Below are 50144 nucleotides of genomic sequence, written 5' to 3'. Positions count from 1 at the left end.
GTACTTGACCCGCTCCTTGCCTGGGGTGGCCGTGGGCGTTCCCGCCGGTGGTGCCGCGCCGGGGGGGCGCCCCACGACGGGGACGGAGCCGACGCCGTGTTCTCGACACGCACCGACCGCATCGCTACCGGGACGTGAAGGCCCCGGTGCGGGTGGCGGTGAGGAAGGTCGTCCAGGCCGCGGAGGGGACGGCGAGGGCGGGGCGGGTGCGGTCCTTGGTGTCGCGGACGCCGACGGTGCCGTCGGGGAGGAAGGCGACCTCGATGCAACCGTTGCCGCTACCGGGGCTGAAGCTGCTCTTGAACCAGTGGGCGGTGGACGCGTCCATGGCGCGCCTCCTGTTCAGGTCCTCTCGGCGAGCTGCCTGATCAGGGCGATCGAGTCGGCGGGACTGAGCGCATCTGACCGCAGCCGGTCGAAGAGGAGTCTAGCTCGCTTGACCTCGGCATCCTTCTCGATGATCAAGGAGCCGAAGGTGTGCTCGACGTAGGCCATGTCCGGCTCGCCGATGCCCTCGAACCGGAGGACCGTGAACGGGGAGGTCATCGCGGCGTGGGCACCGATCGAAGCGGGCAGGACCTGCAGGTTGACGGTGTCGAGGTCGGCCGCGTCGATCAAGCGGCGCAGCTGGGCCGAGTGGATTCGCTTGCTGCCGACGATCCGGTGCAGCGCGGCCTCGTCGATCACGGTGTCGAGCCGCAGGGGGTGCTCGGTCGAGGTCAGCCGCTGCTGGCGGATCACCCGAACGGCGACGAAGTTCGACAGGTGCTGGCGGTTGCGGCGCATCTCGACGGTCTTGAGGACGGCGCGCGCGTACTCGGCGGTCTGCAACAGGCCGGGCACGTAGGACAGGGTGAAGTCGGAGACGGCCGTGGCCTCGTTCTCGAAGCCCACGTACGCGTCGTCGCCCAGCCCGTACGCCCGCCACCAGCCCTTCTGCCGCGACTCCCGACACAGGTCGAGGATCTCGTCCCAGTCGTCGGCCAGCACGCGGTAGAGGTCGAGCATCGACCGCACGCCGTGCACGTCGATCTGCTGCTGCGCGTTCTCGATCCGGCTCAACTTGCTCGCCGACCAGTCCAGCTGCGGCGCGGCGGCCTCCAGCGTCAGCCCGGCCCGCTCGCGCAGCACGCGCAGCTGGCGGGCGAGCTGTCGCCGCCGTACGACTGATCCGTTCCTCGGTTCCACCAGTCCGCTCTCCGTGTCGTCACTGTCACAGATCGTGGCACGCGGGTCCGACCATCTGGGATTTGCGATGTGGGAGCACAAGGCGCCGATTCGGCTGTGAAGCGTTGTCTTCCATGACTCAGGTGTGGGCGGTGCACGTGCTGAAGGACGCCGGGGCGACGTTCGCCGAGGCGGTGTTCCCCGATCAACGTCGCGCCGAGGCGTACGCCGGGACGCGCAGCAGCGACATCGGGGTGCGGGGGACGGCGGTCACCCGGTTCACCGTCGGTGAGCTGGGCACGAGGTCGACGATCAGCTGGTTCGTCGACGGAGCGGCCTGCGACGGGCGGGTGCTGGCGGCGCGGTCGCGGGCGAAGGTCGTGGCGGAGTAACGGGTGGCGACGCTGAGCGACGTCATGAGTACCAATCGTCACTACCCATGAGGTGCGCGTGTGAAGCTCTCGGTCATCGGCTGCGGCTGCCTCGACCACGCCACCGCGGAGTTGGTGAAGACCGCGGCCAACTCGTTCCTGGCCGCGGCCGACGCCAGGTCATCGCACAGCCGGTTGGCGGGTTCCGGCCAGGGCCCGCAGGTGATCTTCAGGGGGGTGGCGGCGCCGCTACTTTGTGCAGCTCCAACGCGTGCACGGGCAGGAGGTCGGGGTCGCCGGTGCGCGTACCGACGCCGCGACGCAGATTCGGAGCCCTCACCGTGTCCTCCGCCCTCATCCGCCGGCTGGTCGGGCTCGCGCTCGCCTCGGCCGCCGTGACCGCCTGCGGCAACAGCACCCAGATCGGTGCCGGCGCCGGTGGCCCCTCCGCGGTCCCCACCGTCGAAGCGACCCAGCTCGTGGAGGGCAACGTCCCCGCCGAGGTCGTCGGCAACTGGCTGGGCGGGCGGAACGGTGCCACCACCGAGTACCTCTACGTCAACGAGCGGGGCCGGTTCGCGCGCGGCGCGGACGGGCAGCCGCCCGCGCAGAGCGGGGTCATGGTCAGCAACGGCGCCGATTTCATCGCGCACTTCGACGGGGGCAGCACCCAGCTCGGGCGGTGGGAGTACGTCGCGGCCGACGGCGTGGAGACGCTCGGGGTGTGGTTCGGGCCGGACCTGTTCAGCTACAAGCGGGACTGACGCACCGCCGGACATCGGCGAACGTGTGGATGTGGTCGCCGGCCGCTAACGGTCGGACACGTGCAGCGACTACCCGATCGCAGAACGTCCGAATGGCGCGTTGGCCGGCGCCGGTGCATCTCGACACGCCCCCGGAGCCGCGCAGCGCCGGTCGGACGAGGAGCGCGACCGGCTGGCCGGGATGGTGTCGTCGCAGGTAGCGGCGCCGATCCGGAGATCGTCGTGCCCGGAATCCGCCGGTTTGTCCGGTCGAATCGCAGTTGGGCGATAACGCCCGACTCATCGGCGGCGACTGGACTCCCACTACCGAGTGAACGGAGGGTGGACTGCAGATGCCCGAGCGACCACCGGTCGTCGTGCTGGGCCGCACCGACATGCTGGTGACGGCGATGGTCGTGGCCCTGCGGGCCCGCCGCCACACGGTCGAGCGGGTCGCGACGCAGGACGCGTTGGGAGCGCGGCTCGTGACGGGCTCGCGCGGGGTGCTGGTGGTGGCCCTCGACGAGCGCGGCGTTGAGGTCGTGGCCCGAGCGGTCGCCGCCGGCTGGGTGGTGCTCGCCATCGGCGCCGACCGGGCCCCGCGCCTGGCCGCCGCCGCGGTGGCCGCCGGGGCGGGAGGGTGGTTGCCGGAGACGTCCTCGTTCGCCGCGTTCGTCGCCGCGTTGGACGCCGCGCTTGCCGGTCGCCCGATGATGACCGACGAGCAGCGCCGCGAATGGCTGCGCATCCACGACGAGCACCGGGAGACCGCCGACCGGCTGCGCGAGCGGCTCGACCGGCTCACCGGCCGGGAGCGCGAAGTGCTGGTGCACCTGGCCGCCGGGCGGCGGCCGTCGGAGATCTCCGGGCAGCTGTTCCTGTCGATCACGACCGTGCGCACCCACATCCGTTCGATCCTCAAGAAGCTCGAGGTCAACTCGCACACCCGGGCGGCCGAGCTGTACCGCCAGCTCGGCGCGCGAACCGTCTGAACCGCCCCCGTGGGCGGCGCGGCCGCCGCGGGCGCGAGGATGCCCGCCGTGGGGGAGCACGACACGTTCCGGCTGCTGTTCGTCTGCACCGGCAACGTCTGCCGATCGCCGTTCGCGGAGATCCTCACCCGGCACCTGCTCGTCGGGCGGCTCGGCGGCCGCGCGGCCGCGGCGTTCGACGTGCGAAGCGCAGGCGTCCGAGCGGTGGTCGGCGCGGCGATGGACCCGCTCTCCCGCGCCGAGCTGGCGCCGTGGCACCTCGACACGACCGTCGCGGCCGGCTTCACCGCCCGCCAGCTGCGCCCGGAGATGCTGGCCGAGGCCGACCTCGTGCTCGGCGCGAGCACGCGCCACCGCTCGTCCGCGCTGAGGCTGAACCCGGCCGCGCTGGCCACCGCGTTCAGCGTGCGCGAGTTCGCCAGGCTGGCCGCCACGGTCGCGCCCACCGAGTTGCACGGCGGACCGACCGCGCGGATGCGCGCGCTGGTCGACGCCGTGCGGAACCGGCGCGGCACGCTGCCCCCGCCCGACGACGACAGCGTCCCCGACCCGATGGGGCGCCCGGCGCAGGCCCACCACGAGGCGGCGGAGCTCATCCGGCGGGCCGTGCAGACCGTCGTCGACGTCGTCGCGCCGCCCCTGCGGACCACCCGCCCCACGGCCGGTCGCTGACCAGCGCTCCCGCGCCCGCGCACACCACGATCCGCATCCGGGGCGGGGTCGGTCGAACCTCATCAAGGGTGATGACTGCAGGTCCGGCGGGCTAACGAGCGCCGTGACGTCGCGGAGACAGCAGGTGACGCGACACCGGACCGGGGTCGAAGACCCATGAGCGAGCAGAGCTCGGAGACCATGAGCGAGCAGAGCACAGCAGTTCCGCAGGACGTTGCCCCCGTTCCCCCCGCGCGGCGCGCGCGACGCAGCCGGCGGGTGCTGGTCGGGGTCGTGATCGCGGTGCTGGTGCTGCTGGCCGCCGCGGCCGGGGCGGTGTTCGTGGTCGCCGAGAAGCTGGCCGGCAACATCGCGCGGGTCCCCGGGGTGTTCGTCCCGCTCGACGAGGCGAGCCGTCCGCCGGCCACCGGGGCCACCACCTTCCTGCTCGTCGGCACCGACACGCGCTCCGACGACCCGACGACCGGAGCCGCCGCCACCGAGCCCGCGGCCGGGCGCAGCGACGTCCTCATGCTGGCCCGCGTGCGGCCCGACGGCACGGCCGCGTCGGTCGTGTCGATCCCGCGCGACAGCTGGGTGGAGATCCCCGGCCACGGGCCGAACAAGATCAACGCGGCGTACGCGTTCGGCGGGCCGAGCCTGCTCGTGCAGACCGTCGAACAGGTGACGGGTGTGCGCGTCGACCACTTCGCGGTCATCGACTTCGCCGGGTTCCGGGCGATGGTCGACGCCGTCGGCGGCATCTACGTGTCCGTGTCCGCGCCGACGAGCCACGACGGCGTCGACTTCCGCCAGGGCGTGAACTTCCTCGACGGCGAGCAGGCGCTGGCGTTCGTCCGGCAGCGGGAGGGCCTGCCCGGCGGCGACCTGGACCGCGCCCAGCGCCAGCAGGCCGCACTGCGGGCGCTGCTCACGCAGGCCTCGTCGTCGGGGATGCTCACCGATCCGGTCGGCCTCTACGCGCTGCTCGACGCGACCACCCGCTCGGTCAGCGTCGACGACACCCTCACCAACGGCGGCCTACGCTCGCTCGCGATCGAGATGAGCGGCCTGCGGCCGCACGCGATCACGTTCCTGCGCGCCCCGGTGGCCGGGTTCGGCCACGAGGGGGAGCAGGCGGTCGTCTACCTCGACGACCAGCAGGCCGCCGAGCTGTGGTCCGCCCTGCGCGACGACCGCGTCGGCGTCTACGCCGACCGCCACCCGGACGACCAACTCGGGTCGGTGACCCGCTGACGACCGTCCCGCGGTAGGGCGACCCCGCGCCCACCCCACCCACACCTCGTCGCTGGCCACCTTGCGTAATGGATCGCATGCGGACCGCGACATCACCAGGTCCCCGGGCCCCGATCCGGGCATCGACATCCCCAGCACATCGGAAGGTCCTCCCCATGGCCGTCCCACCCCGGCGCCCGTCCTTGCGCCGGCGCCTCGCCCGGCTCGGCGCGCTCGTCGCCCTCGTCGTCGGGCTCGTGCCGCTGGGCGCCACGGCCGCCCACGCCGCCCCCGGCCCGCCGACGAGCTACCCCGGCCACCAGTACGGCAGCGGCGCCAGCGCGGCGACGGCCGACAAGCCGCAGAGCAAGCTCTGGTTCCACGACGGCTCGTGGTGGGCGCTCATGGTGACGCCGACCGGCACCGTCAACGTCTACGAACTGATGGCGAACCACACCTGGCGCGACACCGGCACGGTCGTCGACGAGCGCGCGGCCAGCACCGGCGACGCGCTCTGGACCGACGGCAAGCTCTACGTCATCAGCCGCACCGGCGGCAGTGGCGGCCAGGTGCGCCTCTACCGCTACTCCTACGCGGCCGGCCCGCGCACCTTCTCCCGCGACTCCGGCTACCCGGTGACGCCGGCCGGGTCGGGCGGCACCGAGTCGGCCACGATCGACAAGGACAGCCTCGACCGGCTGTGGATCACCTTCACCCGCAGCTCCAAGGTCTACGTCGCGCACTCCACGACGTCCGACACCACGTGGACCGCGCCGTTCCGGATCACCGGCGCCGACACCGACGTGGCCGCCGACGACATCTCCGCCCTGGTCGCCATGCCCGGCAAGATCGGCGTGATGTGGTCGGACCAGGCCTCGAAATCGTTTCGGTTCGCCGTCCACCTCGACAGCGACCCGGACACGGCCTGGACGGTGGAGTCACCGCTGTCGGGCACCCGGCTGGTCGACGACCACATCAACCTCAAGAGCATCTCCGGCGACGACCAGGGCCGCGTGCACGCCGCCCTGAAGACCTCGCGCGGCGACAGCAGCAGCGACCCCGACAGCGACCCCAGCCTCGTGGTGCTCTCCCGCAGCAGCACCGGCACCTGGACGAGCGCCACCTCGGCGACGGTCGGCGACGGCCTGACCCGCCCCCAGTTGGCCCTGGACACCACCAACGGGCTGCTGTTCGTCATGCAGTCCACCGAGAGCGGCGGCAAGGCGTACTACAAGAGCGCACCGCTGGGCAACATCTCGTTCCCACCCGGCAAGGGCGACACGCTGATCAGCGCGCCCGGCGCGCTGATCAACAACGTCAGCACCACGAAGGACCCGGTCACCGCGGCCACCGGCCTGGTGGCCATCGCCAGCGACCAGTTCGCCCGTCGCTACTACCACGCCGAAATCGCGCTGGGCACGGTCGCGCCCAGCGCGCCGACCGCGAGCTTCACCTCCCAGCCCTCCCTCGACGACCCGCTGACCGTGCAGTTCAGCGACACCTCCGCGGAGAACCCGACCTCCTGGGCGTGGGACTTCGGCGACGGCGCCACCTCCACCGACGAGAACCCGTCGCACACCTACGCGGCCCCCGGCCAGTACGCGGTGACGCTGCGGGCCACCAACGCCGCCGGCACCAGCCCGCCGGCGACCCAGAACGTGACGGTGACGGCCCCCGCCCCGGTGCCCACCGCGACCTTCACCACGGCCCCGGGCCCGGCGGGCCCGCTGTCGGTGCAGTTCACCGACACTTCCACCGGCACCCCGACGTCGTGGGCGTGGGACTTCGGCGACGGGACGACCTCGACCGAGCAGAACCCCTCGCACACCTACGCCGCGGCCGGCGAGTTCACCGTGACCCTCACCGCCACCAACGCGGCCGGCGCGAGCCCGCCCGCCACCCTGGTCGTCGCGGTCGAAGGCGCCGCGGGGCCCACCGAGGCACCGACGGCCGAGTTCGCCGCCGCCCCGACCTCCGGGCTCGCCCCGCTTACCGTGCAGTTCACCGACGCCTCGACGCAGAACCCGACGTCGTGGGCATGGGACTTCGGCGACGGCACGACCTCGACCGAGCAGAACCCGTCGCACACCTTCGCCGCCGGCGAGTACACCGTCTCGCTCGTCGCGACCAACGCGGTGGGCAGCAGCGAACCGGTGACCCACGAGGTCGACGCGACCGCCCAGGGCGCCGCGATCGCCGTCGCCGGATCGACCACGTCGACGTCGCTGCCCGCGACGACGTCGGTGGTGCTCACCAAGCCGACCGGCAGCGCCGTCGGCGACGTCCTGCTGGCCACGTTCACCGCCGACAACCGGCCGACGGTCGCGACCGCACCGGCGGGCTGGACCTCGTTCGTCCCGGCCCTGCGCCCGGCCGAGGCCTCGCTGTTCGGCTACTACCACGTGGTCACCGCGGCCGACGCCGGCACGAACAGCTGGACCTGGACGCTGTCGGCCGCGCAGAAGTGGAACGGCGGCGTCACCCGCTTCACCGGCGTCGACCCGGTCTCCCCGCTGGACACCACGGTGTCCAGCGCGACCAACCTCAGCTCCACGGCCACCACGGTCAGCGTGCCGAGTGTCACCACGGCGACGCCGGGCGCGCTGCTGGTCGGCGGGCTCGGGGCGAACGGCACCACACCATTGACGACCCCGCCGACCGGCTGGACGCTGACCTGGCAGAGCACCGGCGCCCAGGCCGCCTCGCAGGCCCACCGGGCCCAGGCCGCGCCCGGCCCGACCGGCGCGCAGGTGTGGACGATCAGCGAGGGCCGCGCCGTGGCCGCCTGGGTGACGGCCCTGCGCCCCGGCGGCCCGGCCGGACCCCAGGCGCCGGTCGCGTCGTTCACCGACGCGCCGCCCTCGCCGTCCGACCCGTTGACGATCCAGTTCAGCGACACCTCGACGGGCGCGCCGACCGAGTGGGAGTGGGACTTCGGCGACGGCGGCACGTCCACCCAGCAGAATCCCTCGCACACCTTCGCGGCCCCCGGCAGCTACACCGTCTCGCTGGTGGCCGGCAACGGCGCAGGCGCAAGCCCTCCGGTCAGCCGGGTGGTGACGGTCCAGGTGGCACCGGCCGGGATCGCGATGGCCGGATCGACCACAGGGGTGTCCGTGCCGGCCACGACCTCGGTCACGCTGACCAAGCCGTCCGGCACGGCGGTCGGCGACCTGCTGGTGGCCACCTTCACCGTGGACAACCGGCCCACCGTCACCGCGCCCGCGGGCTGGACGTCGTTCGTGCCCCAACTGCGCCCGGCCGAGGCTTCGCTGTTCGGGTACTACCGGGTCGTCACCGCCGCCGACGCCGGTGCGACCAGCTGGACGTGGACGACGTCGAGCGCGCAGAAGTGGAACGGCGGCGTCACCCGCTTCACCGGGGTGAGCCCGACGACCCCGCTCGACACGGCGGTGGCCAGCTCCACCAACCTCAGCGCCACCGCCACCACGATCACCGTGCCGGGGGTGACCACGGTGACGCCGGGCGCCATGGTGATCGGCGGGCTCGGGGCGAACGGCTCCACACCGCAGACCACCCCGCCCCCGGGCTGGACGCTGACCTGGCAGAGCACCGGAGCCCAGATCGCGTCGCAGGCGCACCGCGCGCAGCCGACGCCCGGCGCGAGCGGCAACCAGCTGTGGACGATCAGCGAGGGCCGCGCCGTGGCGGCCTGGATCGTCGCGCTGCGGCCCGCGTGAGACCCGCCGCGGGTCCCGTCACCCCCGGCGGGCCCGCGGCAATCCTGAGAGGAACCGGAATGGGACACGGCATGCGCGCGGCGGTCGCCTGCGCGCTCGCGGCGCTGGTCGGGTGCGCGGTGCCGGGCGGCGAAGCCGTCCCGGGCAGCGCGTCGACGGTCACCGCGCTCGTCGAGCCGTCGGCGGGCGCGATCGGCGACACCGACTTCTTCGTCGACCCGCAGAGCGCGCCGGCCCGGCAGGTGCGGGAGTACACCGCGGCGGGCCGGACCGCCGACGCCGCGCAGCTCGACGAGATCGCCCGCCAACCGCTGCCGTTCCGGCCGGCCGGCGAGCCCGACCGGGCCGCCCTCGACGTCCGCGACTACGTCGGGCGCGCGTCCGAGGCCGGGCAGCAACCCCTGCTGGTGGTGGCCGACCTGGGCGGCGAGCCGTGCGCCGCCGACCCCGAGGCCTACCGCGCCCGGCTCGACCCCGTGATCGCCGGACTCGGCGACACCTCCTCGACGGTGGTGCTCGAACCCGGCGCGGCGGCCGCCACCACCGCCTGTCCGGACGCGCGTGCACTGCTCGCCGACGCCGTGACCGTCCTCGCCTCGGCGGGTGCCACCGTCTACCTCGACGCCGGGCCCCTCGAACCGGGCTCCGACCTGAACGCGCTCGCCGTGGCCCTGCGCGGCAGCGGCGTCGCGGAGGGCCATGGGTTCAGCGTCAACGTCGGCGCCACCCGCTCCACCGAGGAGGCCGTCGCGCTGGGCAGCCGGCTCTCCGCCCTGCTCGACGGCGCCCCGTTCGTGGTCGACACCAGCCGCAACGGCGCGCCCGACGGAGCCGCCACGTCCTGCAACCCGCCACAGGCAGCGCTCGGCCCGCCACCGACCACCCGTACTGGGACCCCCGGCGTCGACGCGTTCCTCTGGATCGCCGTCCCCGGCGCGTCCGACGGAGCCTGCCGGCCGGGCGAGCCGCCCGCCGGGCAGTGGTGGCCCGAGTACGCCCTCGGCGTCGCCGAACGCAGCCGATGACCGCCCACACCCCCTCCCCGAGGAGCTGAACGCCCATGTACGCACGACGGATCGCTGTGATCGGCACCGGGTACGTCGGCCTGACCACCGGGGCGTGCCTCGCCTCGCTCGGCCACCGGGTCGTGTGCGCCGACGTCGACCAGGCCAAGGTCGAGCGCCTCCGCTCCGGCGACATCGGCATCCGGGAGGACGGCCTGGCCGAGCTGGTCAACGAGGGCATGGCCGCCGGACGGCTGTCGTTCGTGCTGGGCGCCCGGGCCGCGCTGGCCGAGCTCGACGCCGAGGGCTCGCCCGTCGAGGTGATGTTCCTCTGCGTCCCCACCCCGATGGGCGTCGGCGGCATCGCCGACCTGGCCGCCGTCGAAGCAGTCATCGACGAGACCCGCGAACTGCTCCCCCAGGGCGCCGTGGTGGTCAACAAGTCGACCGTGCCGGTCGGGACCGCCGACCGGACGGTCGAGCTCCTCGAACGCCCCGACATCGGCGTGGTCAGCAACCCCGAGTTCCTGCGCGAGGGCTCGGCCGTGCGCGACTTCCTCAACCCCGACCGCATCGTCGTCGGCTCCAACTCGTCCCAGGACGCCGCCGAACGGGTCGCCGCGCTCTACGCCCGGCTGGGCGCCCCGACCGTGCTCACCGACGCGGCCAGCGCCGAAATGATCAAGTACGCGGCCAACTGCTTCCTCGCGGTCAAGCTCTCCTACGTCAACGCGATGGCCGAGCTGTGCGAACGCGTCGACGCCGACATCGCCGACGTCACCGAAGGCATCGGCTACGACAAGCGGATCGGCCAGTCGTTCCTCTCCCCGGGGCCCGGCTGGGGCGGGTCCTGCCTGCCCAAGGACACCCACGCCCTGCTGCAGGTGGCCGACTCCGCCGACTTCGAGTTCCGGCTGCTGCGCGCCGCCATCGACACCAACACCCGCCAGCAGCAGCGGATCGTCGACAAGATCCGCACCGCGGTCACCGGCCGGCGGGCCGGCTCGCTCACCCGCCGGCGGCTGGCGCTGTTCGGGCTCACCTTCAAGGCCGGCACCGACGACCTGCGCGACTCACCCGCACTCGGGGTGGCCGCGCTGCTGCGCCAGGCCGGGGCCGAACTCGTGGGCTACGACCCGGGGGTGGACGCCGCGTCGGCGCGGATCGAACCCTCACTGCTGACGGTCGTCGACGACCCGTACGTGGCGGCGAAGGACGCCGAGGCGGTCGTGGTGCTGACCGAGTGGCCGGAGTTCCGCAGCCTCGACTGGACGCGGGTCGCGGAGTGCCTCGCGGCGCCGACGGTCGTCGACACCCGCAACCTGCTCGACCCGGACGTGCTGCGGCGGGCGTCGCTGGGGTGGATCGGGATCGGGCGGTCGAGCGAGCCGGTGGCGCGGCGGTCGACGTAAGCCGGGTTCGGTGGGGCCGCGCCGGGCGGGTCGGGCTCGTCGCAGAGCCCGGTGGTCGTCGCAGAGCCCGGTGGGTCGTCGCAGAGCCCGGTGGTCGTCGCAGAGCCCGGTGGTCGTCGCAGAGCCCGGTGGTCGTCGCAGAGCCCGGTGGTCGTCGCAGAGCCCGGTGGGTCGTCGCAGGCCGCCGGCGCGCTGCGCCTCCCCACCCCCGTCTGCGACAACCCACCGGGCCTCTGCGAGGCGCGTCCTCGCAGCCCGGGCGTGGTGTCGCGGCCCGGGCGTGGTGTCGCAGCCCGGGCGTGGTGTCGCAGCGCTGGGTGGGTGCTCGCAGCCCGTCGGCGGGCTGCGCCACCCCACCCCGCGTTGCGAGACCCACCCCGCGCTGCGCGACCCGCCCCGCGCTGCGCGACCCGCCCCGGCGCGTCCTCGCAGATCCAGCTGCGCCGTGCAGCGCCCGGTGGGTGCTCGCAGCCCGCCGGCGGGCTGCGCCACCCCACCCCGCGTTGCGAGTCCCGCCCCGCGCTGCGAGACCGCTCCGCTCCGGCGCGTCCTCGCAGATCCAGCTGCGCCGTGCAGCGCCCGGTGGGTGCTCGCAGCCCGCCGGCGGGCTGCGCCGCCCACCCCAGGGCTGCGACACCCGCGGGGGGCTGCGACACCCGGCGGGGCTGCGACGGGGCGGTGGAGCGCGCGGGGGCGGACGTGCAGCAGCGTCTCAGGACCCCGCCGTCACCGTCACCCCGTCGCCCGCTCGGACCGCGGTCGCCACCTCGGCGAGCGCGTTCCCCGACGACACGACGACCAGCTCCGCGCCGTCGCCGCGCTCGTAGGCGAGTCCGGTGCCGCCGGGGCCGCCGTCACCGCGGACGACGTTGCCGGTCACCGCGACGAGGGCCTGGCCATCGCCCCTCGCGTCGACGTGGATGTGGCGGTAGGTCGAGGACGGGCGCTGGCCGTCGCTCAAAAAGACCCGGTTGCCGGCGATCGTCGAGCCGGCCGAGCTCTGGGCGCTCAGCGAGATGCCGCTGAAGGTGCCGGTGCCGTCCTCGCCGAAGCCCTCGATGTAGTTGTCGGTGACGGTCGTGCCGTGGGCCCGGTCGGCGCGGATGCCGTCGCCGCCGACCCCGTAGAGGTGGTTGCGGGAGATGATCCAGCCGGCCGCGTTCTCCAGGTGCACGGCGTCCCCGCCGGAGCCGGCGATCCAGCTGTCCAGCAACTGCCAGTCGGTGACGGCGTTGCCGCCGTCCTCGACGCGGACGCCGCTGGCGCCCGAACCCTCGATGAAGCAGTTCGCGATGCGGCCGTTGACCTGCGTGCTGGAGGTCGGCTCGCCGCTGCGGCCGAGGTTCGTGATCCGCACCGCCGAGCCGGTGACGTCCTGGATGCGCAGGTCCTCCAGGGTCGTCTGCCACGACCGGATCACCACGCCGTCGGTGGTGGCGTCGGGGTTGCCGTCGCGGTTGCCGTCGATGGAGAGCCCGCGCAGGGTGACCGGTCGGCCCGTCGACTCCGCGGAGTCCACGAAGCTGTCCGAGGCCAGCAGGAACGGCAGGTTCGCGCCGTCGGCCTGGCGCAGGACGGCTCCGTCACGACCGGGGCCGTGGTAGGAGCGGCCGCCGCGCAGCTCGACGGGCTCGGTCAGCGAGCAGGTCCCGGTGATCGCGATGTCGGCCCCGGGCGGGCTGTCCCGGATCGCGGTGTTGAGCAGGTCGGCGTCGCCGGTGCCGTTCGCGCACCGCACCTGGGTGACACCAACCGCGGCCGACGCCGCGGGCGGCGACGGCCCGGCCTGGCACCCGGCGGCCAGCAGGGCCGCGCCGCCCAGGGCGAGGAGCCTGCCCCGGCTCATCCGACCGCCGCGGCGACGGGCGCCGGACGTCGCGGGAGCGGGTCCGGCGGGCCGACCGCCTGGTCGTAGGAGGCCAGGCAGAGCGCGGCGACGACGAAGACCGGCACCAGGTGCCCCGGGTCGAAGTCCTCCAGGACGCACCACAGGCCGGTCAGCAGCACGAGCGCCCGGGGGATCGGGCTCGCGCAGCGCCCGCAGTAGCGCCAGCACAGCACCAGGAACACACCGAACGCCAGCAGCCCGATCAGCCCGGCCCGGAACACGAGCCCCAGGTAGGTGCTGTGCGTCGCCACGCTGGCGACCAGCCCGTCCTGGCGCGGCTTGAGACCGTAGCCCAGCAGCGGGAGCGGCAGTTCGGCGATGCGGCTGACCGTCGCCGCGTAGATCGCCCCGCGTGTCTGCGACGAGCCCTCGCGCGCGCCCTCGATCTCCACCACCCCGGCGACCAGCGTCGACAGGTTGAACGCGGCGAGCACACCGGTCGCGAACAACCCGGTCAGCGCGACGAGCGGGCCGAACGCCGGCAGCCGCCACGCCGTGCGGAACACGGCGTAGACGACCGCGATCCCGAGCGCGATCTCGGTGGCGCGGCTGAACGAGAAGTAGACGTTGACCGCGGCCAGCGCCATCCCGAGCGCCGCGAGCACCCGCCCGCGCGGCGTCCGGCGCGTGAAGCCGTGCGCGAGCAGCAGCACCGTCAGCGCCGACACCGCCCCCGACCAGGTGGGCCGGCCCATGGTGCCGATCGTGCGCAGCACCACCCCGTCGAGCCAGCTCTCGTCGACGAGCTTGTTGCTGACGAACGCCCGGACACCGGCGGGCAGGCTCCCCGCCACCGGCGCGGGCAGCGGCAGCGGCAGCCGCGTCGGGTACAGGACGAGCGCGCCCAGCGAGACCACGGTGTGCGCGATGCCCACCGACGTCGCGGCGCGCACGAACGCCTCCCGGTGCACGAGCGAGGCCTGGCCCAGCAGGCACACGCAGCCCAGCAGGGCGGCCCAGACCGCGACGTTGGCCGCGTAACCGACCACCCGGTCGAGCGAGCCGTACCCGGCCACCAGACCCACGCACACCGACAGCAGCAACGCGACCAGCAGCACCATCAGCGACTTCGAGATCCGGTCGAGGCGGGTCCGCCAGACCGCACGCACCGACACCGCCGCCACCGCCGGCCAGAACACCGGTGCCAACCCGACCGCCCAGATCGCCGGGTACCACGTGAGGAGCCGGACGACGGCGCGGGCGCGCCGCTCCAGCTTTCCGTCGGCATCCCGGCCGGCGGGGCCGTCGACCGGCGCGGCCGTGCCCCACCTCCCGCCAGCAACCACGTCGACGCCCTACGACCGCGACGTCGCGACGGCCAGCCGCACCCACACGACCGCGCCCCCGGCGTAGCGGCGCACCAACCGGCGCGGGTCCTGGGCGAGCCGGTAGGTCCACTCGAGGCCGGCGCGCTGCAGCGCGGCGGGCGCGCGCTTCTCCCGACCGGTGAGGAACCCCATCCAGCCGCCGCAGGTCAGCACCAGCGGAGCCGCGATCCGGTCCAGGTGCTGGTGCACCCAACGCGCCTCCGTCGGCATGCCCATCCCCACCACCAGCAGGTCCGGGGCGGCGTCGGCAAGGCGGGTCAGGAGCGGTCCGGAGTCCTCCGCGAACCCGTCGGCCGCCAGGCAGACGTCGCAGCCGGTCACCCTGTTGAGCACCGCCCCGGCGGCGACGGCGAGGCCGGGCGGCCCGCCGACCAGCGCGACCCGCAGCGGGCGGCCGAGTGCCGCCTGCGCGGTGCGGATGATCGGGATGCCGATGTCGGTGGTGCCGGCGCGCTCGATCCGGCGGGCCCCGGCCAGCTTCGCCAGCAGCACCACCGACATCCCGTCGGCGTAGGTGGCCCGCGCGGAGTTCAGCAGCCGCACGAACGCCGGGTCGGACGCCAGCCGCAGCCCCCCGACGTGCAGGGCGAAGTAGACCTGCGGGGACGCTCCGCCCGCCGTGACGGCCCGGCGGACGTCGCCGAGGATGTCGGCCACAGCGGCGTCGACCACGTCGACCCCGGCCACGGTCACGGTCGGCAGCTCGCTGCGCTGTGTCGATGATCCGCTCGCGAGCTCGCTCATCGCACGACCGCCGTCCGCCCCGGCCGGACGAGGTCGTCCACCCGGCCCAGCACCGACTCCATCCGCGCCGTCCACGCGTGCTCGCGCAGCACCGACGCCGCGCGTGCCCTGGCCGCGTCGACGTCGACGGGACCGCGGCCGATGACCTCGGCCAGGCCGGCGGCGATGCCGTCGGCGTCCGGCTCGACGACCACCACGTCCGCGCCGGAGCGCTGCAGCCCCGTCGCGTCGGAGGACGGGCTGACCAGGCAGGTCAGCCCCAGCCCCGCGTACTCGTAGAGCTTGAGCGGGCTGTGGTACATCGTCCCGCTCGACGTCGGCCGGTGCAGCGCCACCCCGACCGACCACGTGGCCATCTCCGCGTAGAGGTCGGACCGGGACATCCGGGGCAGGAACCGCACCGCGTCCCCCAGGCCCTCGTCGCGCACCGCGTCCCGCAGCGCGGGCACCGCCGGCCCGTCGCCGACGACGACCACCCGCCAGTCCCGGCCGTCGGCGCGCGCGAGTCGCACCCGCGCGAACGCCCGCACCAGGTTGTCCAGGTTCTGCCAGTCCACGACCGCCCCGGCGAACCCCACGACCGGGCCCGGGGCGGGCCGCGGCACCGCCGCGACCTGAGGGGGCACCCCGTTCGGCACCACGAGCACCTTGTCGTCGGGCAGGTCCGCGTACGCGCACAGCTCGGCGGCGAGGTTGTCCGACACGGCGACGACCAGGTGGGCGCGCCGGTACAGGCGGCGCTCGACGCGCCGGGCCAGTCCCTCGGCGGCCAGCGCGTTGCGGTCGTGCGCCGTCTCGCGCGAGAAGATCCCGTTCGACTCGACGACCTGGACCGCGCGCCCGATCCGGGCCCAGCGGTGCGCGGCCGTCAGGTCGGTGAGCACGGCCGCGCGCTCGTAGACGACATCGGCCGGCCTGGACGCCGACCAGGCGGCGACCCGCGCCGCGTTCACCGCGGTCGCGCCGAGCCGCACGGCGTCGCCCACGAGGGGAGGGGTGCGCGAGCCGCCGGCCGCGCCCTCGCCGACCGTCGCGAAGCGCCGCAGCAGCGGCTGCTCCGCGGACAGGTACAGGGAGACGTCGTGGCCGAGCCCCCGCAGGGCGCCCACCGCGTTCTCGATGTGGTTGGCGGGGCCGGGGGTCCTCGTGCCGGGGCCGAGGGAGATCCTCAGGCCGCCGACCAGGTAGTCGATCTGCATGCGTTCTCCAGGGCTGGCTGTTCGCGGGCAGGGCGGGGCACCCGGGTGGTCGTCGCCCGGGTGGGTGTCCGCCGGCGTCAGCGCGGGCGGGGGGTGGGCTGGGGCCACGGCGCCCCGTTGTTGCGGGATCCGCCGACCTGCTCGTCGTCGAGCGCGGCGGCCGGGACCGGGAGCGAGACGCGCGGGACGCCGCCGGGCGCGGGCCTGCGGGCCGACGCGGCCGCCCGCTCCTGGTCGGTGCGCGCGTAGCCGCGGTACTGCTGGTAGGCCAGGGGTCCGCTGCGCGGAGCCATCGTGAACACGGTGCCCAGCAGGGCGGCGGAGGCGGAACGCAGTGCCGCCCGGGCCGAGGTCACCTGGTCGGAGGTGGTCGACCGGTGGCGGCAGACCAGGATCGCGCCGTCGGTGGCGGAGGCGACCGCGGCGGCGTCGGTCACCGGGAGCACCGGCGGGGTGTCGATGAGCACCGTGTCGTAGCGCTCGCGCAGCTCCGCGATCAGCGCAGCCATCTGCTGGGAGGCCAGGATCTCGCTCGGGTTGGGCGGCAGCGGCCCACTGGAGAGCAGGTGGATCCCGCCGGGTCCGTGCTGGATGACCTGGTCGACGCGCAGGTCGCCGGACAGCACGCTGGTGACCCCGACCGCGTTGTCGAGCCCGAGCGTCTCGGAGAGCTTCGGCCTGCGCAGGTCGGCCTCGACCAGCACGACCCGGTGGCCGGCCGAGGCCAGCGCGATCCCCAGGTTCGCCGTGGTCGTGGTCTTGCCCTCGCCGGCCACGGCGCTGGTGACGACGATGACGCTGCGCGGGTTGTCGACGTCGACGAACCGCAGGTTGGTCCGCAGGGTTCGGAACGCCTCCCGGCGCGGGGACTGCTCGTCCTCGTGGACGGTGAGCGGACGCTTCGGGACGCCGCCGTCGTAGGCGATGGTCCCGAGGTTCGGTGCCCCCGTCAGCAGCCGCAGCTGGTCGAGGTCGGTGACCGAGCGGTCCAGCGCGTTGCGGGCCAGCGCGGCGCCGATGCCGAGCGCGAGCCCGCCGAGCAGCCCGACGGCCAGCGTCACCGGCAGGCCGATGGAGGAGGGCGCCACCGGCACGGCCGCCGGCTTCACCGTGCGCACCGACACCGGAGCGATCGCGTCGGTGCTCGCCGGCCGCTCCAGGTCGTCGACCAACCGCGGGACGACCGTGCCCACGGCGTTGGCGACGGCGGCCGCCCGCTCGGGCGAGGGGTGCGTGACCGACACCCGGATGAGCACCGAGTCCGGCGCGCTCTCGGCCGAGATCCGACCGAGGTCGTCGCTGCGCAGCGCCCGCACCACGTCCTCGCGCAGCAGGTCACTGTTGATGACCTCGATGTAGGAGGTGACGCGTTGCTCGGACAGTTGAGCGCCCTGGTACGCGGCGCTGGCCGTGTCGGTGGTCTGCGCGGAGACGTACATCGTCACGGTGGCGGTGTACTCCGGCGGGCGCAAATGCCAGCTCGCGCCCGCGGCGAGCCCGCCCACGACCACCAGCGCGAGGACGACCAGCCAACGGTCGCGCAGGACCCGGAGGTAGTCGGGCAGCGTCATCCGGCGGCCCCGGCCCGCCCGTGCCCCGCGTGACCGGAGGTCCCGCCCACTCGCTGTGCTCCCACGTCTTCCGCCTCACGTCGATCCGCGACAGGCCGTCCGTCGCGCATCCATGACTCAGCGCCGGATGGTCCCCTGTTAGCCCGCTCCCGGTCGACTCGTCACCGTTGATGAGTTTCTCCCGCCGGAGCTGGGGATTCGCCGTCTCATCAGCACTGATGAAATCGTCTCGTCAGGGTTGATGAGATTAAGCATCCCTGGCCCGGGTCGGTTCCCGACTCGTCACCGCTGATGACTTCGGGCCGCCACGGGGCCATGCCCGTAACGGGTCGAGGCGAGGTCTCGATTCGGCCCCTGCACGACGACGCGGTCGTCCCGGCGAATGCGATTCGCCGCCACACCCTCCGGTCCTGAATGCAGGAGCCCGCATGCCCACTAGGCACGATCTCGGCCGTCCCGAACCGGCCGGAGTCCTCGCCGGTCCCGTCCCGCTCGCCGCGGCGGACGGCGGAGCCGGCGGTGCCACCCCCTCGGTGGCGTACGCCACCGAGCGCCCGGTCTCCGGCTGGGAGGCGCTCTACCGGGTCGCGGTCGCGACCTCCGACCTCACCCTGTTGATCCTCTGCGTGACCGCCGGGATCGCGCTGGGGCCCTCCGCCGCGCAGGAGTCGGAGGCCGCGGCGCGCGCCTCCGTGATGGCCGGCGCGGCCACCGCGCTCGCCGTCGTGCTCGGCCTGCTGTTCGCCCGGGTGTGGGACGCGCGTGTGCTCGGGACCGGCACGTACGAATTCAGGCGCCTCTATCGGGCCTTGATCGGTTCGGCCGGGGTGCTCGGGCTGGGCGCGTTCGCCCTGCAGATCGACTCCGCCCGACCGTGGGTGTTCGGGGTGGTGCCGGGATTCGCGGCGCTGTGCCTGCCCGCCCGCTACGGGCTGCGCAAGCTGCTGCACAGCCGCCGGGTGCGGGGCCGCTGCCTGGTCCCGGTGCTCGCCGTGGGCAGCGAGCCGTCGGTCGCCGACCTGGTGCGCCGCACGCAGCGCGACCCCCACTTCGGCTGGCGCATCACCGGTGCCTGCGTGCCGTCGGGCACCGGCGGCGCCGGGACATCGATCGAGGGGGTGCCGGTCCTCGGTGACCTGGACGCCGTCGCCGGGGTCGCGCGGCGCGGCCAGCACCGCATCGTCGCCGTCGCGCCGGCACCCGGATGGGGGCCGGGCCGCCTGCAGCAGCTCGCGTGGCAGCTGGAGACGGCTCCGTCGGTCGAGCTCGCGGTGGACCCGGGGCTGATGGAGATCGCCGGGCCGCGCCTGCACATCGCCCCGGTCGACGGGCTGCCGATGCTGCTGCTCAGCATGCCGCGGTTCACCGGGGTGGCGCGGCTGCTCAAGAACGTCGTCGACCGGGCGGGCGCGTTCGTCATCCTGCTGCTGGCCGCGCCGGTCATCGTGGCGGTGGCCGTGGCCGTGCGCCTGGACGGCGGCCCGGTGTTCTACCGGCAGACGCGCGTGGGTGAGAACGGGCGCACGTTCAGGATGGTCAAGTTCCGCTCGATGGCGGTCGGCGCGGACAAGCACGTCGCCGCGCTGGCGGGCAGCAACGAGGCCGCCGGGCCGCTGTTCAAGATGCGCCACGACCCGCGGATCACCCGGGTGGGCCGGGTGCTGCGCAAGTACTCGATCGACGAGTTGCCGCAGCTGTTCAACGTCCTCTGCGGGTCGATGTCGCTGGTCGGCCCCCGCCCACCGCTGCCGGCCGAGGTCGCGACGTACGGGCCGGACGCGCGCCGGCGCCTGCTGGTGCGTCCGGGGATGACGGGGTTGTGGCAGGTCAGCGGCCGAAGCGACCTCTCGTGGGAGGAGTCGGTGCGGCTCGACCTGCGCTACGTCGAGAACTGGACCCTGGCGCTGGACGCCTCGATCCTGTGGAAGACGGCCGGCGCCGTGCTCCGCGGCCGCGGTGCGTACTGAGCCGGCGCGGGCGGCGGGCGGCCCCGGCCACCGGCTACGCGTACCTCTTCGGACCCCGCTGGCGCGGCGGCCACGACCGGGCGACCTCCCGGTAGAGCTCCACGGCCTGGGTCTGGGAGTTGACCTCCAGCTTGACCAGGATCGACCGGATGTGCGTGCGCACCGTGGTGATCGACAGGAAGAGCGCGGCGCAGATGTCCGCGGCCCGGCGCCCCTCGACCAGGTGCTGCAGCACCTCGCGCTCGCGCGAGCTGAGCTGGGCGAGCCGCTGCACCTGGTAGGCCACGGTCGCCTGGGTGCTGCGGTACAGGTCGAGCCACCGCGCACGCTCGTCGGCCGGCATCGGTCGGCCGTCCTCGATCACCTCGAGGAGCCGGGTAAAGGGTGCACTCTTTGGGACGTGGGCGACGGCGCCCGCGGCGACGGCGACAGCGATCCGAGCGTGCTGGGCGTCGCCGCCGAGCAGGACCACGGTCCAGCCGGCGGCCGCGACCGACCGGACGACGCCGACCGCGCCCGGCGCGTCGAGGTCGACGACGAGCACGCCGGGCGGTCCGGCCAACTGCCGGTGGGCAGGCTCGCGGTCGGTGGCGACCAGTCGCTCGGCGGCCAATCCCCTCGCCTGCAGCGCGGCCAGCGCGGCGGTGACGGTCAGGTTGTCGGGGCCGAACAGCACGACGCGGAGATGGGTCGAAACCCGCTGCATGGTGTGGAGCCCTTCTGGAGGGACGTACGCTCGCTCACCGATATGTTCGCCCCCAGTTCACGAGAATTACAGCTGCGGGCAACCGTAACGAACCCTTTACCGTGGGCTCAGCTGTATGCCCAGGCTATTAGACCGGATGGCGTAAGATGGTAGAGAAGAATCGTGAGTTGCTCAGTCGGGTGACCACCGGGGCGGCCCGGGCAAAGGAGATCAGGACCCGGGTCCGACACCGGTTGATCGGATCCGGCACAGCGCGCCGGTACCTCGTGCGCGGAGTGGGTCTCGACGATTTCTTCGCGCGGCTCGCGGCGAACGACGTCGAGCACGCCGTTCTGCGCTGGTTCGACGGCCTGCCCGCGGTGGAGCCCGACGAGGACGTGGACATCCTCGTCGCCGACGAGGACCTCCCGTTCGTCCACACCCTGCTCGTCGACCAGCCGGCGGGCCTGTCCAGCCAGAAGTTCGACGTGTACTCGGTCAGCGGGCTGCCCGGCTCGGACTTCCGGGAGATCCCGTACTACCCGCCGTCGTTCGCCCGGGAGCTGCTGGCCACGGCGGTGCCGCGGCCGGGCGGCCACCGGGTGCCCGATCCGCTGCACCACTTCCGCTCGCTGGCCTACCACGCCGTCTACCACAAGGGGTACGCCTCGGGCCTGGCCGCCGAGCCCGGCGCGCCCGGCGACCCGGCGCTCTCCGACCACGACTACGCCGCCGTCCTCGCCGGTCTCGCCGCCGACCTCGGCCTCGACGTGGCGCCCGACCTGGCCTCGCTGGACGAGCACCTCCACGAGCACGGCCTGCGCCCGCCGCTGGACGCCCTCGAACGGCTCCGCCCGGGCAACCCGTGGATCCGCGACCGGTTCTTCTCGGCACCGCCCGAGATCGACGAGGTGTGGAGCGGCCTGGCGGTGTTCGTGGTGCGCGATCGCGCCGCGGACCGCACCGCCGAGATCGTCGAGCAGCTCGACCGCCAGGGCTTCGAGGTCCTCGACACCGTCGTGCTCGACCCCGAGCAGCGCGACCTCGCCGGCCGCGGGCTGCGCGGCGGCAACTGGGAGCGCGGTCCGTTCCCCCTCAGCGGCGGCGCGCCCGCCGCGTTCGTCATCGCCTACGACGTGGCCCCCCGGCTGCGCCCCGGCGACCCGTGGTGGGGGGCCAACCAGCGCATCCCGGCGGCAAAGGCCGACGTCCGCACGCACCTGCTGGCCACCGTCGGGGAGGAGCGCAGGTACAACCCGCTGCACTCCTCGGACAACCCCGCGCAGGCGGTCGACTACCTGGCGGTGCTGGGTGGCGCGGAGTTCAGCGACCGCCTGGAGAAGAAGGTGCGCGACCTGCTCGACGCGTGCGCCGTGCCGTTCCCGGTGCTGCGCCCGCTCGCGCCGGGCGGGCTGTCCCGGCGGGCTCGCGTGTACGCCGTCGACCACCCGGTGCACGGCGAGAGCGTGTGCAAGGTGTTCCGGCCGGGCGCGGCCCGCTACCACGAGCGCGAGCTGCGGGCCCGCACCGAGCTGGGCGACCTGCCGCTCGTCCCCGAACTGCTCGACCACGGCCCGAACTGGGTCCTGACGCCGATGTACCGCGACGACCGCAGCCACGTGCAGCGCTCGCTGCCGCTCACGCGCGGGACCTCGCAGCTGCGACCCGGCCCCGCCCGCGCGCTGGCCCGGTTCGCGGCCGACCTGCACGAGCGGGGGATGTTCGTCCTCGACCTCGCGCCGCAGAACCTGGTGACCGACCCGTGGGCCGGGCTGCGGGTCCTCGACCTCGAGTTCCTGCAGGACGACCGCGAGCCGGGCCGGCCGGTCGAGGCGTCCTACACCTTCCGGGGCATCCCGGCCGAGCTGGCGGACCGCTACGACCAGCCCGACCAGGTCCTCCTCGTCGGTGACGGCGTGGGCAACCCGGCGTTCCACCCCGCCGTCACCGGGCTGCCCGTCGAGGCGCTGCTGGGCCCGCCGCGCCCCGTGGACGCCGTCCGCCGGGCCGTGACCCAGCTCGCCTGGGCCGGCTGGTTGCTGGGGGCGCGGCCGGTCCGGATCGCGCGCAGGCGGATGACGACGAACCCGACGCTGCGCAGGTTCCGGCGGGCCGGGGTGCGGTTCGTGGCGGCCCGCCGCCGCGGGCGGGCCTGATGGCGGGCGGATCGCTCACCGCCCGCACCATCCGCGGATTCGCCTGGGCCTTCACCGGAACGGTGAGCCAGGCCGTGCTGCAGATCGTGTCGATGGTGCTGCTCGCGCGCCTACTCACGCCGGGAGAGTTCGGCGCCGCCGCGGCGGCGACGCTCGTCGCGGGGCTCACCCAGCTGGTCAGCCAGCTGGGGGTGGGCCCGGCGCTGGTGCAGCGGCGCACCCTGACCGACCAGGAGGTCTCCGCGGCGTTCGCCTTCTCGGTCGCGCTGTCCCTGCTGCTCGGCCTGGGTCTGCACCTCGCGGCGCCCGCGCTCAACGCGCTCGTCGGCCTGCCGCCCGACTCGGTCCTGCTGCGGCTGCTGACCGCGGCGCTGCTGCTGCAGGGCATCGCCGCGGTGCCGCTGGGGCTGCTGCAGCGGCACCTGCGGTTCCGCGAGATGGCGGTGGTGGACGTACTCGCGTTCGGCCCGGCCACCATCGGGGTGAGCGTCCTGCTCGCCGCGCAGGGACACGGCGCCGTCTCGATCGTCTGGGGGCAGATCGCCGCGGCGCTGGTCACCGCGACCGGCTACCTCTGGCTCGCCCGGCCGCCGGTCCGCCCGGCCGGACCCGCCGCCACCTGGCGCAGCGTCCGGGCGCTCGTGGGGTTCGGCTCGGGCTACTCGCTCTCCCAGGTCGGCAACTGGTTCGCGCTCAACTCCGACAACTTCATCGTCGCCACCGTGCTCGGCCCGGCGCCGCTCGGCGTCTACAACCGGGCCTACGGCCTGCTGTCGCAGCCCGCGAACGTGATCGGCAGCGCGGTCGACAAGGCGCTGTTCCCGGCGATGTCGAAGGTCCGCGACGACGGCGCCCGCCTGCGCACCGCCTACGTGCGGGCGGCGTCGCTGGTCGCGCTGGTCACCGTGCCGGCCAGCGTGCTGCTCTGCGTGCTGGCGCCCGAGGTCGTCACCGTCCTGCTGGGCGACGGTTGGTCGGCGGCGGTGGTGCCGCTGCAGGTCTTCGCGGTCGTCCTGCTGCCGCGCGCCTCCTACAAGATCAGCGGCTCGCTCACCAGGGCGACCGGTGCCGTCTACCGGGGCGCCTGGCGGCAGTGGATGTACGCGGCCGAGGTGGTCGTCGGCTGCGCGATCGGGGCGCGGTGGGGCGTCACCGGGGTCGCCGTGGGCGCCTCCGTGGCGATCGTCCTGCACTTCCTGGTGATGCTGCGCTTCTCCGGCCGCGTCGCGGAGGGCCTGGTCGGGACGGTCCTGCGCATGTACCTCAAGCACATCCCGTCGGCGGTGGTCGTGCTGCTGGTGTGCGGCGGCGTCGTCGCGCTCGTCCGGCCGCTCGGCAGCGCGGCGCTCACCCTGGCGCTCACCGGCCTCGCCGGCGCGGTCGCGGCGGCCGGCGTCGTCCTGCTCCTGCGCCGCTGGTTCGCCGACGAGCTCGGGGTCTTCGCGAACCTGCGCCGGCGCGGGGCGGGGAGCAGCACCGCCACCGTGCCCGCCTGACCCACGGCGGCGGGCCGTCAGGAGACCCGGGAGTGCTCCCGGCCCGCCGCCGTGGCGCGCAGGTGGTCGAGGGACGAGCCGGGGGTGAGGGCGTCGAGCCAGCGCAGGACGGTCGCGACGGCGCCGCCGGCCGTGGTCAGCGCGCGGGCGGCGCGGAAGTCGGCGACGGCTTCTGGGGTGTGGCCGGCGTCGCCGAGCGCGGCCAGGCCGGCGTGGGCGAGGGCGCGGACGTCCAGGACCCCGAACTCGACGGCGTCGGGGCTGCGGCGCAGCCGCTCGTCGGCCAGCCCGATCGCGGTGCGGAAGTACTGGCGGGCGGCCTCGGTCTGGCCCAGGTGCAGCTGCACGGAGCCGGTGAGCAGGGCGACCTCGGGCAGGGCCGGGGGGTAGGGGTGGCGGGCGGCCCCGCTGGAGACCTTCGCCGCGGACAGGACGTCGCCGGCGGCGAGCTGCAGGCGGGCCAGGTGGACGCGGGCCTGGGTCTGGACCTGGCCGAAGCCGGCGGCGTCGGCGACCTCGACGGCCTGCTGGTAGAGCGAGGCCGCGTCCGCGGTGTGGCCGAGGGCGAGGTGGCAGTCGCCCAGCAGGTCGAGGCAGGCGGCGCGCAGGCGCAGGTCGCCGATCTCGGCGGCGATGCCGAACGCGCGCTCGGCCAGGTCGAGTGCGTCGGCGGGGCTGTCCAGCAGGAGGCGCCCGACGGCCAGGTCGCCCAGGGCGACGGCCTCGTCCTCACGGTCGCCGACGGCGCGGCTGATGTCGAGGGCGTGCTGGTGCAGCGCCACGGCCTCCTGCAGGCGGCCGGTGTCGAGGCGGCAGGCCCCCAGCAGCCGCGAGTGGCGGGCCTCGGCCCACTGGTCGCCCGCCTCGCGGGACAGCTCCAGCCCGCGTTCGAGCAGGCCGGCGGCCTGGGCGAGGTCGCCTGCGGTGGCGAGGGTGCGGCCCAGGGTGGCCAGGGTGTCGATCTGCGCCCAGGTGTCGCCCAGCGCGTCCTGCACGTCCAACGCCTCGTGCAGCAGCCGGGCGGCCTCGTCGGGCCGGCCCAGCTCGGTGTGGCACCAGGCCAGGTCGACGCGGGCGGTGGCCGCGGCGAGGCGGTTGCCCGTCCCGGAGTGCAGGGCCAGCGCGCGCTCGTGCATCCGCAGCGCGCGGGGGATGTCGCCCAGGTCGGCGTGGCAGTGCCCGAGGTGGCTCAGCTCCTCGGCCTCGCCCGCGGTGTCCGACATCCGGCTGTAGATCACCGCGGCGCGCTCGTGCAGCTCGGCGGCCCGGTTGGGCTGGCCCAGGCCGGCGAAGGCCGAGCCGAGCGCGGACACGCACCACGCGTTGATCCACTGCTCGCCGATGCGCTCGCGGAGCCGGTCGAGCAGGCTCGCGGTGAGCCGGTGGTGGCCCCACGAGCGCAACTCCGCCACCGCGCCGCGCATCAGCAGCAGCGCGGCCTCGTCGACGTCGCCGTTGGCCCAGTGCAGCTCGAACTCGGCCAGCTGCGGGGCCAGGTCGTCGATCGAGGCCCACTGCTCGTACGGCGTCGACACCGCGGCCAGCAGGTCGGCCGCCAGCTGCCACATCGCGTTGCGGCTGACCGGCAGCGGGTCGGCATCGACGTCGCTGGGGTAGCCGACCGGGACGCCGTCGAGGGCGCGCTCGCGGTCGGCGGCGCGCAGCGCGTACCGGCCGTCGACGCGCAGCAGCAGGCCCCGCTCGTGCAGCCGGTCGAGGACGGGCGCGCTGTCGGGGTCGTCGTGGTAGTGCCGCAGGACGTGGTCGACGGCCGCGGCCGGGACCGGCACGGGGAAGGCCGCCAGCGCCGCGACGACGTGCCGGTCGAGCAGGGCGAGCCGGCCGAAGGCCAGGTCGGACAGCACGTCGACGGCGTCGCCGCGGTCGTCGAGCGGCTCCGGGACGCCGATCCGGTCGAAGGCGCCGTCGGCGTGCTGGGCCACCGCGCCCCGGTGCGCCTGGTCGAGCAGGTCGGCCAGGGAGTCCTTGCCGTCGGCGAGGACCGCGGCCAGCAGCTCCAGGGCCCGCGGGTTGCCGCCCGCGCGGGCCAGCTCGCCCGGGGCCGCGTCGCGCAGGCCCAGCTCGCCGTGCGGGTCGCGGTCGCGCAGCACGGCGATGGCGGGCTGGACGCGCAGCTCGCCCAGGTCGATGCGGCGCTGGGCGCCCGGGTCGCGGCCCAGCAGCGCGCCCGGGGGCACCCGCGAGGTGGCCACCACGGTGACGCGGTGCGCGGGCGCGGACACCAGCGCGCGCAGCGCCTCGGCCAGCGCGGCGTCCAGGGTGCCGCCCGCCTCGCCCAGCAGGTGCTCGGCGCCGTCGATCAGCACCACGACCGGCTTCGGCGGCAGCGCGTCGAGGACCGCGCGGATCATCGCCGTCGGCGTCTCCTGCGGGTTGCGGTGCCGCCCGGCCAGGCGCTCGGCGGCGTCGGCCGGGAGCAGCCGGCACAGCCCGCGGAACAGCCGCGGGTAGCCCAGCGGCAGCTCGCTGGGCGGGCCGAGGTGCACCACGCCGAGCTCGTCCGGGCCCGGCCAGTGCCGCAGCAGGTGGCAGACCAGCGCCGTCTTCCCGATGCCCGGCGCGCCGACGACCGTCACCAGCCGCACGTCGGGGGACTGGATGTGGCCCACCAGCTCGATGAGCTCGTCGCGGCGGCCGTGCAGGTCGGCGGGCGGGGTCAGCGGGGCCGCGCCGACGGCGAGCAGGTCGGGGTGGTCGAGCATGGTGAGCCGGTGGGCGATCTCGCGCACCGCCGCCTCGGCGTTGCCCGCGACGTCGGAGGAGATGTCGATGACGCAGCGGGACGGGATGCCGGCCGGCACCTGCGCCGCCCGGTCGACCAGCAGCGCGATCACCGGGCGGCCGAACATCGTGGCCAGCCCCAGCTCCTGCAGGCTCGGCGAGCCCGCGCGCACGCCCGTCGTCACCACCAGCAGGAACGCCCGGCAGGTGCGGATGGCGTCGTCGATGTCGGGACCCGGCCCGGGGTCGGCGTCGGCCGCGCGACCGCCGCGGACCAGCGAGTACGACGGCAGGCCGGTGCGCAGGTGCCGGGCCAGCCCGTCGACGAGCGGTCCGGCGTCGGAGCGCGAGAAGCTGACGACGATGTGGCCACTCACGCGAGAACCCCCAGTACAGCTCACCTTCTACCGGGGGCGCGCCCCCCGAGGTGATCAACCAGTGCCGTGCGACGCGGCAACGATCGTCGCAGAGGCGCGCCGACCCGTGCGGGTCGGAGCGCCGGAGGGTGCCGCACAGTCGGTGGCCGGACACGATCCGCGGCGGACGGCACCGGACCCCGGCGCGCACGGCGCACCGGGGCCCGTCATCGCAGGTGGTCTAGCCAGAGGTGCAGTTCGGCGACGATCCCGGCCCGGAGGGTTCCGAAGAACGGCAGGTTCTGGGTCTCGGCCAGGAAGATCGCCGTGCCCAGGGCGACCAGCATCGCGGCGACCACGGCCAGGACCACGGCGGATCGGGGCGGTCGGTCCTCCGGTCCCATCTCTTCCCCCTCGCGCTGTGCGGTGACGGGAGGAGCATCCGTCCCGGTGGGGGCCGCGGACCATCACCGTCGGGGGCAGGACGCGGCCACCGGGGGCGGTGTGATCCCTTACCGTGCGGGAAGGTGCCCGGTCAGCGGTGGGCCAGCACCAGCCGCGAACCGGCCGGCGCCGGCTGGTCGAGATCGGTCACCGGCTCGCCGTCGAGCATGATCCGGGCGGCCAGCAGGTGCTCCTCGATCCGCTCCGCGCTCAGCCCGGCAGCGAGCAGGCGGTCACGAACAGTAGGGGTATCGGCGCTGGTCACAGCCGTAATCATGCGGTGGGTCGACTCCTGCGCGGCGGCGCCACGCCGTATGGTTCGAACATGCGTTCGGGTGAATCCGGGGTTCGGCGACGGCTGAACCGACCGGTCTGGGTCGACCTGTCCGTCGTGTTCCGGCAGACCTGCTACCCGCCCGCCCGGTTCCGCTGGGACGACCGCACCCTCGACGTCTCCCGCGAGGTCTGGGGCACGCTGCACGGCTGGTACCGGGCCAGCACCGGGGAGTGGTTCGGGCTCGTCTCGTACGCCGTCGCGTACGCCGACGTCCAGGTCGAGCGGCAGCTCACGCTCGACGACCAGCTGGTGCCGGCGGAGGCGCTGCGGCCGCGGCTGTACGGGCGCGAACGGCGGGCGTGACGGGTGCTCACCGCACGGGCGGGTTCGCCGCCCGCGCAGCGCCGTTCGCGGCGGGGAAGTGCCTCCTCACGCCGGCGCGGCGAGGCGCCGGTGGTCCGCCGGACGGCGATCCACCGGCCGCTCCCACCACGTCACCGCCCGCCACGCCCACTCCAGCGGCCCGTGCACGAACCGTCGCAGCCACAGCCGGCACGCGACGCTCTGCGCGGCCGTCACCGCGACCCCGAGCCCGACGGCCACGCCCAGCGACGCCGTCCCGACCAGCGCGCCCACCGGCACGACCACGAGCGACGCGCTGACGTAGCAGGTCAGCGCCATGCGCCCGATCGGCTCGAAGACCGCGGCCAGCAGCCGGCGCACCGGCGTGGCCCACAGCAGCGACAGGCCGGTGACGTAGGCCAGCGCCATCGCGAACCCGGCCCGGCCGCCGGCCGCGGTGAACCGGGGGTCGCCGGGGGTGGCCAGCTGCTCGACCAGCGCCGGCACGCAGACGGCCACGGCGACCAGGAAGGCGACCGCGACGGCGCGCGCCGAGCGGTCGAGGAGGGCGGGCACGCCGTAGCCGGCCGCGGCGGCGCCGATCAGCACCAGCCCGGGCGCCTCCACGGCGGAACTGCCGGCCAGCACCAGCACGGTCGCCTCCGCCGCCACCCCGAGGCCCAGCTGCAGCCACCGCGGTGCCAGCAGGACGACCGGCAGCACCAGAAGCACGGCCACGGCGTAGGTCGCCAGCACCTCACCCGGGTAGACGAGCGCGTGCAGCGCGCCGATGCCGGACAGCGCGGCCAGCCGGCGGGCGGCGACGGCCCACGGGCTGCGGCCGCGCCGCCGGGCGCCGCGCACGACGAACCACAGCCCGACCCCGAACAACAGCTCGAAGATGGGCACGAACCGGGTCTGCACGGCCAGGTCGAGCGCGGTGCGCAGCGAGCCGTGCCCGTCGGCGCCGAACCGGGTCAGGTCGGGGACGTTGACCAGGACGATCCCGGCGATCGCGACGCCGCGCAGGACGTCCAGGAAGGGCAGCCGGGTCACGGGTTCTGGTTGTCGGCCGCGCAGGTGGCGAAGCCGGTAGGTGAAGACGCACCTCAACCGGGTGCAGGCGCGGCTGGGGCTGCGCAACCGGGTCGAGCTCGCGGCGTGGGCGTGGGAGCACGGGCTGGTGCGCTGAGCGATCTCGACACGGCGCGTAAGGATCGGCGCCGGCCGGCAATTGCCCCGGTATGGGACGACGACGGCGACGACCGAGGGGGTCCGGTGGCTGGTGCTGATCGGATGACCCGGCGCACGGGGAGCACCTCCTCGGGGCGGGCGTGGTGGTGGTGACGGCCGTGCTGGCCGCGGTGGCGGCGTGCGTGGTGCCCGGGCCGGTCGAGCGGGCGCGTCCCGAGCCGGCCCCGGCCGCCGCCCCGATCACCGCGACGGACGCCGGCGACGCCCTGCGGCAGCTCGCCGACCGGGCGGCCGCACAGCCGCCGCCACCCGACGGGCGCTACGACTACGTCCACACGGTCGAGTGGACCGAGGACGGCATCGGGATCGCCGAGGACGCGGTAGCTCCCGGCCCTGCTCGGATCGAGACCCGGGCCTGGATGGGCATCGACGGCTCCCTGCGGCGCGAACAGCAGCTCATCGACGAGACGGGTGCCGGGTCGTTCCCCCCGCACGAGGTGTCGTTCCCGCCGGACGGGCGCGGCGGGGCCGAGGAGATCCCGATCGATCCGGTCGCGCTGCGGGAGTTCCTGGCGGGCACCTGGCCGCCCGAGGGGTCGGCGCCCCTGATCGGTGCGGTGGCCCTGCTGCACCAGTCCCGGGTCGTCGAGCCGGAGGAGATGGCGGCGATCCTGGGCGTCCTGGCGGCCGAGGACGGGCTGGGCGTCGAGCTCCGGGCGGTCGACCTGCTCGGCCGCGAGGGTGTCGCGGTGACGGGGCACCGGGTCGCCGCCGGGGTGACCCACCGGCGCAGCCTCATCCTCGACGCGACGACGGGCGCGCTCCTCGGGACGGACCAGACCTCCCTCGACGCGGGTGCCCCGGCCGGGAGCCGCCCGAGCACCGGCGCCCGCATCGCGTTCGCGGGATCCGGTCGGGTCGACACCATCGGCGAGCGGCCGTGAGCGCGTCCGACGCCGACCGGTTCACCCGGCTCTACCGGGAGAACTTCCCGCGCGTGCTGGGCTACGCCATGCGCCGGGCCACCCTGGACGCGGCGCGGGAGGCGACCGCCGAGGCGTTCCTGGTCGCCTGGCGCCGCCTCGACGACGTGCCCGACCCGGCGCTGCCGTGGCTGCTGGTGGTGACCCGCAACGTCATCGCCGACCAGCGCCGCGGCGGGCGGCGCGCCGACGCCCTGCACGCCGAGGTCGAGCGGCTGACCGGGGCCGCGGTCCACCCCGACCCGTCCGAGGACGTGGTGGAGCGCAGCGTCGTGCTGCAGGCGGTCGCGGCGCTGCCGGAGACCGACCGGGAGGCCCTGGTGCTGACCGTGTGGGACGGGCTCGGGCACCGTGCCGCGGCGAAGGTGGCCGGCTGCTCGGTCGGCGCGTTCGCCGTCCGGCTGCACCGCGCGCGGCGCCGGCTGCGCACCGAACTGGACCGGCTCGACGACGCGGGTGTCCCGGAGGCACCGGCCGCACGGATGGAGGCGGGATGAGGCGCACGCGAGCGGCGGTCGAGCGGATGGCGCGCCAGGCCGTCCCGACCGACGAGCAGGTACGGCGGGCGGTGCTGGGCAGCGAGCCCGACCGGCTGCTGGACGGGATCCTGCGCGACCCGCGCCTGCGGGTGGTGCCCGGACGGGGGCCCGGGCGCCGCCGGTGGGGGCCGGTGGCGGTCGTGGGGGTGGCGGTGACGGCGGTGCTGGCCGCGGTGGCGGTGTTCGTGCTGCCGGACCGGTCCGACGAGCCGGCCGCGCCCGCCGGGCCGGCACCGGCCCTCACCACGACCGACCCGGCCGTGGTGCTGGGGCAGCTGGCCGACCGGGCCGCGGCCCAGCCGCCGGTCGGCGAGGGAACCTACGACTACGTGCACGTGCGCTACGTCTACCCGGGCGCGGGCGCGCAGGCCGTGCACGAGGTGGAGAGTTGGTTGAGCGCCACCGGCACCGGCCGGTTCGTGCGGACCATCGACGGCCGTCCCGACGTCGACGAGGTCTCCACCGGGCGGCCGTGGAAGGTGCTGCCCGCCGATCCGGACGCCCTGGAGGACGCCCTGGTGGCTGATCCGCAGGACGTCCCGGTCGCGGACTGCCCCCTCTTCGTGGCGATGGGTGTGTTGGACAACCAGGTGATCGATCCGCCGGTGCAGGCCGCCCTGCTGCGGTTGCTGGCGCGCGACGACGACGTGCGGGTCGTGGGACCGACGACGGATCCGCTCGGCCGGGAAGGCGTCGAGGTGCGGGCGAGCGAGCGGGTCGACCTGCAGGGGTACCCCGCGGGGCCGGGCGGGGCCGACCACCTGCTCTACGAGTACCGCTTCGTCCTCGACGCGGAGACCGGGGCCATCCTGGGCGTCGAGACCCTCGAGCTGGACGCACCGGAGGGCGCGACGAGACCCGTGGCCTGGGCGCTGTGGCTGCAGGCGGGCCGGGTGGACTCCACCGACCAGCGCCCCGACCCCTCGACCGACCCCGCCCGGGCCGTTGACCCCGCCGCCCTGACCCCCGCCGAGCCGGCCGTGGTCCTGGGGCAGCTCGCCGACCGGGCGGCGGCCCAGCCGGCGCCGCCCGCGAAGGAGTTCGACTACCGGCTCAGCAGGGGGTACCTGCTGTACTCGCACGAGGACAGCACGCCGGTGCCGCCGGACGAGCAGGCGACGGGTGAGAACGAGACCTGGCTGAGCGCCGATGGGCTCGGGCGCATCCGAAACGGGGAGCCGTCCCCGGACGGCGGGGTCGACGACACCGGCGCCGACGCGCCGGTCGACCTGGTGGGCACCTACGGGCAGCCGGCGCGGGTGGCCGACCTGCCCACCGACCCCGCCGCGGTGGAGGCGGCGATGGTGGCCCTGCGCCAGGGCCCGTGGGAGGTGACGCTCGTCGACGACCTGATGCTGCGGATCTGGGGCCACCAGGTGCTCGAACCGCAGCAGCAGGCCGCGTTCCTGCGGTTCTGGGCGACGCGGGACCACGTGCGGGTGCTCGGTCCGACGACCGACCGGGTCGGTCGCGAGGGCATCGCGGTGGTGCTGACCCAGGACCTGGACGCGCCGATCAACCGGGAGACGGGCCTGCCCTACGCGACCTACACGGTCGAGAACACGCTGATCCTGGACCCGCGGACCGGTGCGCTCCTGTCGCGGCAACGGGTCGAGCGCGAGGGGGAGCGGATCGTGTCGGGAACCGTCCACGTGGAGCTCGGGGCGGGCCGGGTCGACTCGGTCGCCGAACGACCGTGAGCGCACCGCCGCGAGGATCGGGCACCCACGGGTCTGGGGGTGGCCTCGCAGCGCGGGTTGGGTTCTCGCAGCGCGCCGGCGGGCTGCGAGGACCCACCCCGGTCTGCGACGTCCCCGAACGTCGCCGGTCGCCCGTTCCCGGGGGCGCGGACCCTCACGCACGCCCCCGCACCGCGCTGGGCGGGCAGCCGTACTGGCGGCGGAACGCCCGGCCGAACGCGGCCTGGTCGGCGAAGCCCCAGCGGTGCGCGATCTCGGCGACCGTGGTCGCCGGGCCGCTGCGGGCCAGGTCGGCGCGGGCCCTGGCCAGCCTGCGCCGCCGGACGTAGCCGCTGACCGTCTCGCCGCGGCGCTCGAACACGCCGTAGAGCGTGCGCAGCGAGACCGCGTGCGCCGCGGCGATCGTGCGCGGGCGCAGGTCGGGGTCGCCGAGGCGCTCCTCGATGTGGTCGCGCACCCGCTCCCAGCTCAGCCCGCCGGCGTCGTCCGGGGCGCCGTCGGGCAGGGCGGCGGCCAGCAGTTCCAGGGCGGCGGTCGCGGCCGCGGCGGCGGCCGGGCCGGTCAGGTCGCCGACGGCGGACACCGCGCCCAGGTGCTCGACCAGCAGCCGGCTCGCCGGACCGTCCAGGACGGTGAGGTGCTGGGGGGCGCGCGCGGCGAACCGGGCGCGCGGCACCAGCAGGGTGCGCTTGCGCAGCGGGCCCGGCACGACGAAGCGGACGGGGCGGGCGCTGCTCCACACCAGGGCCTGGCCGGCGCGCAGCACGACCCGGTGGTCGTCCTGCTCGACGTGCTCGCGACCGCCGAGCACCACCAGCACGCCGAGGTGCTCGACGGGGGTGGCGGCGATCTCGGCGCGGCCGCGGCGCCCGGCGCAGGCCCCGGTGGTGCAGTCGACCAGGCGCAGGTCGTCGAGGGTGCGCGCGGTGACGGTCGCGCCGGCGCGCGGGTCGGCGTCGCGGTCGACGTCCAGGTCCCACGGCAGGTGCGTGCGGCTGATCTCGTGCCGCAGCGCGGCCGGGCGCTCGGCCGCGGGACACTGCCGCAGAGTCCAGGTGTCGGCCACCTCGCCGCTCCCCACGTCGGGACCGCCGGCAGTATCCGCGCCCGGCACCGGCTCTGTCCACGGCGTGCACGCACGGCCCGGCGGGGTGCACGCACGGTCAAGACAGCGGATCCCCGATCGCGACAGCGTGGACGGCACACCACGAGGAGGTCGCATGCGCGAGGACGTCGAGTTCAGCACCGAGGACGGGGTCACCCTGCGGGGCTGGCTGTACCGGCCGGACTCCGGCGGCGGGCCGTTCCCGGTGATCGTCATGGCGCACGGGTTCTCGGCCACCAGGGAGATGCACCTCGACGACTTCGCCGAGTACTTCGCCGAGGGCGGGTTCGCGGTGCTCGTGTACGACAACCGCAACCTCGGCGCCAGCGACGGCGAACCCCGCGGTGACATCGACCCGTGGCAGCAGGTCCGCGACTACCGCGACGCGATCACCTGGGTGTCGGGCCTGCCCGACGTCGACGGGGCGCGGGTCGGGGTCTGGGGGTCGAGCTACAGCGGCGGGCACGTGCTGGTGGTGGCCGCGCAGGACCGCAGGGTGAAGTGCGTGGTCTCGCAGGTGCCGCTGATCAGCGGGTACGACAACGCGCGGCGGCTGGTGCGGGCCGACCACCTCGCCGGGCTGCGCGAGGCGTTCGACGCCGACCGGGCCGCCCGGCTGGGCGGCGCCGCGCCGGCGACGATCCAGGTCTGCTGGGTCGACGACCCGACCGAGCCGTGCGCGCTGCCCACCCAGGACACCCGCGACTTCTTCCTCGGGCCGATCCGGGAGAAGGCCACGACCTGGCGCAACGAGGTCACCCTGCGCTCGGTGGAGATGTTCACCGAGTACGAGCCCGGCGACTACCTGCCGCGGATCACCCCGACGCCGCTGATGATGGTGGTCGCCGCGCACGACCACCTGACCGTCTCCGACCTGAGCCTGGCCGCCTACGGCCGCGCCCACGAGCCCAAGCAGCTGCTGGTGCTGCCCGTCGGGCACTTCGAGGCCTACGTCGGGGAGGCGTTCCGGACCTCGGCGCCGGCCCAGCGGCAGTGGTTCCTCACCCACCTCGGGAAGTGAGCCGGTAAGGATCGGCCTCCGACGGTCACTTCACGTGCGTACCGGACGTGAAGTGACCGAGGGGGTTCCCAGCGCCGGAAGTCGACGAGGACCGGTTCAGCCGCACCCAGCCGGACCCGGCGGCGGGCAGGCGCCGATGGGCGCCCGTGCTGCTGGTGGGGCGCGCTGGCCGGCATGCCGGGGCTGCGGGTCGAGCGGGCGGTCGACCTGGCGGAGCGGGAGGGCATCGCGGTGGTCGCCGAGGCGCCGAGGCGCAACCCCGACGAGCCCCGCTACGAGTACGCGCTGATCGTCGACCCGGCGACCGGGGGCTTCCTCGGCCCGGAGGCCACGCTGATCGGGAACGGGGAGGCGTTCGGGCTGTAGCCGCAGGTCATGGCGCGCACCGCGTGGACGGAGATCACCAGGGTCGACGCGCTCGGCGAACTCCCGGATGGCCGCGCGGGCCGGATTCCGGCTCGCGTTCACCCTCGGTAGCGTCGCCGGGTGCAGGAGGCTCTCGTCCGCGCGACCGGGTGGCTGGCCGGGCGCCGCCACCGCGCCGCACTCGGGTACGTGCTGGCGCTGCTCTCGGGCGGCCTGCTGCTGATGGCCTGGCAGATCGACGCCGTGCTGGGGCGGATGAGCGCCATCGGCGACGGCGTCCGCGCCGGCGCGCTCGCGTTCCCGTGGGCGCCCGACGCCATCGCCCGCTACGCGCGGGCCTGGGACGCCTACGACGGGCTCACGATGCCCGGCACCGAGGCCACCGAGGTGGTGGCGTCCACGACGGTGCTGCACGGGCGGCTGCTCTGGCTCGACCTCGGCTTCGTCGCGACCTACGTGCCGCTGCTGGCGATGGCGCTCGGTCTGCTGCTGGGCTGGGCCGACGCCCGGTTCCGGCAGCCGCTGGAGCCCGTCCCCGACGCCACGCCGGCGCGGCCGTTCCTGGTGGCGCTGCGCGAGGACGTCGCCGAGGAGGCGCGGCGGCTGTGGGGGCTGCTGACCCGCCGCCCGCCGGCCGCCGCCGCACCCGGGCCGGACGTCCACCGGCCCGTCGAGCGGCGGCGGTTCGACGCGGCCCGGGTGCGGATGCTGCGCTGGGCGGTCTGCGCGCTGCTGGCGCTGGCCGTCGTCGACGTCGTCGAGGACGTCCTGCTGCACGTCCGCTACGTCGCGATGGCCGCCGACGACACCCGCTTCGACCTGGTGCTCTCCGCCGTCACCTGGGTCAAGACGCTGGCGGTGGCCGTGGTCGTCGGGCCCGTCGCGGTGGCGGCCGCGTCGGCGTTGCGGGTGTCGCGGACCCTGCGCGGGGCGCTGGCCGGGGCGCGCGGCGTGGTCGTCGTGGTCGCGCTGCTGGTCGTGCTGCTGGTCGTGCTGCCGATGGGCGCCGCGCAGATCGACGACGTCGTGCGGGCCTGGGGAGGGCAGCAGGCCGTCGTCGCGGTGCTGGCCACGCTCGCCGCGGCGCTCGTCGTCGTCGGCGCGGTGCGCGAGCTGACCAGCGACACCCCGGAGTGCCCGCGGCCGTTCGAGGGTCGCGACCCGCAGCCGCTGCTGCTCGTCGTCAGCATCGCGCTGGCCGTCGTCGGCGGCCTGGTGTGGCTGCTCACCGGGGCCTGGGGGCTGCTGGTGCCGGCGGGGATGGCGCTGGTGGTGTTCGTGCTCGGCGCCGTGGTCGACCGGCCCGCGGCGGAGGGCGCGAACGCCCCGGGCGCTCCACCGCACCACCACGCCCCCGACGAGGACGACGTCCGCGAGGCCGCCCGCGCCGCCGCGCACGGGCGCCGGCTCGCGCACCTGCTCGGGGCCGGGGTCTGCCTGGTCACGGTCTGGACGATCGCCCGCGCCTCGACCTACGACGTGCTGGTGCGGCCGGGGCCGTCCGGGTCGCTGTGGGTGCTCGCGCCGGCCGCGACCGCCGCCGCGCTCGCCGGGCTGGGGATCGCCGTCGGGTCGCGGCGGGAGCGCTGGGCGCGGCCACTGTGGATCGTGCCGGGCGTGCTGGCGTTCTGCGCGCTGTGGACCACCATGATCGACACCGACGCGACGGCGGTGGCCCTGCCCACCTGGATCGGCAGCCTGGGCGTGGTGATGGTCGGCGTGGCCGGGGCGGCCGGGATCCTCGCCCTGCTGGTCATGCTGGTGCGCAACAGCGGGATCGACCGCTACGCGCTGCTCCCGCTGTTCCGGCTGGTCGGGCTGCGCCGGCTCCCGGTGATCGCGCTGCTTCTCGGGTGGGGGCTGGTGGTCGCCCAGCTCGACGCGGGCGGCTTCCACGACGTGCGCCGCGACCGGGCCGAGGCGCGCCCGGTGCCCAACCTGGCCGACGCCTACGCCGACTGGCGCGGCGGCGAGGCCGGCGGAGCCCGCCCGCTCGTCATCGTGGCCGCGCAGGGCGGCGGCATCCGCGCCGCGACCTGGACGGCGCTGGTCATGGAGTGCCTGTTCGGGCCGACCGAGGTCGAACCCGGCTGCCCCGCCGACCCCGCCGACCGGCTGCCGGTGATGATCGCCAGCGGCGCCTCCGGCGGCAGCGTCGGGCTGGCCGCCTGGAGCGCCCGCCGCGTCGACCTCGCCGCGTCCGAGCCCACCCCGCCCGTCGACCGGGTGCTGCCCGCCGACCACCTCGCCCCCGACCTGGCCCGCCTGCTCAGCGGCGACGCCCTCTACCAGCTGCTCGCCCACGACCTGCCCGACCGCGCCGAGATGCTCGAACGCAGCTGGGAGTTGGCCTGGGACCAGCCCGCCGGCACCGGCCTGAACCGCGGGCTGCGCGAGGCCTGGGACACCGCCAACACCGGCGGCAGCTGGGAGATGCCGGTGCTCGCGTTCAACGGCACCCAGATCGAGGACGGCTGCCGGTTCGTGGCCAGCCCCGTCGACATGTGGCTGCCCGGCCCCGCCCGCGCCGCCGCCGACGCCCCCGACGACGTCCGCTGCGGCGACGACTCCTCCACCGGCGCCGTTGACGCCCTGCCCCGCACCACCGAGCTGGTCGACCACCTGTGCGCCGACGAGGACGTGCCGATGTCCGCAGCCGGGCACCTGTCGTCGCGATTCCCGTACGTGTCGCCGACCGCGAGGGTCGCCGCGGGCGACTGCGCCGACCGCACCGGCCTGCTCCCCGCCGACGCGGTCACCTTCCTCACCGACGGCGGCCTGGTCGACAACTCCGGCGCCGCCACCGCCGTGCAGCTCTGGCGGGCCCTGCAGCCCCTCGCCGCCGAGGACGAGGGCGCGGCCGGCTGCGTCGTGCCGATCTTCGTGCAGATCGACAACACCCCCGACGTCGGCCCCAGCGACGCCGGCACCCGACCGCCGGTGGAGGTCACCGCGCCGCTCTCGGCCCTCTACGGCCAGATCGGCGGGCGGGAGGCGATGGAGCGCGAGGAGGCCCGCACCGCGTTCGCCGAGGTCCGCACGGCGGGCGGCGACCCGGTGCCCGGGCAGTCCGGGTCGGCCTACGTGCGGATCGCGCCGTCCGTGCAGCCCGGTGCGGAGGCGCCGCTGGGCTGGGCGCTGTCGCCGTCGACCGTGCGGGACATGCGCGCGCAGCTGACGACCGGGACGAACGCCGCGCAGATCAGCCGGCTGCGGGGGCTGCTCGACGGGCTGCGCTGCCCGTCCTGACCTGCTCGGGGGCGTCGACGCAGGTGCCGAGGTAGCCGTCGGGGCGGACGTGGAGCAGCACGGCGCCCGGGGCGTCGGGGTCGATGTCGTAGGCGCGGAAGGCGTGGCCGTCGGTGTCGACGAACGCGCCGGCCGGAGCCGGGCGCCCCGCGGGCACCACGTGGCGGGCGTCGACGTCGGGCGGGACGGCGGCCGGGTCGCCGAAGGCCAGCAGCACGGCGTCCGGGCCGCGGAGCACGTCGAAGATCCGCAGCGGGGTGCCGTCGGGGGAGTGGCCGGGGGCGTCGGGGGCGCGGTCGCCCGAGCGGACCGCACCCGGGGCGCGGCGGCGCTCGTCGTCCAGCGGACCGCCGCGGTAGCCCACGCCGAGCTGGCGCAGCAGCGGGTCGTCGCGGCGCATGGCGTCCTCGACGCCGTCGCGGATCTTCCCGTGCAGCCGCGAGCTGATGCCCAGCACCGCGGCGGCGACCGGCAGCCGCTCGGCCTCGTAGGTGTCGAGCAGGGCGTCGTCGCCGGAGGCGAGCTTCCAGCCCAGGTTGTAGGCGTCCTGGATGCCGGTGTTGAGGCCTTGCCCGCCCGCCGGGGAGTGCACGTGCGCCGCGTCGCCGGCCAGGAAGGCGCGCCCGACGCGGTAGCGGTCGACCATCCGGACGTTGGCCCGGAACTCCGAGCGCCACCCGACGTCGAGCACGCGCACGGCGCCGCCGGTCACCGACTCGACCAGCTCCTCGACGGTGTCGACCGACCCGGGCGGCGCGGTGAGCTGGTAGCGGTCGGTGCCCGGCAGCGGGCACAGGCCGAGCCGGAACGAGCTCTGGTCACCGCCCGACCAGACGTGCCAGTGATCGCGGTCCAGGCCGTCGAGCAGGACGTCGGCGATCGTCATCCGGTCGGTCTCGAACGTCTCGCCCTCGAACCCGACGCCCAGCGCGCGGCGCACGGCGCTGCGGCCCCCGTCGGCGCCGACGAGGTGGCGCGCCCGGATCGACGAGCCGTCGGCGAGGGCGGCGGTGACGCCGTCGGCGTCCTGGGTGAGGCCGGCGACCTCCACGCCCAGCTCGACGCGCCCGCCCAGCTCGGCCAGCCGCCGCGCGAGCAGCTCGGCGGTGCGCCACTGCGGCAGCATCCAGCCGTTGGGGTAGGGCACGTCCGGGCGGGGGTCGTTCGGCTCGGCCATGCGCATGTCGTGCAGGGCGCCGCCGTCGAGGTGCACGCGCAGGACGGGGTAGTCGCCGCCGTCCGCGAGCACCTGGTCGACCAGGCCGAGGTCGTCGAGGACCTCCAGGGTGCGCGGCTGCAGGCCCTTGCCCCGCGACCCCTCGAACGGGCGCGGGCTGCGCTCGACCAGCCGGTGGTCGATCCCGCGGCGGGCCAGCTCGCAGGCCAGCGTGAGACCGGTCGGTCCGGCTCCGACAACGAGCACGTCGGTCATGGTGAACCTTCTTTCAGTGAACTAACATTCAGTGAATCTTACGTCACCGTAGAGCCCTGCTAGCGTCCGGTCAACACCGAACGCGGGAGGGCGGATGGCCACGGCCGGGGTGCGCCGGGCGCAGCGGGAGGAGACCGCGGCGGCGCTCAAACGGGCCGCCGTGCGGGTGTTCGACCGGGTCGGCTACCTCAACGCCAAGATCACCGACATCACCGCGGAGGCCGGTCGCGCCGCCGGGTCCTTCTACTCGCACTTCCCGAACAAGGAAGCCCTGCTCGAAGCGCTGCTGGCCGACGTGCTGGCCAGCAGCGACGAACTCGCCGTCGACCCGGCGCACAGCGGCGACTTCACCGACCGCGACGCCGTGCGTCACCACGTCGCCGGCTACTGGGCCTACTTCCGCCGCAACCGCGCGGTCATGGTCGCGCTGCAGCAGGCCGCGACCGTCGACGAGCGGTTCTCCCGGCGCATGAGCGACATGCTCGAACCCGACCTGCACCACCTCGCCGAGCACCTGCAGCAGGCCCGCGCCGGCGGCGCCGTGCTCCCCGGCGACCCGCTGGTGGTGACCACCGCGATGACCGCGCTGATGTCCGGCTTCGCCCACTTCTGGCTCGTCCAGGGCTGGGCCGGGCACGAGATCGACGACGACGAGGCCGTCGACACCCTCACCTCGTTCATCTACTCCGGCATCGGCGGCACCCCGACCCCACCCCCGCAACGACCCAGGAGGACCACGTGAAGATCGGCCTGCACCTGGCGGACCTCACCTACCCCAGCGGCCCCGCCGGCCTCGCCGACGACCTCACCCGCATCGCCGCCGCCGCCGAGGACGCCGGCTTCGCCCGGATCAGCGTGATGGACCACGTCTGGCAGATCACCCCGCACGGCCCGCCCGAGCACGACATGCTCGAGGCCTACACGACACTGGGCTACCTGGCCGCCCGCACCAGCCGCGTCGACCTGGTCGCCTGGGTCAGCGCCACCACCTACCGCGTCCCCGGCCTCCTCGCCAAGCTCGTCAGCACCCTCGACGTCCTCTCCGGCGGTCGCGCCTGGCTCGGCGTCGGCGCCGGCTGGAACGCCGAGGAATCCGCCGGCCTCGGCCTCCCCTTCCCCCCGCTGGCCGAACGGTTCGAACGCCTCGAAGAGACCCTGCAGATCTGCCGGCAGATGTGGAGCGACACCGACGAGCCCTTCCACGGCCGGCACTACCAGCTCGAACGCACCCTCAACGCCCCCCAGCCCCTGCGCACCCCACCGATCCTCATCGGCGGCGGCGGCGAGAAGAAGACCCTGCGCCTCGTCGCCCGCTACGCCGACGCCTGCAACCTCTTCGCCCGCGACGACGTCGCCCACAAGCTCGACGTCCTCCGCGCGCACTGCGAGACCGAGGGCCGCTCCTACGACGACATCGAGAAGACCGCGCAGATCGTGCTCGACGTGGGGGAGAAGGGCGAGAAGGTCGACGAGTTCCTGGAGGAGCTGCGGCGGCTGGCGGGGCTGGGGATCCAGGCGGTGCAGGGCAAGCTGCCGGACGTGTGGGACCCGCGGCGGATGGAGGTGTTCGCGCGGGAGGTGATCCCGGCGGCGGGGGAGCTCTAGTTCGCTGGGCGCGCGTTTGAGGGGCCCGCGGCGGCTCCTCCGCGGAGGGCGACCTCTGATCGAGCAGGGGGCGTGGGGAGGGTGCCGGGCTTCCCGTTCGGTCCGGGCTCGGGCTCGGGCGTCTTCGCAGGGGCGGTGTGGTCTTCGCAGGTGCTGTGGACCCTGCGGAGACCGTGGGGACTCTGCGAGGACGTCCGGCAGGTGTGCGCGGCGGCCTCCGGTGGCGTGGCGGCAGGAGCTTGGGGGCGCCGGGCTCTCCCCTGCGGTCCCCGGGGCCGGGCGGGGGCGTCTTCGCAGGGGCGTCGTGGTCTTCGCAGGTGCTGTGGACCCTGCGAAGACCGCAGGGACTCTGCGAGGAGGCGGGGTGGTGTGCCTCGGAGGCCGAGTCGATCATGTGATTCGGGGTTCTCGCAGACCCAGCGGTGTGCTCGCAGCCCGCCGGCGCGCTGCGAGCACCCAGCTCGGGCTGCGGCACCCACCGGGCGCTGCGAGGACGCCCCACCCCGTGCTGCGAGGACGCCCCACTCGGCCGTGAAGCTGGCCGGGAGCGGCGCTTCCCCCCTGCTTGATCGGAGGTCGCACGCCGCGGAGGAGCCGCCAGAGGCCCTGGGCCCTCGACGAAGGGGGGTCAGGGGGCGAGGTAGCGCAGGACGGCCAGGACGCGGCGGTTGTAGCCGGGGTCCTCGGCGATCCCGAGCTTGGCCAGGATCGAGGCGACGTGCTTCTCCACGGCGCTGACCGACATCCGCAGCCGCTCGGCCGCCGAGGCGTTGGTCAGGCCCTCGGCCATGGCGTCGAGCACGTCGCGCTCGCGCGGAGTGAGTCGGTCGAGGGGGTCGGCGCGGCGTCCGGTGACCAGCAGTTGGCGCACGACCTCCGGGTCGAACGCCGCCCCGCCCGCGCCGACGCGCTCCAGCGCGTCGAGGAACTCGCCGACCTGCGCCACCCGGTCCTTGAGCAGGTAGCCCACCCGGCCGCCGTCGTCGGCGAGCAGGCGGGCGGCGTGCCGGCGCTCGACGTACTGCGACAGCACCAGGACCCCGACGCCCGGCCAGCGCCGCCGGATCTCCAGCGCGGCCACCACGCCCTCGTCGGTGTGCGTCGGCGGCATCCGGACGTCCGCGACGACGACGTCGGGCCGCTCGCGCTCGACCGCGCCGACGAGCGCGCGCCCGTCGCCGACCGCGGCCACGACGGTGTGGCCCTCGTCGACCAGCAGCCGCACGAGGCCCTCCCGCAGCAGCGCCGAGTCCTCGGCGATCGTCACCCGCACGGCAGCTCCGCCCGGATCTCCGTCGGTCCGCCGGCCGGGCTGCTGACCGCGAGCGAGCCGTCGGCCGCCGCGACCCGGCGGGCCAGCCCGGCCAGCCCGCCGCCGGACGGGTCGGCACCGCCGCGGCCGTCGTCGCTGACGACGGCGCGCAGGGTCGGGCCGGACGTCCGGACGTCCACCCGCACCTGCCGCGCGCCAGAGTGCTTGGCCGCGTTCGTGACCGCCTCGCAGACCACGAACCAGGCCACCGCGCGCACGGCGGGCGGCGGCTCGGCGTCCAGCGCGCAGTCGATCCGCACCGGCAGCGGGGCCCGCTCGGCGACGGCCTCCAGCGCGGTGGCCAGGCCGTCGGTGTCCAGTGCGGCCGGGTAGACCCGCCAGGACACGTCGCGCAACTCGACGAGCGCCCGCTGCGCCTGCTCGTGGGCCTGCACGACCAGGTCGAGCTGCTCGGGGTGGCGGCGCGCGCGGCCCAGCAACATGCCCAGGGCCACCAGCCGCTGCTGGACGCCGTCGTGCAGGTCGCGCTCGATGCGGCGGCGCTCGTCGTCGACGGCGGCGACGACGGCGTCGCGGGACTCGGCGAGCGCGGTCACCCGGCTGGCCAGCTGCTCCTCGCGGGTCGGGGCGAGCAGCCGGCGCGCCGCGGACCGCTCCCAGCGCGCCACCCCGGCCAGCCCGGCGAGCGCCAGGTAGAGCAGCACGACCCCGGACGGCGTGTAGTACCCGACCTCCAGCGCGGAGATGACGTACGCGGGCTCCTCGAGCGGGAACGGCGTGCCGCTCAGCCACGACCACAGGATCAGCACGGCGAACACGACCCCGACGAGGAGCAGGACGAGGACCGTGCCGCCGACGAGCCCGGCCGGCATCCGCGCCAGCAGGTAGCGCGCGGCCCGCCGGCCGTCGACGTCGCGGTCGGCGTCGAACGGCTCGCCGAGGAAGCGGTCGACCCGCACAAGCTCCCGACGGGCCTGAGCGGCGGCCGCCCGGGGCAGGGCGCGACGCCCGGCCGGCACGCACAGCGCGAGCAGCGCGGGGACGAGCAGCAGCAGGTGCAGGCCGGCGGTCGCGGTGCCCAACGCCAGGCCGAGCCCGGTGCGCAGGGCGGCGGTGACCCGCGACGGCCACGGCACGCTCGCGGGATGGGCCGCGCCGGTCGTCACCGCCACCGGGTGCCCCGCGGGACGGGCGGGACGCGGACGAGGCGCACGGTGGCGTCGGGATCGGGGTGCTCGGCCGTCACGCCCGCCGACCCTATCCGGCCGCGGGCCCGGCGCCGGGCCGCGACCCGGCGCACCACGAACACCGCGACGGCGAGCACCAGCACGCCGAGCACGCCCTTCGACAGCACGCCCGCGTACTGCTCGACGACACCCCAGTTGGCCCCGAGCAGGTAGCCGGCCATGACGAACACGGTGTTCCAGACCAGGCTCCCGGCCGTGGTCAGCGCGGCGAACAGCGGCAGCCGCATCCGCTCCACCCCCGCCGGCACCGAGATCAGGCTGCGCACCAGCGGCACCATCCGCCCGAGGAACACCGCCTTCGCGCCGTGCCGCGCGAACCACGCCTCGGCCTTGCGCACATCGCGCAGGTCGACCAGCGGCATCCGGTCGGCCAGCGCCCACATCCGCCGCTGCCCGAGCGCGGCCCCGACGCCGTAGAGCACCAGCGCCCCCACCAGCGACCCGAGCGTCGTCCAGCCGACGGCGGCCACCACGCTCATCTCCCCGCGGGCGGCCGCGAACCCGGCCAGCGGCAGGAACACCTCGCTCGGCAGCGGCGGGAACACGTTCTCCAGCGCGATCGCCAACCCGACCCCGGGCGCACCCAGCGCATCCATCAGGCCGACGACCCAGCCGACGACCCCATCCGTAGTGACCATGCGACGGACGCTAGGAACGCGGCGGGCGCGGGGGACTGGGGCGAGCGGCGGCGCGGGGGTGGGGATGTCCTCAGGGTGCGGCGGGGACGATCCCAGGCCGAGCGGGACTACGCATCTCGATGCAGAAAATTTATAGTCTCAAGCGGATCTGAATTCGCCCATCCTGGTCGCGGCGACGAAGCCTTCCCAGGCCGTGCGGGAGAAGATCAACGGAGCTCTGGCGCGATTCTTGCTGTCCCGGACCCGTACGTCGTCGGTGCCTATGGCCACCTCGACGCAGTCCCCGCCGCCCGAGAACGAGCTGGACCTGAAGGTGGCTTCGGCAGTCGCGTCCACATCCGGCACCCGGACCTCCTCGCTGTCACGCACGAGGGAGTGTAGTCGCTGCGACAGTCGGAAACACCCGGCTGAGCAGCGCGGCTGCCCGCGCGGCTCAGCCCGCGTCGGAAGCGGTGATCAGCTCGGCAGTTCTTTGATCGCTGTTTCGATCGCGTTCAGGGAGCCGGCCGGGTCCAGGGCGGCCGCACTGAGATCGCTGAACAACTCCCGATACTGCTCGAGGTCCGAGGGTCGCTGCGAGTACTCCGCGCCCGATCGCATCTCCAGGTACACGAAATCGTGCTGACTGTCCGCAAAGGACATCACAAGAAAGGGGCCACCGAGCGCCGCGCGGATCGCGACCTCCGCCGGAACTGCTTGAATCGTGATGTTCGGTCGGGCGTTCCGGATCCGGTCCGCGAGGCTGGTGAGCTGCTCGCGCATGACCGCGGGGCCTCCGACGTTGCGTCGGAAGACGAGCGCTCCGAGGACGACGTGCAGGTGGGGAGGTGCTGCCTCGCGGGTGAGCACCTCCTGGCGCTTCATCCGGAACTGCACGAAGCGCTCCCGCTGTTCAGGAGATCTGTCGGCGTAGTAAGTGTCCGCGATCGCCCGTGCGTACGCCTCGGTCTGCAGGAGTCCGGGCACCAGATCCATTTGGTAGGAGTCGATGCGGGTGGCGTCCTGCTCGGACTCGACGTACCGCCGGACGTGGTCGGAGACCATGTTGCCGGCGAGGACGTCCCGGAATGGTGAGAACCACGACTCCCGGCGGCTCTCGGTCGTCAGGGCGACCGCGAGGTGGCGCACGTCCTCGGGGACGGCCGCCGCGCTGCGGCCGGCGTAGTGGTCGAGGAGGGCGGAGACGTCGAGGAGGCGGGGTTTCACTTCGGCCCGCTCCAGTCGGCTGATCGTCGCCGCCGACCTGTCGAGGGCCTGGCCCGCCTCCTCCAGGGTCAGGCCGGCGTGCGTCCGGGCATCGCGCAGGAGCGCGCCCAGGCGCTGCCGTGCCAAGTTGGGGCTCAGTCCACGGACCGAGTCCTCCTGCTCCTGGACTTCTGTGCTGTCGTTCCGAGCGCTCACGCCTCTTCCCTTCCCTGGACGCTCGGCACTCGACGGCTCGGGTGAGCCTCAAACGCGCTCTGCAATCTCAGGCCGCGATGGTCGCGACGGCAACGATCGTCGTCGACCTTGCAGACCGAGAACGAGCCGAAGAGGTGACCACCATCGGTGAGTGACCGGCTCCTGGCGCGCCCGAGGTGCCGGTCGTGCGCTCGACGGTCGACTGGTAGCGACCAGCGTCCTCCGGCACTGGCCCACCGTAGTCCTGTGGATGCGGGGATGCCACCACTTCGAGATCCAGCTGTGGTCACTCGAAATGAAATTGCACTTCGAGCGGCAAGGTTCTACCCTGAGAGGCAGCGTCGCCTCTCTCAGGTCAGGTGGTCGGGATGCTCGAAGCAGTGGCCGTCATCGGAGGGCTCGTCCTGATCGCCGCGGCGATCGTGATCGGGTGGCTGGAGGCCCGGGCGCAGAGTTCGGCCTGGGAGAGGATCGCGACAGCCCGTCGAATCAACGTCGAGCGGGCGGACGCGCTCGACGTCTGGGAGAGCCGGTTGCGGGCATGGGAGCACGGACTGCGGCAGGGCGAGAGCGATCTTTGACCGCTGCGCCGCTACCGACCGGGTCCTCCCGAGCCGTTCGGCTCCCGGCGCGGCCGCTCCGGGATCGGGCCGCCGGCCGGTCGGCGGCGCCGGACCAGTGAGCGGCCCTCCGGCTCGGCGGGCGACCGGTTGACCGCCAGCGCCTGGTACATGTCCGCGCCGTTCTGCGCGTCGGCGCCGGCGGCCGGGGGCGCGCCGTCGGGCGGGGCGTAGTGGGCGTCGACCGCGTCGCGCCTGCCCGGCTCCATGACCAGCACCGGTGAGCGGCCAGGCAGGTCGGCGGCGATGGTGCCCAGGTGCTCGGGCCGGACGGCCTCGCGCAGGGCGGCGTCGAAGGGGCGGTGGCCGCCCCCGCCGCGGGCGGAGGCGACCTGCTCGGCGAACGCCCTGGTCAGGTCGGCGGAGTCGGCCAGGAGGGTGGCGACGTCGAGGCGGGCGGTGCCGACCCGGTAGGTGAAGCCGACCTCGTCGTCGCCGCCGGCCACCACGTCGCAGCCCAGCGCCGGGCCGGCGGAGCCCTCGGAGGGGCGCACGGCCGCGCGGAACGCCTCGACGGCGTCGTCGTCGGCCGGGTTCGCGACGAGCGCGCGTGCCGCCTCGGAGGCGGCGCGGCCGAGCGAGCGCAGCACGCCGATGGCGTCGACCTCGAAGCGGTCCATGCGGTAGGTGGTGCGCATCCGCAGGGTGCCGCCCTCGGTGACGGGGCCGTCGGGGCGGCGGTCGTCGGCGCGGGGCGGCGCGGCGACCACGCGCACGGTGATCGGGGCGTGCGGGCGGGGGCCGGGGACGGGGCCGGTGGGGCGGCCCAGCAGCCGGTCGAGCTCGGCCGGCGGGCCCGGGGTGCGCCCGGTGCTGCCCGTCGACACCGGGTCGGTGAGCCCGGTGGCGGCCTCCAGCGCGGCCGCGGCGATCTCCGAGGCCGCCTCGTGCGCCTCGGAGGTCAGCGACGCGTTCGTCCAGGCCCCGCCGACGAACACGGTCACCAGCCGGGCCAGGAACGCGACGGTGGCGTCGGGCGCGAACGGCGGGGCCGTCTCGGCGGTCAGCCGGGTGAGCTGGCCCGCCCGGATCGCGCCGCCGCTGACCAGCGCCTCCAGCGAGCCGGGGCCGGGCTCGGCCGCGGTGCCCGTGTCCAGGCCCAGGTCGGCGGCCAGCCGGGAGGCCGGCGGCAGCAGCCACAGCTCGGTGCTGCGCGCCCACGCGGGGCTGACGGTGCCGGTGGACAGCACGTCGACCAGGGCGATCGGGTCGGTGCCCAGCCGCTCGACGAGCGCCGCGGCGGCCCGGTCGTCCGGCGGGGTCCAGCGCACCCGGTGGGCGACCGTGCGACGGGTGCCGTCGGCGGTGGACACGGCGACCAGTTGGACGTCGACCACCCCGGAGCCCTCGCCGGGCGCGCCCTCGGGCCGCGGCGGGGCGACGAACAACTGCTCGCGCTGCACCCCGACGGCCGGCGGTCCGGCCAGCTGCCCGGCGAGCACCTCCAGCAGCCGGTCGCGGCGGGCCATGGTGGCCTCCAGCCGGGCCAGGCCGCACTCCAGGGCGGTGCAGCGCTCGGCCAGCACGTCGGCGGCGCCGTCGGCGCGCTCGCGCAGCGCCTCGAACTCGGCCCGGTCGGCCGCGGGCGCGGCGACGGGCTCGGGGGCGGTGGTGCCGGTGGTCGCGACCTTGCGGCGCAGCAGGATGCCGGTGACCAGCGCGTACCCGGCGGCGGCCAGCGCCAGCGCCAGCAGCCCGGCCCCGACCAGCAGCGGCCACTCGCTGCGCCACCAGCCCGTTGGCTCGACGGTGCGCGGGAGCGGGGGGATCTCGGCGGGTGCCGGGGTGCCGGCCGGCTGGCCGAGCCGGACCAGCCCGGCGGCGGCCCGGGCGTCGCCCGCGTTGAGCTCCAGGGCGGCCTGGTAGGCCGCGACGGCGCCGGCGGCGTCGCCGACCTGCTCGGCGGCGGCGCCCCTGGTCTCCTCGGCGGCGGCGCGCCCGATCTGCTCGCCGGCCGCGCTCAGGCCGTTGCCGGCGCAGTTGCCCTCGTCCTGGGCCTCCGCACGGGCGTAGAGGGCCATGGCGTCGAGCGGACGGCCCTGGGTCAACAGGGTGCCCGCCCGGTCGCAGAGCGGGGTCGCGGCCGAGCAGCCGCTCAGCACCACCCCGAGCGCGACCAGACCGAGCAACGCGGCCACAGCGCGTGACCGCGTACGGGCAGGGAGCATTCCTGCATGATCAGTGGCCGGTGCGGCGCGGGGCAATCGTCCATCCGGTGCGGGGAGTGACCGCCGGTCCGGTTCATCCGACGGGGCAGCCTCCGTCCGGGTGGCGCCGGGCCCGCCCGGCTCGGACGGACGTGGGCTCCGACGGCTCCGCGTAACCTCGGACGCATGCCGACGCCTGCGCGATCCTCCGGACGGACCGCGCCCGACCGCCGTCGGCTGCGTCGGATCGCCGCCGTCTGGGCGGTCGCCGCGCTCGTCGTGCTGGCGTTCGCCGCGGTGACCGCCGTCGGCCCGGTGCTGCTGGTCTTCTACGGCACGCACGGCGTCCACGTGGGCGACCTGGTCGTGCTGCTGATCGCCGTCGCGGTAGCGGCGCGGCTCACCGCGCGTCGGCTCCGGGAGGGCTGAGCGCGGCCGTCATCTCCAGCTCGACGAGCTGGTCGGGGAAGCCGAGCAGGCTCACCCCGACGAGCGTGCTCGCCGAGGTGAACGCCGCCCCGATCTCCGAGGCCGCGAACCGGTGCCAGGCCCGGCCCGCCTCGGCCGAGGAGCTCGCCACGACGTAGACGGTCGTGCGGACGACGTCCCGCGGGCTCGCGCCGACCGCGGCCAACGCCCGCGCGGCGTTGCCGACGGTCCGGTCGACCTGCGCGTCGAGGTCGCCGACGCCGACCACCCGTTCGCCCGAGTCGTCCACCGGCAGCTGGCCGGCGAAGAAGGCCAGCGGGCCGGCGTCGACCAGGGTGACGTGCGCGTACCCGGGCGTGGGGTGCAAGCCGGCAGGGGCGATCCTGGTGATCACGTGCTGAGACTGCCAGAGCAGTCGGTGAGCCTCGACGGGGTAACGCTGCGCCTTCGCCCGGCGACGCACAGTACGGCCCGGTGCGCTCCCCCTTCCACCGGGCCGGGGAGAAGACCATGTTCGACGCGCTCCTGTTGCGCCTCGGCCGGGCCACCGCGGCGACGCTGGACGTGCCGGCCGCGCTGGCCGACGTCTGCCGCACCCTGCAGCCCGTCCTCGGGGTGCGCGGCGTCGTCGTCGCGGCGGGCGGCCCGGCCGACCCCGTGCTCGGCCCCGTCGCCGGCTCCGACGACACGGCGGCCTGGATCGGCCGCGTGCAGCGCGACGCG

44 protein-coding genes are annotated in these 50144 nt (G+C 75.1%); 23 read left to right on the top strand and 21 right to left on the bottom strand.

Annotated features, from left to right (window positions below; all coding sequences use genetic code 11):
- Positions 1–124: 124 nt before the first annotated feature.
- A complete protein-coding gene (locus KIK08_RS07620) occupies positions 125–328 on the bottom strand; it encodes a DUF397 domain-containing protein (protein WP_214402299.1) in 204 nt (67 codons plus the stop codon).
- A 14-nt stretch (positions 329–342) separates the two neighbouring features.
- Positions 343–1188, bottom strand: a complete 846-nt coding sequence (locus KIK08_RS07615) for a helix-turn-helix domain-containing protein (RefSeq protein ID WP_214402298.1) — start codon at positions 1186–1188, stop codon at positions 343–345.
- Between the two features lie 113 nt (positions 1189–1301).
- On the opposite strand from KIK08_RS07615, the gene KIK08_RS07610 reads away from it, so the two are divergent.
- The 8 genes from KIK08_RS07610 to KIK08_RS07565 all read left to right on the top strand — a co-directional run bounded on the left by KIK08_RS07610 (position 1302) and on the right by KIK08_RS07565 (position 11277).
- A complete protein-coding gene (locus KIK08_RS07610; RefSeq protein ID WP_214402297.1) occupies positions 1302–1559 on the top strand; it encodes a hypothetical protein in 258 nt (85 codons plus the stop codon).
- Between the two features lie 320 nt (positions 1560–1879).
- Positions 1880–2302, top strand: a complete 423-nt coding sequence (locus tag KIK08_RS07605) for a hypothetical protein (protein ID WP_214402296.1) — start codon at positions 1880–1882, stop codon at positions 2300–2302.
- A 332-nt stretch (positions 2303–2634) separates the two neighbouring features.
- A complete protein-coding gene (locus tag KIK08_RS07600) occupies positions 2635–3273 on the top strand; it encodes a LuxR C-terminal-related transcriptional regulator (RefSeq protein ID WP_214402295.1) in 639 nt (212 codons plus the stop codon).
- Between the two features lie 48 nt (positions 3274–3321).
- Positions 3322–3945 (top strand): arsenate reductase/protein-tyrosine-phosphatase family protein, encoded by a 624-nt coding sequence (locus KIK08_RS07595; protein WP_214402294.1) that lies wholly within the window; start codon positions 3322–3324, stop codon positions 3943–3945.
- A gap of 156 nt (positions 3946–4101) precedes the next feature.
- On the top strand, positions 4102–5181 hold the full coding sequence (locus tag KIK08_RS07590) for an LCP family protein (RefSeq protein WP_250556512.1): 1080 nt from the start codon (positions 4102–4104) through the stop codon (positions 5179–5181).
- 155 nt (positions 5182–5336) lie between these two features.
- Complete coding sequence (locus tag KIK08_RS39635) at positions 5337–8861, top strand: PKD domain-containing protein (RefSeq protein WP_250556511.1); 3525 nt, start codon at positions 5337–5339, stop codon at positions 8859–8861.
- Between the two features lie 59 nt (positions 8862–8920).
- Complete coding sequence (locus KIK08_RS07570; protein WP_214402293.1) at positions 8921–9886, top strand: glycoside hydrolase family 6 protein; 966 nt, start codon at positions 8921–8923, stop codon at positions 9884–9886.
- Positions 9887–9921: 35 nt separating this feature from the next.
- Positions 9922–11277, top strand: a complete 1356-nt coding sequence (locus KIK08_RS07565) for a UDP-glucose dehydrogenase family protein (RefSeq protein ID WP_214402292.1) — start codon at positions 9922–9924, stop codon at positions 11275–11277.
- A gap of 712 nt (positions 11278–11989) precedes the next feature.
- Here KIK08_RS07565 and KIK08_RS07560 read toward each other — a convergent pair.
- The 5 genes from KIK08_RS07560 to KIK08_RS07540 form a co-directional block, all read right to left on the bottom strand.
- Entirely contained in the window at positions 11990–13123 is a 1134-nt protein-coding gene (locus KIK08_RS07560; protein ID WP_214402291.1) for a right-handed parallel beta-helix repeat-containing protein, read from the bottom strand.
- Positions 13120–14451, bottom strand: coding sequence for an O-antigen ligase family protein (locus KIK08_RS41600; RefSeq protein ID WP_214402290.1), 1332 nt, complete (start codon positions 14449–14451; stop codon positions 13120–13122). The genes KIK08_RS07560 and KIK08_RS41600 overlap by 4 nt, the downstream gene beginning before the upstream one ends.
- A 9-nt stretch (positions 14452–14460) precedes the next feature.
- Entirely contained in the window at positions 14461–15237 is a 777-nt protein-coding gene (locus tag KIK08_RS07550) for a WecB/TagA/CpsF family glycosyltransferase (RefSeq protein WP_214402289.1), read from the bottom strand.
- Positions 15234–16436 carry a glycosyltransferase family 4 protein gene (locus tag KIK08_RS07545; protein WP_214402288.1) on the bottom strand — a complete coding sequence of 401 codons (1203 nt, stop codon included), beginning with the start codon at positions 16434–16436 and terminating at the stop codon, positions 15234–15236. Before KIK08_RS07545 ends, KIK08_RS07550 begins: the two co-directional genes overlap by 4 nt.
- 77 nt (positions 16437–16513) lie before the next feature.
- Positions 16514–18007, bottom strand: coding sequence for a tyrosine-protein kinase domain-containing protein (locus KIK08_RS07540; protein ID WP_214402287.1), 1494 nt, complete (start codon positions 18005–18007; stop codon positions 16514–16516).
- A 428-nt stretch (positions 18008–18435) separates the two neighbouring features.
- Between KIK08_RS07540 and KIK08_RS07535 the strand changes: the two genes are divergently transcribed.
- Positions 18436–19974 (top strand): sugar transferase, encoded by a 1539-nt coding sequence (locus tag KIK08_RS07535; RefSeq protein ID WP_214402286.1) that lies wholly within the window; start codon positions 18436–18438, stop codon positions 19972–19974.
- A 34-nt stretch (positions 19975–20008) separates the two neighbouring features.
- Here KIK08_RS07535 and KIK08_RS07530 read toward each other — a convergent pair whose 3' ends face one another.
- On the bottom strand, positions 20009–20680 hold the full coding sequence (locus KIK08_RS07530) for a helix-turn-helix transcriptional regulator (RefSeq protein WP_214402285.1): 672 nt from the start codon (positions 20678–20680) through the stop codon (positions 20009–20011).
- Between the two features lie 275 nt (positions 20681–20955).
- Here KIK08_RS07530 and KIK08_RS07525 point away from each other — a divergent pair, with 275 nt between their 5' ends.
- Both KIK08_RS07525 and KIK08_RS07520 read left to right on the top strand, forming a co-directional pair.
- Positions 20956–22815, top strand: coding sequence for a hypothetical protein (locus KIK08_RS07525; RefSeq protein ID WP_214402284.1), 1860 nt, complete (start codon positions 20956–20958; stop codon positions 22813–22815).
- The gene (locus KIK08_RS07520) at positions 22815–24311 is read left to right on the top strand and encodes a lipopolysaccharide biosynthesis protein (RefSeq protein ID WP_214402283.1); all 1497 of its coding nucleotides are present in this window, start codon (positions 22815–22817) and stop codon (positions 24309–24311) included. The genes KIK08_RS07525 and KIK08_RS07520 overlap by 1 nt, the downstream gene beginning before the upstream one ends.
- A gap of 17 nt (positions 24312–24328) precedes the next feature.
- Here the strand turns inward: KIK08_RS07520 and KIK08_RS07515 are convergent, their stop codons facing one another.
- The 3 genes from KIK08_RS07515 to KIK08_RS07505 form a co-directional block, all read right to left on the bottom strand.
- A complete protein-coding gene (locus KIK08_RS07515; RefSeq protein ID WP_214402282.1) occupies positions 24329–27430 on the bottom strand; it encodes a tetratricopeptide repeat protein in 3102 nt (1033 codons plus the stop codon).
- Between the two features lie 206 nt (positions 27431–27636).
- Complete coding sequence (locus KIK08_RS07510) at positions 27637–27813, bottom strand: hypothetical protein (protein ID WP_214402281.1); 177 nt, start codon at positions 27811–27813, stop codon at positions 27637–27639.
- A 131-nt stretch (positions 27814–27944) separates the two neighbouring features.
- Positions 27945–28118 carry a hypothetical protein gene (locus KIK08_RS07505; protein ID WP_214402280.1) on the bottom strand — a complete coding sequence of 58 codons (174 nt, stop codon included), beginning with the start codon at positions 28116–28118 and terminating at the stop codon, positions 27945–27947.
- 60 nt (positions 28119–28178) lie between these two features.
- On the opposite strand from KIK08_RS07505, the gene KIK08_RS07500 reads away from it, so the two are divergent.
- On the top strand, positions 28179–28493 hold the full coding sequence (locus KIK08_RS07500; RefSeq protein ID WP_214402279.1) for a hypothetical protein: 315 nt from the start codon (positions 28179–28181) through the stop codon (positions 28491–28493).
- Positions 28494–28559: 66 nt separating this feature from the next.
- Here the strand turns inward: KIK08_RS07500 and KIK08_RS07495 are convergent, their stop codons facing one another.
- Positions 28560–29528: a DUF418 domain-containing protein gene (locus tag KIK08_RS07495; protein WP_214402278.1), complete on the bottom strand. Its 969-nt coding sequence runs from the start codon at positions 29526–29528 to the stop codon at positions 28560–28562.
- 278 nt (positions 29529–29806) lie between these two features.
- On the opposite strand from KIK08_RS07495, the gene KIK08_RS07485 reads away from it, so the two are divergent.
- Genes KIK08_RS07485 through KIK08_RS07475 form a run of 3 tightly spaced genes read left to right on the top strand, consistent with a single transcriptional unit; the run spans position 29807 to position 32888 of the window.
- A complete protein-coding gene (locus KIK08_RS07485; protein ID WP_214402277.1) occupies positions 29807–30610 on the top strand; it encodes a CU044_5270 family protein in 804 nt (267 codons plus the stop codon).
- Entirely contained in the window at positions 30607–31146 is a 540-nt protein-coding gene (locus KIK08_RS07480; RefSeq protein WP_214402276.1) for an RNA polymerase sigma factor, read from the top strand. Before KIK08_RS07485 ends, KIK08_RS07480 begins: the two co-directional genes overlap by 4 nt.
- On the top strand, positions 31143–32888 hold the full coding sequence (locus tag KIK08_RS07475; protein WP_214402275.1) for a CU044_5270 family protein: 1746 nt from the start codon (positions 31143–31145) through the stop codon (positions 32886–32888). Before KIK08_RS07480 ends, KIK08_RS07475 begins: the two co-directional genes overlap by 4 nt.
- Positions 32889–33042: 154 nt before the next feature.
- Here the strand turns inward: KIK08_RS07475 and KIK08_RS07470 are convergent, their stop codons facing one another.
- Complete coding sequence (locus KIK08_RS07470) at positions 33043–33969, bottom strand: helix-turn-helix domain-containing protein (RefSeq protein WP_214402274.1); 927 nt, start codon at positions 33967–33969, stop codon at positions 33043–33045.
- A 139-nt stretch (positions 33970–34108) separates the two neighbouring features.
- Between KIK08_RS07470 and KIK08_RS07465 the strand changes: the two genes are divergently transcribed.
- The 3 genes from KIK08_RS07465 to KIK08_RS07455 all read left to right on the top strand — a co-directional run bounded on the left by KIK08_RS07465 (position 34109) and on the right by KIK08_RS07455 (position 38629).
- Entirely contained in the window at positions 34109–35014 is a 906-nt protein-coding gene (locus KIK08_RS07465; protein WP_214402273.1) for an alpha/beta hydrolase, read from the top strand.
- A gap of 174 nt (positions 35015–35188) precedes the next feature.
- Entirely contained in the window at positions 35189–35380 is a 192-nt protein-coding gene (locus KIK08_RS07460) for a hypothetical protein (RefSeq protein WP_214402272.1), read from the top strand.
- Between the two features lie 120 nt (positions 35381–35500).
- Complete coding sequence (locus KIK08_RS07455) at positions 35501–38629, top strand: hypothetical protein (protein ID WP_214402271.1); 3129 nt, start codon at positions 35501–35503, stop codon at positions 38627–38629.
- Here KIK08_RS07455 and KIK08_RS07450 read toward each other — a convergent pair.
- The gene (locus KIK08_RS07450; RefSeq protein ID WP_214402270.1) at positions 38583–40061 is read right to left on the bottom strand and encodes an FAD-dependent monooxygenase; all 1479 of its coding nucleotides are present in this window, start codon (positions 40059–40061) and stop codon (positions 38583–38585) included. The genes KIK08_RS07455 and KIK08_RS07450 overlap by 47 nt on opposite strands.
- 94 nt (positions 40062–40155) lie before the next feature.
- Between KIK08_RS07450 and KIK08_RS07445 the strand changes: the two genes are divergently transcribed.
- The gene (locus KIK08_RS07445; RefSeq protein WP_214402269.1) at positions 40156–40803 is read left to right on the top strand and encodes a TetR/AcrR family transcriptional regulator; all 648 of its coding nucleotides are present in this window, start codon (positions 40156–40158) and stop codon (positions 40801–40803) included.
- Entirely contained in the window at positions 40800–41666 is an 867-nt protein-coding gene (locus tag KIK08_RS07440) for an LLM class F420-dependent oxidoreductase (protein WP_214402268.1), read from the top strand. Before KIK08_RS07445 ends, KIK08_RS07440 begins: the two co-directional genes overlap by 4 nt.
- Before the next feature lie 628 nt (positions 41667–42294).
- Here the strand turns inward: KIK08_RS07440 and KIK08_RS07435 are convergent.
- The 5 genes from KIK08_RS07435 to KIK08_RS07415 all read right to left on the bottom strand — a co-directional run bounded on the left by KIK08_RS07435 (position 42295) and on the right by KIK08_RS07415 (position 46225).
- The gene (locus KIK08_RS07435) at positions 42295–42939 is read right to left on the bottom strand and encodes a response regulator (RefSeq protein ID WP_214402267.1); all 645 of its coding nucleotides are present in this window, start codon (positions 42937–42939) and stop codon (positions 42295–42297) included.
- Entirely contained in the window at positions 42930–44105 is a 1176-nt protein-coding gene (locus tag KIK08_RS07430) for a sensor histidine kinase (RefSeq protein ID WP_308257474.1), read from the bottom strand. The genes KIK08_RS07435 and KIK08_RS07430 overlap by 10 nt, the downstream gene beginning before the upstream one ends.
- Positions 44102–44824 (bottom strand): DedA family protein, encoded by a 723-nt coding sequence (locus KIK08_RS07425; RefSeq protein ID WP_214402266.1) that lies wholly within the window; start codon positions 44822–44824, stop codon positions 44102–44104. The genes KIK08_RS07430 and KIK08_RS07425 overlap by 4 nt, the downstream gene beginning before the upstream one ends.
- 138 nt (positions 44825–44962) lie before the next feature.
- On the bottom strand, positions 44963–45193 hold the full coding sequence (locus tag KIK08_RS07420; RefSeq protein WP_308257473.1) for a DUF397 domain-containing protein: 231 nt from the start codon (positions 45191–45193) through the stop codon (positions 44963–44965).
- An 87-nt stretch (positions 45194–45280) separates the two neighbouring features.
- The gene (locus KIK08_RS07415; RefSeq protein ID WP_214402265.1) at positions 45281–46225 is read right to left on the bottom strand and encodes a helix-turn-helix domain-containing protein; all 945 of its coding nucleotides are present in this window, start codon (positions 46223–46225) and stop codon (positions 45281–45283) included.
- A 368-nt stretch (positions 46226–46593) separates the two neighbouring features.
- On the opposite strand from KIK08_RS07415, the gene KIK08_RS07410 reads away from it, so the two are divergent.
- On the top strand, positions 46594–46806 hold the full coding sequence (locus KIK08_RS07410) for a hypothetical protein (RefSeq protein ID WP_214402264.1): 213 nt from the start codon (positions 46594–46596) through the stop codon (positions 46804–46806).
- 11 nt (positions 46807–46817) lie between these two features.
- Here KIK08_RS07410 and KIK08_RS07405 read toward each other — a convergent pair whose 3' ends face one another.
- Positions 46818–48983, bottom strand: a complete 2166-nt coding sequence (locus KIK08_RS07405; RefSeq protein WP_214402263.1) for a hypothetical protein — start codon at positions 48981–48983, stop codon at positions 46818–46820.
- Between the two features lie 195 nt (positions 48984–49178).
- On the opposite strand from KIK08_RS07405, the gene KIK08_RS07400 reads away from it, so the two are divergent.
- Entirely contained in the window at positions 49179–49421 is a 243-nt protein-coding gene (locus tag KIK08_RS07400; RefSeq protein WP_214402262.1) for a hypothetical protein, read from the top strand.
- Here the strand turns inward: KIK08_RS07400 and KIK08_RS07395 are convergent.
- On the bottom strand, positions 49393–49815 hold the full coding sequence (locus KIK08_RS07395) for a RidA family protein (RefSeq protein ID WP_214402261.1): 423 nt from the start codon (positions 49813–49815) through the stop codon (positions 49393–49395). The genes KIK08_RS07400 and KIK08_RS07395 overlap by 29 nt on opposite strands.
- Positions 49816–49895: 80 nt before the next feature.
- Between KIK08_RS07395 and KIK08_RS07390 the strand changes: the two genes are divergently transcribed.
- Positions 49896–50144, top strand: a 249-nt coding sequence (locus KIK08_RS07390) for a hypothetical protein (RefSeq protein ID WP_214402260.1), incomplete at its 3' end; no start/stop codon positions are given.

Source organism: Pseudonocardia lacus, from assembly GCF_018531445.1.
GTDB classification, from domain to species: domain Bacteria; phylum Actinomycetota; class Actinomycetes; order Mycobacteriales; family Pseudonocardiaceae; genus Pseudonocardia; species Pseudonocardia lacus.
Note: the sequence above shows the minus strand (reverse complement) of the source record. Positions and strands in the feature narration are given on the sequence as shown.

What these genes read in the sequence shown, in the direction of transcription:
- KIK08_RS07540 (WP_214402287.1), bottom strand. Translation starts at nt 18,007, where the DNA reads ATGACGCTGCCCGACTACCTCCGGGTCCTGCGCGACCGTTGGCTGGTC.
- KIK08_RS07545 (WP_214402288.1), bottom strand. Translation starts at nt 16,436, where the DNA reads ATGCAGATCGACTACCTGGTCGGCGGCCTGAGGATCTCCCTCGGCCCC.
- KIK08_RS07535 (WP_214402286.1), top strand. Translation starts at nt 18,436, where the DNA reads ATGCCCACTAGGCACGATCTCGGCCGTCCCGAACCGGCCGGAGTCCTC.
- KIK08_RS07450 (WP_214402270.1), bottom strand. Translation starts at nt 40,061, where the DNA reads ATGACCGACGTGCTCGTTGTCGGAGCCGGACCGACCGGTCTCACGCTG.
- KIK08_RS07560 (WP_214402291.1), bottom strand. Translation starts at nt 13,123, where the DNA reads ATGAGCCGGGGCAGGCTCCTCGCCCTGGGCGGCGCGGCCCTGCTGGCC.
- KIK08_RS07570 (WP_214402293.1), top strand. Translation starts at nt 8,921, where the DNA reads ATGGGACACGGCATGCGCGCGGCGGTCGCCTGCGCGCTCGCGGCGCTG.
- KIK08_RS07610 (WP_214402297.1), top strand. Translation starts at nt 1,302, where the DNA reads ATGACTCAGGTGTGGGCGGTGCACGTGCTGAAGGACGCCGGGGCGACG.
- KIK08_RS07600 (WP_214402295.1), top strand. Translation starts at nt 2,635, where the DNA reads ATGCCCGAGCGACCACCGGTCGTCGTGCTGGGCCGCACCGACATGCTG.
- KIK08_RS39635 (WP_250556511.1), top strand. Translation starts at nt 5,337, where the DNA reads ATGGCCGTCCCACCCCGGCGCCCGTCCTTGCGCCGGCGCCTCGCCCGG.
- KIK08_RS07520 (WP_214402283.1), top strand. Translation starts at nt 22,815, where the DNA reads ATGGCGGGCGGATCGCTCACCGCCCGCACCATCCGCGGATTCGCCTGG.
- KIK08_RS07425 (WP_214402266.1), bottom strand. Translation starts at nt 44,824, where the DNA reads ATGGTCACTACGGATGGGGTCGTCGGCTGGGTCGTCGGCCTGATGGAT.
- KIK08_RS07565 (WP_214402292.1), top strand. Translation starts at nt 9,922, where the DNA reads ATGTACGCACGACGGATCGCTGTGATCGGCACCGGGTACGTCGGCCTG.
- KIK08_RS07445 (WP_214402269.1), top strand. Translation starts at nt 40,156, where the DNA reads ATGGCCACGGCCGGGGTGCGCCGGGCGCAGCGGGAGGAGACCGCGGCG.
- KIK08_RS07410 (WP_214402264.1), top strand. Translation starts at nt 46,594, where the DNA reads ATGCTCGAAGCAGTGGCCGTCATCGGAGGGCTCGTCCTGATCGCCGCG.
- KIK08_RS07510 (WP_214402281.1), bottom strand. Translation starts at nt 27,813, where the DNA reads ATGGGACCGGAGGACCGACCGCCCCGATCCGCCGTGGTCCTGGCCGTG.
- KIK08_RS07590 (WP_250556512.1), top strand. Translation starts at nt 4,102, where the DNA reads ATGAGCGAGCAGAGCTCGGAGACCATGAGCGAGCAGAGCACAGCAGTT.
- KIK08_RS07550 (WP_214402289.1), bottom strand. Translation starts at nt 15,237, where the DNA reads ATGAGCGAGCTCGCGAGCGGATCATCGACACAGCGCAGCGAGCTGCCG.
- KIK08_RS07400 (WP_214402262.1), top strand. Translation starts at nt 49,179, where the DNA reads ATGCCGACGCCTGCGCGATCCTCCGGACGGACCGCGCCCGACCGCCGT.
- KIK08_RS07500 (WP_214402279.1), top strand. Translation starts at nt 28,179, where the DNA reads ATGCGTTCGGGTGAATCCGGGGTTCGGCGACGGCTGAACCGACCGGTC.
- KIK08_RS07475 (WP_214402275.1), top strand. Translation starts at nt 31,143, where the DNA reads ATGAGGCGCACGCGAGCGGCGGTCGAGCGGATGGCGCGCCAGGCCGTC.
- KIK08_RS07530 (WP_214402285.1), bottom strand. Translation starts at nt 20,680, where the DNA reads ATGCAGCGGGTTTCGACCCATCTCCGCGTCGTGCTGTTCGGCCCCGAC.
- KIK08_RS07465 (WP_214402273.1), top strand. Translation starts at nt 34,109, where the DNA reads ATGCGCGAGGACGTCGAGTTCAGCACCGAGGACGGGGTCACCCTGCGG.
- KIK08_RS07460 (WP_214402272.1), top strand. Translation starts at nt 35,189, where the DNA reads ATGCCGGGGCTGCGGGTCGAGCGGGCGGTCGACCTGGCGGAGCGGGAG.
- KIK08_RS07620 (WP_214402299.1), bottom strand. Translation starts at nt 328, where the DNA reads ATGGACGCGTCCACCGCCCACTGGTTCAAGAGCAGCTTCAGCCCCGGT.